This is a genomic window from Bariatricus sp. SGI.154, from assembly GCF_050313795.1.
GTDB lineage: Bacteria > Bacillota > Clostridia > Lachnospirales > Lachnospiraceae > CAMBRQ01.
Window position 1 is genome coordinate 57,672 of sequence record NZ_JBNPMC010000007.1, and the last position, 40,961, is coordinate 98,632.

Genomic DNA, 40,961 nt, shown 5'->3' on the forward strand with positions numbered 1-40,961 from the left:
GAAGACGGACGAGCCTGACGGCAAGATACCGAAGAACACGGTTGTAGTGGTAAATGGAATCCAGGGAGTCAAATTAATCGTACGTCCTAAGGATGAAAGAGACAGGTAGGATGCAGACAGCGTGAAAGGATGTGTGGCTTATCGAACCCATCATTGACATGACAAAAGAATATGGACTTGTATTCGATGGCGGCGGTGCAAGAGGCGCATATCAGATTGGCGCGTGGAAGGCGCTGATGGAGGCCGGTGTGAAGATCCGTGCAGTGGCTGGAACATCCGTGGGTGCGTTAAATGGCGCGCTTGTCTGCATGGGAGATGTGGAGAAGGCAGAGAAGATTTGGCGAGAGATGACATTTTCCACTGTAATGGATGTGGATGATGAATGGATGGAGCGCCTGTTTGACGGAGAGACCACCATGCGTGAATTCCTAAGTGAGATATGGAAACGCTTGAAGGATGGCGGTGTGGATATTGCGCCGCTTCGGGAACTGATCCATGAGACTGTCGATGAGGGGGCAATCCGGGAATGCGGCAAGGAATTCTGTCTGCTTACATTCTCGTTATCGGAATTCAGAGAGTTGGATCTAAGTATAGAAGATATTCCTGAAGGACTCCTGGAAGATTTCCTGTTGGCAAGCGCTTATCTGATTGGATTCAAGAATGAGCGGATTCATGGGAAGAAATATATTGACGGTGGTGTGGTGAACAACGTGCCGCTTAATTCCCTTGTTAGGCGAGGGTATGAAGACATTATAGAGGTAAGGATCTATGGACCGGGGCGTGAGCCGCGCGTGCGGATGCCTAAGGACGGTGTGAAATATGAGATCGCCCCAAAAGTGAAACTTGGCAGTATTATCGAATTCTCTGGCAAACGGAGCCGGCAGAATCTGACGATCGGCTATTATGATGCGAAGCGGATGCTGTATGGCCTGGAGGGTATGATCTATTATCTCAGGCAGACTCACGAGGAAGAGTATTATGAGAGGCTGCTGCAGGAACTAAGGGAGATCGAGAAAGCCGAGATTGCATTTGTGCTGAAATTGTCTCCGGGCTATAAAGATAAGGACTTGTTTCTGGGAATGCTGGAGGCAACTGCCAAATTATTGCACATTCCGAAATATCAGATATACACAGTAGACCAATTATATGATATGGTATATACAAAATATGCAGCATTAAACGACCAGATGAACCTTCCGAGGTTCGTGCACATACTAATAGGATTAAGAGAGGGATTGACGATGAACTTAAAAGGAAGAAATTTTTTGACACTGAAGGATTATACTCCAGAGGAGATTACCTATCTGCTGGATCTTGCGGCAGACTTAAAAGAGAAGAAGAAGAACGGAGTGCTGGTTGATAAATATAGAGGAATGAATGTTGCGCTGATCTTCGAGAAGACCAGTACCAGAACCCGCTGCTCTTTTGAAGTGGCTGCTCACGATATGGGGATGGGAACGACTTATCTTGATCCGAGCGGATCTCAGATTGGCAAGAAAGAGAGTATCGAAGATACTGCACGAGTATTAGGAAGAATGTTTGACGGAATCGAATATCGCGGATTCGGCCAGGAGATTGTAGAAGAACTTGCCAAATATGCAGGGGTTCCGGTATGGAATGGATTGACGAATGAATATCATCCGACCCAGATGCTGGCAGACCTTCTGACGATTCGAGAGCATTTCGGATACCTGAAGGGAATCAAGATGGTATACATGGGAGATGCAAGATATAATATGGGCAATTCCTATATGATCGCATGTGCGAAGATGGGAATGCACTTTGTTGCCTGTACATCCAAGGAATATTTCCCGGATGCAGAATTAGTGGCACTCTGTGAAGAGTATGCGAAAGAGAGCGGTGCAACCATTACCCTGACAGAGGATGTCAAAGAGGGTACGAAGGATGCGGACGTAATCTGTACAGATGTATGGGTATCCATGGGTGAGCCGGATGAAGTGTGGGAAGAGAGAATCCGTGTACTGTCTCCATATAAAGTGACATCAGAAATAATGGCGAATGCTAAGGATACGGCAATCTTCTTGCATTGTCTGCCATCTTTCCATGATCTGAAGACGAAGATTGGAAAAGAGATCCATGAGAGATTCGGCATTGAGGATATGGAAGTGACAGATGAGGTATTCGAGTCTGAACAGTCCAAGGTGTTCGATGAGGCTGAGAATCGTATGCATACGATCAAGGCTGTTATGGTAGCGACATTAGGTGAAAGATAGAGACGGTATGAAATCTGAAATATTGCGTTTGTTAAAGGAAAATGATACTTACCTCTCCGGTCAGCAGATCTGTGATCATTTTCAGGTGTCACGGACGGCTGTATGGAAAGTGATTGAACAATTGAAAAAAGAAGGATATCAGATAGAGGCGGTACGCAACAAAGGGTACCGCCTTGTGGATAGTCCGGATGTTATGTCCAAGGCCGAGATAGAAAGCCTGATGAAGACCCGGTGGGCGGGGAAGAAAGTGGTCTACTATGACGAGACTGATTCTACCAATAACCGCGCCAAAGATGCCGGGGAAAAAGGCGAAGAACATGGCACGTTATTTGTGGCGGACCGCCAAGTGGCGGGCAAAGGAAGAAGAGGAAGATCCTGGGAATCCCCGGCGGGTACCAGTATCTATATGACCATCCTGCTGCATCCGGATATGCTGCCGTCCAAAGCGCCCAGGCTTACGCTTCTTATGGCACTTGCTGTGGCGGAAGGGATTCAGAAGGTGACCGGGCTTGAGTCGCAGATTAAGTGGCCGAATGATATCGTGATTCATGGCAGGAAAGTATGCGGCATCCTGACGGAGATGAGTGCGGAGATCGACTATATTAATTATGTAGTGATTGGCGTGGGAATCAATGTGAATCAGGAGACATTTCCGCAGGAGATACAGGAGCGGGCGGTTTCGCTTAAGGCAGAGTTGGGGACGAATATAAAACGTTCGGAATTGATTGCTGCTACGATGGAAAGTTTCGAAAAGTATTATGAGATCTTCCGAAAGACAGAGGATCTGTCAGGGGTTAGGGAACTATATAATTCTCTGCTTGTGAATATCGATAAAGAGGTTAAGGTGTTAGAACCCGGACATGAGTATGAGGCTTACGCCCTTGGAATCAACGAGACGGGCGAACTGATTGTAAGGCTGCAGGACGGGCAGGAACAAGAAGTGTATGCAGGCGAAGTGTCTGTTAGAGGAGTATATGGATATGTATAATGGAAAAGTGGTACTTTGCGGTGCCAATTCTTACGAAGAGAAATATTACCTCAATCCGGATTTTGAACAGTTGCCGGAGGCGGTTAAGAATGAACTGAAGATTATGTGCGTGCTCTATGTACATGATGTGGGCGGCATTCTGACGCTGGTGTATGAAGAAGATGGGGAATTATGCTTCGAGGTGACATCCGATGAATGCGATCCGATGTTCGACGATATCGGAAGCCAGCTTAAGATTAAGCAGCTGCAGAGGGAGAAACAGGAACTTCTGGAGGCTTTGCAGATGTATTATAAAGTATTCTTCCTGGGGGAAGAAGTGTAGGAGGGACAATATGCTGTTAGTAATAGATGCGGGAAATACCAACATAACACTGGGGGTATTCCGGGGAGAGGAACTGCTTGGAACCTGTCGTATGACGACAAAATTGCCAAGAACTTCGGATGAGTATGGAATTACGTTAAAAGAATTGGTAGAGTTTCAAGGCGTGAAAAGTACAGAGATCGATGCGGTAATCATCGCATCCGTAGTGCCGGATATCATGCATTCGCTTGGAAGCGCGATTATAAAATATTTCTCCGTAAAACCAATGATCGTATCTGCCGGAATTAAAACCGGTATCCGCATTGCGACGGAGAATCCGAAGCAGGTAGGAGCAGACCGCATTGTGGACGCTGTTGCGGCATATACATTGTACGGTGGTCCGGTGATCGTCATCGATTTCGGAACCGCTACAACTTATGATATCGTAAGCCCGAACGGAACATTCGAAGGCGCAGTTATCGCGCCGGGAATCCGTATCTCCGCACAGGCGATGACAGGACAGGCTGCAATGCTTCCGGCGATTGAGATCAAGAAGCCGGATTCCATCATAGCCAAAGAAACTATCGCCAGTATGCAGGCGGGACTTGTATTCGGGCAGATCGGACAGACAGAGTACATTGTCAGGAAGATCAAGGAAGAATCCGGTTATCACGATGCGAAAGTTGTGGCAAGCGGCGGATTAGGCAAGATGATCGCGGCAGAGACGGATGTGATCGACGTGTATGATTCACAGTTGACGCTTAAGGGACTGCGGTTTATCTATGAGAAAAATAAAAGATAGAGAATGTTAAGATTTTAACTGGGGACGTAGTAAAATGCACTTTTACTACGTCCCAAATTGCGAAATGTGGTGTACCTGAATGAATATAAAAGACGTAAAACTTGAGAATCCATACATCCTTGCCCCCATGGCAGGTGTAACCGACCTGCCGTTCCGTCTGTTGTGTAAAGAGCAAGGTGCGGGCTTATTATGCATGGAGATGATCAGCGCCAAAGCGCTGCAGTATAAAAATAAGAATACCAAAGCATTGCTTTCCATCCATCCGCAGGAATATCCGGTATCATTACAGTTATTTGGCTCTGATCCACATATTATTAGCGAGATTGCAAAACAGATTGAAGAACTTCCGTTCCAGATCCTGGATCTCAATATGGGATGTCCGGTGCCGAAGGTGGTGAAGAATGGGGAAGGATCTGCGCTTATGAAGACTCCAAAACTGGTATATGAGATTGTGTATCAGACTGCCCGGGCAATTCAGAAACCGGTAACAGTGAAGATTCGGAAAGGCTTTGATGACGATCATGTAAATGCGGTAGAGATCGCGAAGATTATCGAAGAAGCCGGAGGCGCAGCGGTGGCTGTCCACGGGAGAACCAGAGAGCAGTATTACTCTGGCAAGGCAGACTGGGAGATCATCCGTCAGGTGAAAGAAGCGGTGTCCATTCCTGTTATCGGCAATGGAGATGTGACGTCGGGAGAAAAGGCGCTGGCATTAAGAGAACAGACCGGATGTGACGGTGTTATGATCGGAAGAGGCGCTCAGGGAAATCCATGGATATTCCGGGAACTCGTGGAATATGATAGGACAGGGAGGATGCCGGAGAGACCATCAAAAGAAGTGGTCAAAGAGACCATGCTAAGACATGCAAGACTTCAGATAGAATTCAAAGGAGATTACCTTGGAATCCGCGAGATGCGCAAGCATGTGGCATGGTATACCAAAGGGATGGAAGGTTCTGCAAAACTTAGGGATGATATCAATAAAGTTGAATCCTATGAGGAATTGGAAGAACTTCTGAATACGAGAATAAAATAGAATTATATGAGGCAATCCTATGTCAAAATAGGTTGACATTAAGACGGTGTTTGGGTATAATAATGAAATTGTGAAAGTCTATTTTTTGTCAAAAGATGAACAAAGATGGTACGGTCTACGGATCACCTTTGAAGAATATATTTGGAGCGATAGCATATCCGCCAGGGCAGCCTTGTGATACAAAGCCCGCGGGAATAAAGTATGAGAAAAGAAAGGAAGCAAGACACATGGAAGCAAAGAAAAGGTTACTTACTTATGCCGGGCTTAAGGCATTGGAGGATGAACTGGAGCATTTGAAAGTGGTAAAGCGTAAAGAAGTTGCGGGCAAGATCAAAGAAGCCAGAGAACAGGGAGACCTCTCAGAGAATGCAGAATACGATGCTGCAAAAGATGAGCAGCGTGACATAGAGGCACGTATCGAGGAATTAGAAGGCATCCTTAAGAATGCAGAAGTTGTGGTGGAGGATGAAGTAGACTTTGATAAGATTAACGTGGGATGTACAGTAAAAGTATATGACAAGACATTTGACGAAGAGATGGAATTCAAACTGGTAGGTTCTACAGAAGCGAACAGCCTGGAAGGGAAGATATCCAATGAGTCACCGGTAGGTCAGGCACTGATCGGCTGCAAGGTTGGAGATTCTGTTGAAGTTGAGACCCAGGCAGGTATTATGGAGTATGAAGTGCTTCATATCAGCCGTTCTATGTAGGTTCCGGAAGAATATGGCTGGTGTATTGTGGATTAATGTATTCGCGAAAATCGCGTCAATGCAGCAGTTTGTTATTAAAGCAATAAAACAGTATAAAGGCAGAGATATATCAGACTCCCTGATCCGGGGAGTCTGAATTTGAACATATGAAAGGAGAGGGAAACGTGGCTGAACAGCAGAAAAAAGTACAGGAACAGGATGTAAACCAATTAAGAAAGGTTCGCCGTGAAAAACTGGCAGATCTTCAGGCAAATGGTAAGAACCCGTTCGAGATCACGAAATATAACGTAACATGTCATGCGATGGATATCAAAGAGAACTACGAGGAGATGGAAGGCAAGCACGTAGCACTTGCAGGCCGTATCATGCAGAAGCGTGTCATGGGAAAAGCATCTTTCTGCAATATTCTTGACCAGAGCGGCAATATCCAGTCTTATGTTGCAAGAGATAGCATTGGCGAAGATTCGTATAAAGATTTTAAGAAAATGGATATCGGAGATATCATTGGCCTGGAAGGTGAAGTGTTCAAAACTAAGACGGGCGAGATATCTATCCATGCATCAGCCGTGACTCTTCTTTCTAAGAGTCTACAGATCCTTCCGGAGAAGTTCCATGGCTTGACGAATACAGATATGCGTTACCGCCAGAGATATGTAGATCTGATCATGAATACGGAAGCAAGAGATACATTTATCAAGCGTTCTAAGATCTTAAGTTCTATCAGAAGATATCTGGACGGACAGGGATTCCTGGAGGTAGAGACTCCTATGCTGGTAAGCAACGCAGGCGGAGCTGCGGCAAGGCCGTTTGAGACACATTTTAATGCATTGGGTGAAGACTTTAAACTGCGCATCTCTTTGGAATTATATCTGAAACGCCTGATTGTAGGAGGACTTGAGAGAGTCTATGAGATTGGACGAGTATTCCGTAACGAAGGTCTGGATACCAGACATAACCCAGAATTTACGCTGATGGAATTATATCAGGCATATACGGATTATAACGGAATGATGGATCTGACAGAGAACTTGTATCGCCATGTGGCACAGGAGGTGCTTGGAACTACGACGATCACATACAATGGCGTAGAGATGGATCTTGGCAAGCCATTTGAGAGAATCACGATGGTAGATGCAGTTAAGAAATATGTCGGTGTTGACTGGAATGAGATTACAACGCTGGAAGAGGCCAGAAAGGCTGCGGATGAGCATCATGTAGAGTATGAGGAGCGTCATAAGAAAGGAGATATCCTGAATCTGTTCTTTGAAGAGTTTGTGGAGGAGCATCTGATCCAGCCGACATTCGTAATGGATCATCCGATTGAGATCTCTCCGCTGACCAAGAAAAAACCAGAGAATCCGGAATATGTAGAGCGTTTCGAGTTCTTCATGAATGGATGGGAGATGGCGAATGCTTACTCAGAGTTGAATGATCCGATTGATCAGAGAGAACGTTTCAAAGACCAGGAAGAGCAGTTGGCACAGGGGAATGAGGAAGCGAATACGACAGATGAAGACTTCCTGAATGCATTGGAGATTGGTATGCCTCCGACAGGTGGCATTGGATTCGGGATTGACAGAATGTGTATGTTATTAACTGATTCTGCGGCGATTAGGGATGTGTTGTTGTTCCCGACAATGAAGTCCTTAGATGGTGTAAATAAGAAAAATGATGTAAATAATCAGGCTTCTGAAACAGCAGAAAAAAATGTAGAAGCAGCACCGGAAAAGATTGATTTCTCAAAAGTAAAGATTGAGCCTTTATTTGAGGAAGCAGTTGATTTTGACACATTCTCAAAGTCAGATTTCAGAGCCGTTAAGGTAAAAGAATGTGTAGCAGTACCGAAGTCAAAGAAGCTGTTGCAGTTTACCCTTGATGACGGAACAGGCGAAGACCGCACGATTTTAAGCGGTATTCACGAGTATTATGAGCCGGAAGAACTGGTTGGAAAGACTTGCATCGCTATCGTAAATCTTCCGCCGAGAAAGATGATGGGAATTGACTCCTGCGGTATGCTGATTTCGGCAGTACACGAAGAAGATGGTCGTGAAGGCTTAAATCTTCTTATGGTAGATGACCGTATTCCGGCAGGTGCAAAGCTCTATTAAGATGATGTAAAGATGTACCGTTTTATCAAATAGACGGGACGTACTTCATTTGATAAAAAACTAAAAAAACAGCGATTTACATCAAACTTACATCAATTGATGCAGAAATCGGTGCAAGCAAGAAAAAATCGCATAATTAGCAGAATGAATGGGCAGTCCTGAAATCGGGATTGCCCATTTTTAGAAGAAAGACGAAAAACCCTTGACCTATACGCAGCGTATACGCTTATACTATCCACATAAATCATAAGGAGGTGCATCCGATGTTATTGAATGAAATTGTAAATGAGGTTGGAATGACAAAGCGTGCAGTTAAGTATTATGAAGAAAAAGGATTGCTGTCAGTGGATAAAGATAACAATGGTTATCGTAACTATACTGCACAAGATGTTGAAACTTTAAAAAAGATTTCAGTATATAGAAAACTCGGTATTAGTATTAAAGACATACAGAGCCTTTTGGAAACTGGCGACAAAAGTATTCTTCTTCGTATTTATCAAGAAAAAGTGCAGGAAAAAGTTTTAAAAGACTCAGAACTTGAAGCTTTGAAGCAATTTATAGATGATGGTGACGCAGACAAAGCTAATGAGGCACTTGATTATCAAACCGTTGAAAATGCGATTGAGTCTTTGCTACCGGGAAAAGAATGGGGAGATTATTTTAAAAGTCATTTCAAACCATTTCTTAATGTAAGGTTGAAGACTCTGGAACAGAAGCAAGCACTACAGAATATATTAGAATATTGCGATGAAACGACATTGAAAGTTCCTTTTATCATGGGAATAGGTGCGAAGATGATAGGTGGGGTTGCACAAGAAATCAGAACCGCAGATGAGATGATAGCCTATTATCGTGATATGAGTGAAAGTGACTACGAAAGCTTAAAAGAAAAAGTATGGAAAGGTGCTAAAATGAAAAACAGTATAATGAAATATCATCCGGCATTTGTTTCACAGAGAAAAATGCAGAAAGAGTTACAAAATAAAGGCTATAACGATATATTCATTCCTAATTTGATGGTTCTGTCTCCAACGTATGCAGAATATAAGAAAGCGTTAGATAATGTGAACGATAGAATGTGTAGAGAACTTGGACTGTATTATGATAGCAATTACAACTTAGTTATTAAAAAAGATAATTCTAAGTAAAAGTTAAACTACCCTTTGAGAGAGGAGAAATCCTTTTCTCAAAGGGCTTTTTCTATTTATACGGATATTCGCAAACTACTAGATAAAGCCAAAACTTCATATACTCTAAGCACAAGGAGGTTGAGGTTTGGCTATGAACAACAGTTTAACAGAAGTACATCCGGAGCTTGTTTCGGAGTGGTCGGAGAAGAACTTACCGCTTACACCTGATGACATTACTTTCGGTTCAAATAAAAAAGTATGGTGGAAAGGTGCTTGCGGTCACGAATGGCAGACAAGCATTAAGGCTCGTTCCAATGGAGAAAAATGCCCTATATGTTCCGGTGCGAGAGTGATTGCAGGGATTAACGATTTGGCGACATTAGAGCCGCTACTGGAAAAGCAGTGGTCGGAAAAGAATAAGATAAAACCGACAGAAGTTTCTATTGGTTCTCATAAGAAAGTGATATGGAGATGTGAAAAAGGACACGAGTGGGAAGCTGCTGTTAAGAGCAGGACAATAAATAAAACTGGTTGCCCGTATTGCTCCCATAATAAAGTGTTGGCAGGATTTAATGACCTTGCAACACTTCTGCCGGATATAGCAGCCGAGTGGTCGGACAGAAATTATCCGACACTTCCAACGCAGGTTACGGTCTTTGCCAATCGTAAGGCTTGGTGGAAGTGTAAGGATTGCGGCAGAGAGTGGAACACCCTTATTTCTACCCGTTCCGGTGGCAGTAAATGCCCGTATTGCAGTGGGTACATATTCCTGAAAGGGTTTAACGATTTGCAGACAACACACCCTGAAATTGCTTCTGAGTGGTCGGAGAAGAACTTACCATTGAAGCCTGATGAAGTAAATGCAAAGTCGAGGAAAAATGTCTGGTGGAGATGCGGTAAATGCGGTAACGAGTGGAAATCAGTTATCAATGCCCGTGTGAAAGGTACGGTATGCCCTGTTTGTGCGGAGAGAGAAGTCCTTGCCGGATATAATGATTTGGCGACCACAGACAGTCAGCTTCTCAGCGAATGGGATTATGAACAGAATAAATTGAAACCGACACAAGTATCACGAACTTCAGCAAAGAGAGCGTGGTGGAAATGTTCACTCGGACACTCTTGGAAAGCAAAAATCAGCGACAGAACAATTCTTAAAGGAAAATGTACCGTATGCGAAAGCCAATATCGCTCCGTGTTCCCCGGCTTGGCTGTTGCCTATTACGCAAATCAAAAAGGATTAAAAGTGCAGCTCGGTTCAGATAAACTATTAGGAATACCACTTGAAACCTACATTCCGTCAGAAAAGCTGGCGATAGAATTTACGAGCGGCTCAGAACAGATGGAGGTTCTCAAAAGCCACTTATGCAAGCAGCGAAATATAAAACTCGTTAAACTCCCTTTTAAGACAACCGAAACGGAAGCGGAATATTCCGACAGAGTAAAAGCAGTTTTCAAAAGCGTACATATCTTTATTTATTCTGACACTGATGCAGATGTTTTGGTAATCAGAGCAAAATTTAATGAATGGAGGAAAAGACTATGAGAGAAGAAAAGTTCCATATCTATCTTAATGATGACGAATATGGCAGAGTAATACAATCACTTATCCGTTTGAAGAACAGCCTGATAGCACAAGGCAGATATACCGACGGGGTTGACGATGTTCTCTGCAAGGTAATGTCAGCCAAGAAAAGAAAGCTCAAAATCAAATATTTCTGAATAAGAAAAGAGACCGCCTACAGGATGTAAGCGGTCTTTGATTATTGTAGAGTAAGTAGTAAGTCCGACAAACTGGAATTTTCACATTATCTATTACAATGTAAATAATGCTTTTTCGTAGTCCTTAACATAATACTTAATATTGGTTTTACCTTTTTGGATTACGATATGTCCCTCTTTTTCAAGCATCTCCTTTTGTGCCTCAACGCCTCCTGGATACTTTGCATTTAATTCCCCTTTTGCTTTTAATGTTCTCCAATAAGGGGTTTTATCTTCTGCACGCTGATAACTCGCCCATGCAACTATCGAAACAAAAATTCCAGCTGTAATTGGCTCTGTAAAATCAGCACCATTTTGTTTAGCAAAGAATTCCCTTATTGTACCTACTGTAAGTAATTTTCCACAAGGCACAAGTCGCATTACTTTGTCGTAGTCAATAGGTGGGGCAAAATACATTTTATCTCCACCATATTTTTCGATGCTCTTTTCATCTGTTATGATTTGAACTTTTGGCATATCCTTGCTATCCATAAGCATAGCATTAAAATCTTTTTTATCTTCATTTGCCATAATGTATCACCTCCAAACCAATCATATCTTAATAAACGAAACCATACAATGAGACAGTTTTAAAAATCCTTACGAAACTTCAAATTTTCATGTGTTCGACAAACTGGAAGTTGTCTATTGTTAAATATTTGTAACAAATTCTTCTATCAAACTATTTATCTGTTCAGGTTTGTCTGTATTAGAATTATGTCCAGCTCCTTCAATCCATGTTAAAGGAATTTTCGTGTTTCTATGCCACGCTTTGTTATACCGTATGCACGAACCGGCATGATCCTGTGTACCGCATATCAACAAAGCTGGACACTTAAGCTCATACGGCAGATTCTTTTCCATTGCCTCTGCCAAAATACGAAAGCCATGTCCGGCAATTTGTGCATAACGCTTTTGGTTACCGTCATAAACCTGCATCATTTCACGCATTAAATTTCTGCCATAAACAGATGTGGCAACACCTTCCGTTCCCGATTTCAGTAGCCACTTCCATGGATAATGAGCATATACCGGTTCCATCCGCTTCAAAAGCCAGATTTCAACCGCAGTCACATACTTTCGTTGCAACGGTGCAGAGTCAATGGAAACAAAACCTTTCAACTGGTTTGGATAGAGTTGTGCATAAGCCTGCCCCACATATCCACCCATAGATTGTCCAACAATGACAGGTTTGTTGATTTCTTCTTGATTTAAAATTTCGTTCAACCATTTTGCTTTATCGAACAAATCAAAATCAAACCGAAACGGCCATGAGGTAGCGTGTGCCGGTGCATCCCACACCACAATATTATACTTTTTCTCAAAAAACAGAATCTGCTTATCAAACAATCTATGGTCAGCGGTCAATCCCGGCAAAAAAACAAGGGTAATTGCATTCAGGCTTGATATGCTTGTCCAGTAGTGGATTGTTCCGCAACGAGTCTGATATGTCTTTTCTTTCATTGTTGTTTTCTCCTCCATAACTTCCGATTTGTTTTTCTCTGGATTTCATATTATACACCAAAATTGTGAATATTTCTACCCGCCGTCTATTGACCTCAATTTTGAGGAAAATAGGCGGCTTTTTTTCGTTCAGAAAAAATTTTTTCAAGAAATTTTTTCAAAAGTAGCGATTTTGGGTGTGCATTTCATACACCTTTGTCCAAATGAGTGAAGGGGTTCATTCCGGATAGCAAAACCGGAAGCCTTTTCACTTGAAAATTGAATAAGTCATTCACTAAGACTTTATTTCTGATGATAGCTACTTTAGCAGGTACGCCGTGATTTCTGTATTTCAGAATAGCGAGAACTCCGGCTATGAGTATCGGGTTGCCCCTGATATGGCGATGACAGTCAGAATGATAATGATACTTCTCTACGGAGCTGGCGGAGTACCCGGCAGAGGTTAGAATCCTATGATACAGATAAGCAGTCTGTTCCTTAGTGACTTCCCATAAGCGTTTTGCTTGGCAAGGGGTGTTGAGAACAAATATTGCTATGACCGATTAGGAAATGAGTCGGTCAGGTACATAGCCATAATGCGGTGGCTATGAATTTTCAGAAAGGAGGGCAAAAAGAAGTGTCAAACTGCAAAACGATTTCCGTATGTAACCAGAAAGGCGGAGTCGGAAAGACCACCACAACAGTTAATCTTGGAGTCGGGCTTGCAATGCAGGGCAAGAAAGTATTGCTCGTAGACGCAGACCCGCAGGGCGATTTAACGACTTGTCTTGGCTGGCAGGATACAGACGGCTTGGGTATCACGCTTGCAACGAAACTCACAGATGTAATCAATGAAACGATGACAGACCCTATGGTTGGTATCCTGCACCACGAAGAAGGTGTTGACCTTGTTCCGGCAAACCTTGAACTTTCAGCAATGGAATTTAACCTTATGAACGCAATGAGCAGAGAAACTACACTCAAGAACTATCTGAGTCAAGTGAAGAACAGATATGATTATGTAATTATAGACTGTATGCCTTCACTTGGTATGGTTACTCTCAATGCTTTATCGGCGGCAGACAGTGTTATCATTCCGGTTCAGGCTCAGTATTTGCCTGCAAAGGGTATGACACAGCTTGTGCAGACCATTTCAAAAGTAAAGAAGTATATCAATCCTGATATTAAGATAGACGGTATGCTGCTTACTTTGGTGGATAGCCGAACAAACCTTGCAAAGAGTACGGTGGAAGCACTCAGGGCAAACTTCGGTAATCAGATAAGAATGTATCGAACACAAATTCCGATTGCCGTAAAAGCCGCAGAAACTTCTTCAAAAGGCAAAAGCATTTATGCTTATGAGCCAAACAGCACAGTGTCAAAGGCATACGCTGAATTTACAAAGGAGGTGTTAGCCGATGGCAGGAAGAAAGAGCGACTTCACTCTCACGAAGCTCGATGATTTATTTACCACTCAGGCACAGAGAGATGAAGAACAGCTTTCAAAAATCCGAGATATTCCGTTGGAGCTGATTGATGATTTCCCCGACCACCCGTTTAAGGTCAGGGATGATGAGGATATGATGCAGCTTGTGGAGAGTGTCAAGGAAAGAGGGGTTATTACTCCGGCAACGGTAAGGCAGAAAGAGGACGGCAGATACGAACTTGTTTCAGGACACAGACGAAAGCGAGCGTGTGAACTGGCAGGATTTGAAACCCTGAGAAGTGAGATTGTAGACCTGAACAGAGATGAAGCGACCATTTTAATGGTTGAGAGTAATTTTCAGAGGTCAGAGATATTGCCAAGTGAAAAAGCCTTTGCCTATAAAATGCGTTTGGAAGCAATGAAAAGACAAGCAGGCAGACCTACAAAAAATAATTTAGTCCCAGTGGGACAAAATTATTCAAGGGAAGAACTTGCTGCACAAAGTGGAGAAAGTCAAACACAAATACAGCGTTATATTCGTCTGACAAACCTTGTTCCTGAACTGCTTGAATTTGTTGATGAGGGGCGTATTAAAATGCGTCCTGCCGTAGAACTTTCTTATCTTGATGAAGATTGCCAGCGTGATGTGGTTGACGAAATCGACTTGAATGACGCAACCCCGTCACACGACCAGACAATCCGTATGCGAAAGTTATTCAACGAGGGCAACCTTACAACCGAAGCAATCCACGCTGTTATGTCTGAGGAAAAGCCGAACCAAAAGGAAAAAATCGTGTTGAGGGGCGACAGAGTAAGACAGCTTATCCCGAAAAACATTCCCGTCAGTCAGACGGAGGATTTTGTCTGCAAAGCATTGGAGCATTACAACAAGTTTTTGCGTAATCGTGCAGAACGTGACAGCAGATAGCCTGTTTTACAGTTCCCCTTTCTCACACTCTAACCCCTTAGTTATACTTTTACCTACCGAAAATGATATATACTATCTCACTTGAATATAACTATCTCAAAGTATATGTCTATCTCTAAGGGGGAATCGCACAGTATGAACAGACTGGAGGTGTATGCTAAAATGAAAAATTAACGAAAAATCCGCATTTGTTTTTCGGCAGGTAAATCTTGTCGTAAGAGAAAATCCACAAAGGCACATCGTAGAAATACGGTGTGTTTTTCAATTTTACAGGAGGAAACGCAATGATAAAGTCAAAATTCAAAAGAGTCACGTCGCTTTTCTTGGCGACCCTTATGTGTGTGACCACTTTTGCAGGCATTGGCTCGACAACAGCATATGCTGCTTCGGGAGAAAAAGCTGATGTCTATATGGTCGATTTCCCTCGTGATGGCGATGCTAATTACGATGGGGTATGGGGACACAGCAATTTGACCTTGAAAAATGGTTGGCATACCGGACGTTCCAATTTTACCAATCTTAAGGCTATTGGCTCATACTCAGGCAATGTTGCATATTGTATTGAGCCGGGAATTTCGCTCAAGGTCGGTCAGACAATGAATAAATATGACGAAAATTATTTTAATAACCTTGCAGCCAATGGGGTTATTTCCGGAGATGAAATCCGTCTTTTCGTTGGTCGTATTTTACAGTATGGCTATCGTGGGACAATCTCGACATCTTGGAGGTCACAGAATGAAGTAGCAGCAAACAGCATTGCACAGGCTTATGCTACACAGCTTCTTATCTGGGAAACTGTTATCGGAGAGCGTGATGCGAACTTCAATCATGTAGCAGCCAGTGGTTGCAGCAATGTGAAAGATGTCATCAATGCAAAGCATCCGCTCCGCAATAAAATTTTCAGTTATTACAACAGTATGGTGCAGAGTGTCCAGAACCATGCGACCATACCGAACTTTTGTAATAAATCATCCAGTTCGGCAAAAACAATAGAACTTGAGTGGAACGGAAGTAAGTACACAACTACTCTGACAGATTCCAATAATGTGCTGTCTAAGTATAATTTCAAGGCAAGTATCAGTGGAGTAAGTTTTTCAGTGAATGGTAACAAACTTACTGTTTCTATGGATACTGCACCGAGTAAGGAATTTACCATTACCGCAACGAAGAAAAATGCAGTCCGCAGAGGTGTGGTTGTATGGTCAGAGGGTAAACACGGTCAGAACTCCAGTGTGCAGGATGTTGTCAGCTATGCTCAGGAAGTAAGCGACAGTATCAACGGTTATGTGAAGATGAAAGTCAGCTATGGTTCTTGTCAGATTGTAAAGACCAGTGAGGACGGAAAAGTTGACGGTATTAACTTCACGATTACTGGAAACGGTATCAATCAGACAGTTACAACAGCCAATGGCGGTAAGTTCCAGATTGATAACCTTATGCCGGGTATCTATACTGTAACCGAGCAGGCATATGATAAGTATGAGCCGCAGGAAACACATAGAGTTACTGTTGTAGCAGGGCAGGTTGCAAAGGTCACTTTCAATAACAAATTGAAGCGTGGCGACCTTCAGGTAGTGAAGTCCTCGGAAGATAACCTTGTTGAAGGTGTGAAGTTCCATCTTTTCGGTACTTCTCTTTCCGGTGATGCTGTTGACCAGTATGCAGTTACGGACAAAGACGGTGTGGCAACTTTCAAAGATGTGCTTATCAGTGGTTCTGAACCATATACTCTTGAGGAAGTGGACACAGCTATCCGCTATGTTGTGCCAAAAAATCAGACTGCACCAGTGAAGTGGAAAGAAGTAACCACAAGAAACTTCAATAACATTTTGAAGAAATTTACTGTAACAGTAACAAAGAGCGACGCTGAGAAAGGCGAAGCACAGGGCAATGCCAAACTTTCGGGAGCAGTTTATGGTATCTATAAGGGAGAAACGCTTGTAGATAAGTATGTTACTGATGAAAACGGTCAGTTCACTACCAAAGAATATGTTTGTGATACCGACTGGACAATCCGAGAAATTACACCGTCAGAGGGATATTTGCTTGATAAGACTATCCATGAAGTAGGTGCAGACCCGAAACTTTATGAGGTGGAACACAACCTTACTTCCAATGATGTAACCGAGCAGGTAATCAAAGGCAATGTGGCTATCATTAAACATACCGACGATGGAGAAACAAAGATTGAAACTCCTGAAAAGGGTGCTTCCTTTGAGATATATTTGAAATCTGCCGGAAGCTATGACGCAGCCAATAAAGACGAGAGAGATACTATCGTTTGCGATGAAAATGGTTTCGGTCAGACAAAAGATATGCCGTATGGTATTTATACCGTACACCAGACTTCCGGTTGGGAAGGCAGAGAGATGATGGACGATTTTGATGTGTTTATTTCGCAGAACGCACAGACCTACCGTTATCTTATCAATAACCGTAACTTTGAGAGTTTTGTCAATGTAGTCAAGGTGGACGCAGAAAGCGGAAAGAGTATTCCGTATGCAGGAGCAGGATTTAAGATTTACGACCCGCAGGGCAATCAGGTTAAAATGACCTTTACTTATCCGACACCGACCACGATTGATGTGTTCTATACCGACGCAAATGGTTCTCTTGTCACACCTGAGAAACTGGATTACGGCAAGGGATATTCTATCGTAGAGGTACAAGCTCCATACGGATATGTACTTGATGATACTCCGGTATATTTTGATATTACCGAAGAAAATTCCACAGAGGAAGGCGGCGTAACTGTTGTGAAAGTCAATAAGCCGAATATGGCACAGAAAGGTACTATCACGGTTGAAAAGACTGGAGAAGTATTTAGTGGTGTCAATGTAAGTGGTTCTGAGGACAGTGATGTTATTTATCAGCCTGTTTATGAAGTGGCAGGACTTGAGGGTGCAGTTTATGAAGTCCGTGCTGCGGAAGATATTAGTACACCGGACGGTACACTCCGCTTTTCAAAGGGCGAAGTGGTAGATACTATCACAACAAGCTCCGATGGATTTGTGAAGAGCAAAGAACTTTATCTCGGAAAATACGAGGTCAAGGAAATTACCGCACCTTATGGAATGGTAGTGAGTGGCGAAACACATACGGTTGAGCTTACTTACGCAGGTCAGAATATCTCTGTTACCGAAACTTCCACATCGTTCTATAACGAAAGACAGAAAGTTCAGGTAAGCCTTGCAAAAGCCATTGAAAAGGACAAGACATTTGGTATTGGCGATAACGGAGAAATCAAAAATATCAGCTTTGGTCTTTATGCCGCAGAAGATATTGTATCTGCAAGCGGTACAGTTATTCCGACTGATGGACTGATTGAGATTGTCAGCGTAAATGAAAATGGAACTGCTGTTATGAAGTCAGACCTTCCGTTTGGCAAATACTATGTCAAAGAGATTGCAACCGATGAGCATTATATTCTCTCTGATACGAAGTATCCGGTTGTATTTGAATACGCAGGTCAGGATACCGCAACGGTTGAAATCAAAGTGAATGACGGAAAAGAAATCAAGAATGAACTTATCTATGGTTCTGTATCAGGTAAGAAGATTGACGAGAATGGAGAAGCACTTGAGGGTGCTGTTATCGGTATCTTCAAAGCCGAAGAAACAGAATTTACAAAGGATACTGCACTTATGACGACTACCTCTGCAAAAGACGGTAGTTTTTCTTTTGCAAAAGTTCCTTATGGCAAATGGATTGTAAGAGAAATCGAGCAGCCAAAGGGATTTGTTCTTGATGAAAAAGCGTATGAGGTCAATATCAGCAAAGCCGAGCAGGTAGTTGAAATTGAGATTATCAATGAGTATGTTCACGGCAATATCATACTCACGAAGGTGGATGCTGAATATCCGGATAACAAGCTTACGGGTGCAACCTTTGAGGTATATAAGGACACCAATGAGAACGGAAAGATTGATGATGGAGATGAACTTATCGGAAATCTTGAAGAAACTGAAACCGGAATTTATGAGATGAAAGAGCTGCTTTACGGAAAATATATTGTCCGTGAAACAAAAGCACCGGAGGGCTTCCTGCTTGATAAGGGAGAATACTCTGTTTTCATTGAGAAAGACGAAACAACTTATTCCGTTGAGAATAAGGCTGGAGTTGGATTTATCAATGAAGCTATGCGTGGAACACTGAAAATCGTCAAGACATCTTCAGACGGTAAGGTCAAAGGTTTTGCGTTCAGAGTAACCGGAGCAAACGGGTATGATATGACATTTGAAACAGATAAGAATGGCGAAATCGTGATTAAGGGACTTCGTATTGGCGAATATACCGTATCAGAAGTGGCAAACAATGCGTCTGCCGCATATATCACACCTGCCGACCAGAATGTTACTATCAAACTTGATGAAACAGCCGTTGTAAAAATGCACAATGAGTTAAGAGATACGCCGAAAACAGGAGATGATACCAATATGAAACTTTGGTATGTCCTTGCCGGATTTTCTGCTGTCGGTATCGCTATAACTTCTGTTGTTGCACACAAAAAGAAGAAAAAGGAGAGTAACGAGTAATGGAAGCAAAGACAATTATCGCTATCGCATTAGTTGCCGTTATTGTCGGCGGCTTTATCTTTCTTCAGGTTAAAAACCGTAAGAAGTAAGTAACAAGCGAACATTAACCAGTCGGGGCAGAGCGTAAAAACTCTGTCCCTTTAATTTTTGGAGGAACATTATGAAACAACAGAAAACGGTGGAGAGCCGAGTGCTTGAAATCTTAAAGGAATGCCCGATGTCGAGGTATGATGATATGCTTCTCATTCTGCATTATTACAATCGGTACGGATATATACCTGCCGGAAATCTTCCACTTGAGGATATTGTATTTAATTACCGAGCATACGGACTTCCTTGTTTTGAAACCATACGCAGGGCAAGGCAGAGAGTACAGTCCCTTTTTCCTGAGTATTCACGTAATCCGCAGAAAGAAGAACAGAGTGGCAGTATTTCTATTGTAATCAACATTAACTAAGGAGGTATTTTCGTGAAAGACAAAGCAACTTTTCAGAATAAGGTCAAGGTGCTGAATAAACTCTTTGACTCCGGTTGTGATACGGAGAAAAAGTTGCAGCAGCTTGATATGGAAGCAATCCTGAAAATCCCGAATATCACGATTCCTGATATGGGGGTGATTATGGAGCTTCAGAAGAATACAAAGTCCGGTAAACTCTTTTCGTATTTGGGCGGCGGTTCTGATGAAGCAACAAAAATGAGAGGTAAGGAAAATGAAGCAACAGGAGAATAGAGCAGAGCCGCAGGAAAAGCAAATTCGATTTATTGACAGTCATTACAATTTAAAATTTTATATTCCCGATGGTGGAAAAATCAGGATTACTTTTCGTGATGGACACACAACAGACAGAGCGTGTAAGTATATTGATGACTATCATTTGTACGTCGGGAATTGCTGCTATCATATATGCGAGTTTGCTGAAAAAATGGAGCTTAATGGAAGCAAAGTTGAACCTATCAATCAATCCGAACCGTCAAAAAACAAGACCAGAAACAGAGAAAAACAGCGATAAGGAGGTGCAAGAGTAATGGCACGAAAATATGACCTTATTTCTGAACTTTACAACCGCACCTGCAAAACGGTTGTGTCAAATCCTCAGAACTGGCAGGCATTCTTAGCTTCGGCTTGCCGAAATTATAAGTTACGTTATGACGAACAGCTTCTTGTATATGCACAGCGACCTGATGCAACAGCGGTTCTTGAGATAGAGCAGTGGAACAAAATTTTTGGCAGATGGGTCAACCGAGGTGCAAGAGGTATTGCTGTTTTTGCTGATGAAAACCGTTCACGGCAAAGACTGACACATTACTTTGACATTTCAGATACTCACGAAAGCAGATATTCAAGAACAGTCCCGATTTGGGATATGCGTCAGGAATACGAAGCTGATGTGATTGAAACATTGGAAAGCACTTTCGGAGAGATTGAGAATAAGAGCAGTCTTGCCGAAGCAATTATGGGAGCAGCAAGAAATGCGGCAGAGGATAATATCCCTGATTATCTGCAAGACCTTTACTATGCAACCGAGGGCAGTTCCTTTGAGGAAGTGGAAGAGGATATTGTAGCTTCCATTTATAAAAATGTTGTAGCAAACAGTGTGGCATATATGATGATGTCAAGGCTTGGCATCGATACGGATGGTTATTTTGAACTTGATGATTTCAGAGATGTTACCAATTTCAATACGCAGGAAACACTCAATGCACTTGGATTTGCTACCAGTGATATTGCAGAAATGGGATTGACGGAAGTATCTAAAACAATTACTGCACTCAACCGTCAAAATCGCATAATTGTCGGTCAGGACAGAAATGAATACAATAAGGTTGAAAATAACGACGAAAGGAGTTTGGACAATGAACGAACTGACCTACACGATGGTGGGCGATTACAGCCTTCCGAACCTGAAACTTCCACAGCAGCCGGAAGTGACTTTGGGCAGATACGCTCAGATGAGGAGAGAATTTCTGAAGGAACATCACAGAGTCCTTTATTACAATCTCCTGACGAGGGGCGAACTGACACAGCACTTGGCGGAAGTGGAACAAAGAGCCAGCAAGATGGAGGAAACAATCCTGAGCCAGATGGCACAGAAAGAGGGAGTGACCGAACAGATGAAAGCAGAGGATATGATGAAATGGGTTCGTCTGATGAACTCCCTTCGCAGCTCGGCACAGGAAATCGTGAAAGCGGAAGTGATATTCGCTTAGAGTATTACGACAGAACGCACGAAGATAAAAGCCTTCCGTTCTTTGGGCGTGATGAAGTAATCAATGAAATTCTCAGAACGACACCACATTTGTCAGCAAGTCTGGAAAAAATTAAAGATTATTATGAACGTAATCCTGATAACAAAGACCGCACAGAGTATATAAAGAGTATTTTCAATAATGATTATACCGAACTTACTTTAGAGGACGGCAGGACAGTAGGGTACAAGACCTTTGAAAACGTTCTGCATTTGTGGGAGGGCAAATACGACAGCAGAACCGCACAGAGCTATTATGATTGGGCTGTTATTGCCCGACATTTTGAAGCTATGCGATTACTGGGAGAATTAAGTGACAGCATAAAACCATTACCGTCAATGGACGGTCAGATGACATTCATATTAGACGGTTGGGCAGAGGAAAAGAAAACCTCTGCCTTTGTTTTTTCTCAGGAGATTATCGATGCTGTTCTTGCGAATGGAAGCGGATTTTCTGAGGGGAAAATGCGTATCTATGAGCAGTTTGAAAAAAGTCTTTCTGCAAAAGAAAATGCCGACTTCTTGAAAAATGAATACGGTTGGGGCGGTTCTTATCCCGTTATAATCGGGGCAGGCATTGATGAGAGCCACGACGGAAAAGGTATTACGATTACGAAAGGCATCGGTAAAGAGAAGCCACATATCACGCTTTCGTGGTCGCAGGTGGAGAAACGTATCGGGGAACTTATCCGAATGGACAGATACTTAAATCCAAAGGAAAAAGAACGCTATCCTCAGTGGCTTGAAAGTCAAGAGGAACGCAGAGCCAAAATCGAGGAAACGAAAAGAAACCGAGAGATACTCTCTAATGCACCGCCGGAGCAGGAGGTAGAACCAGCCGAAAAAGAACCTGAAGAAGCAGAACAGCTACAAGATGTGCAGTATGAATATCATCTTGGCGATAAGGTGTATATCGGCGCTTCTGAGTACGAAATCTTATCTGTTGATGATGAGAGAGTAATGCTCTATGACTATGATATTCCACTGTTCAATAAGGAATTTTCACGCACAGAGTTTGACAGAAAAGTGCGAGAGAACCCGATGAATGAGCATTTGATTGTAAAGGAAGAACCTGCCGAAGAAAGAAATGAAACGGAAGAAGTTCAGACCAATATGGGCAGTATGCCGATTGAAGATTACCGAGAGATAGTAGCTTCGCAGTCAGGTTTTGACAGCTATGATGAGATGTATCATCAGGGATATCGCATAGGAAACGGTTATGATAAAGAGCCTGAGCCGGTAGTTCCCGCTTGGGAGCAGAAGAAAAAAGTCAAAGGCTTTGACTTGCACCCTGATGTGCCTATGGCAGACCGTCACACCTTTAATCTTAGAAAAAATGAGGTTGAAACGGTTGGTAAAAAGGAACGCTTCCGCAGAAATATTATGGCAATACAGCTTCTCAAAAAATGTCAGGAAGAAAACAGATTTGCCACGCCTGAAGAACAGATTGTTTTATCAAAGTATGTCGGTTGGGGTGGGCTTTCAGAAGCCTTTGATGAAAATAATTCAGCGTGGGCAACGGAATATCTGGAACTTTCTTCGGTATTAACACCGGAGGAATATGCTTCGGCAAGAGAAAGCACATTGACTGCGTTCTACACGCCGCTTGAAGTTATCACAGCCATTTATAAGGCAATGGAGCAGATGGGCTTTCAGGAGGGCAACTTGTTAGAGCCGTCCTGCGGTATCGGCAATTTCATCGGTATGTTGCCGGACGCAATGCAGGACAGTAAGATTTACGGTGTGGAACTTGATACGATTTCCGCAGGGATTGCACAGCAGCTTTACCAGAAAACAACCATTGCGGCACAAGGATTTGAAGAAACAAATCTGCCGGACAGCTTCTTTGATGGAGTGGTTGGAAATGTACCTTTTGGAGATTTTAAGGTATCGGATAAAAGGTATGACAAGCATAAGTTCCTGATACACGATTACTTTTTTGCCAAGTCCCTTGATAAGTTAAGACCCGGCGGTGTAATGGCTCTTGTAACAAGCAAAGGCACAATGGATAAGGAAAACTCGGCGGTACGAAAATATATTGCACAGAGGGCAGAGCTTCTTGGAGCAATCCGATTGCCGAATAACACCTTTAAGGGTAATGCAGGAACGGAAGTCGTTTCAGATATTCTTATCCTGCAAAAACGTGACAGACTGATAGATATTGAGCCGGATTGGGTTCATCTTGATACCGATGAGAACGGAATTAAGATGAACTCTTATTTTGTGCAGCACCCCGAAATGATACTTGGAGAAATGAAAATGGTATCGGGGCGTTTCGGTATGGAAGCAACTTGTGTGCCGTATGAAAATGCAGACCTTGCAGCACAGCTTGATGAAGCAGTAGCAAACATTCACGGAGAAATCACGGAATATGAAGCCGAGGAAGAACTGGAGGAGGAAGATAATTCTATTCCGGCAGACCCGACAGTGAGAAACTTTTCCTATACGGTGGTGGACGATAAAATCTACTATCGTGAAAATTCCCGTATGACTCCGGTGGAAGTGTCGGCAACCGCAGAGAACCGAATTAAGGGTATGATTGCTATTAGAAATTCCGTCAGAACGCTGATTAAATTGCAGACAGAAGATTACCCCGACAGTGAAATCAAAGCGGAGCAGGAGAGATTAAACAGACTTTATGATACCTTTTCAGGTAAGTACGGACTCATTAACAGCCGTGCAAATACTTCTGCTTTTTCGCAGGACAGTTCATTCTCTTTGCTTTCCGCATTGGAAATAATCGGAGAGGACGGAGAACTGGAGCGTAAGGCTGATATGTTTTCTAAGAGGACAATCAAGCCGCATACTCCGGTTACTTCTGTTGATACGGCAAGCGAAGCGTTGGCGGTATCTCTTGGAGAAAAAGCCACGATTGATATGGACTATATGATGGAGCTTTCCGGTAAATCGGAGAATGAAATCTTTGAAGATTTAAAGGGTGTTATCTTCCTAAATCCGCTTTATGAGTATGGAAATTCTTACGAACCGAAGTATCTAACGGCTGATGAATACCTTTCGGGTAATGTCAGAGAGAAGCTGAAGATTGCAAAGAACTCGGCAGAACTCTATCCGGAAGATTATAAGGTCAATGTGGAAGCACTTCAAAAGGTGCAGCCGAAAGACCTGACTGCAAGTGAAATTTCTGTGCGACTTGGTGCAACTTGGCTGCCACCGGACGATGTGCAGGAGTTTATCTTTCATTTGCTTGAAACACCACGCTATGCACAGTGGAATATCAAAGTTCACTTCTCTCCATTTACGAGTGAGTGGAATATTGAGGGTAAATCTTACGATAAAGGAAATGTAAGGGCATATAACACTTACGGAACTTCCCGCATCAATGCCTATAAGATTATCGAGGAAACGTTGAACTTAAAAGATGTGCGTATCTTTGATTATATCGAAGATGATGAGGGCAGGAAAAAGGCTGTCCTGAATAAAAAGGAAACAGCGATTGCTCAGTCGAAGCAGGAAATGATTAAGCAGGAATTTCAGGACTGGATATGGTCTACCCCTGAACGCAGGGAAAGGCTTTGCAAATCCTACAATGAGAAATTCAATAGCGTCAGACCTCGTGAGTATGATGGAAGTCATATCATCTTCAATGGTATGAACCCTGAAATTGAACTCAGGGAACATCAGAAAAATGCGGTTGCCCATATCCTTTATGGAGGAAATACGCTTCTTGCACACGCAGTCGGAGCAGGAAAAACTTTTGAAATGGTAGCGGCAGCACAGGAGTCGAAAAGGCTTGGGCTTTGTAACAAGTCACTGTTTGTTGTACCCAATCACTTGACCGAACAATGGGCGGCTGAGTATTTGCAGCTCTATCCGGCGGCAAATATCCTTGTCGCAACAAAGAAAGATTTTGAAACCAAGAACCGTAAAAAGTTCTGCGGCAGGATTGCAACCGGAGATTATGACGCAGTTATCATCGGACATTCACAGTTTGAGAAAATCCCGATGTCCATTGAAAGACAGAGGACAATCTTAGAACAGCAGCTTGAGGAGATAACCGGAGGAATTGCAGAACTCAAGCGAAACCGAGGGGAAAACTTCTCCATAAAGCAGCTTGAAAAGTCAAAGAAATCTATCAAGCAGAAACTTGATAAACTCAATGACCAGACGAAAAAAGATGATGTTGTAACATTTGAGGAACTTGGTGTAGACAGGCTTTTTGTTGATGAAAGCCATTATTACAAGAACCTTTATCTTTATACAAAAATGCGTAATGTGGGCGGTATCGCACAGACGGAAGCCCAGAAATCTTCCGACCTCTTTATGAAGTGTCGCTACCTTGACGAGATTACCGGAGGGCGAGGAACCGTGTTCGCAACGGGTACACCTATCTCAAACAGTATGGTGGAACTCTACACGATACAGCGATATTTGCAGTACAACACGCTTGTGAAAAATGGGTTGCAGCACTTTGATGCCTGGGCTTCCACTTTTGGAGAAACCATTACGGCAGTGGAACTTACACCGGAAGGAACGGGATACAGAGCAAAGACAAGGTTTGCAAAATTCTATAACTTGCCTGAACTAATGGCAATGTTCAAGGAGATAGCGGACATTAAAACAGCAGATATGTTGAACCTGCCAGTACCAGAAGCAAAGTACCATAACATTGCAGTAAAGCCGTCGGAAATGCAGAAGGAAATGGTTGCTTCCCTTGCAGAGAGAGCCGAGCAGGTGCGTGGCGGCGGTGTGGATTCAAGCGTAGATAATATGCTGAAAATCACGAATGACGGAAGAAAACTGGCTCTTGACCAGCGTATGCTAAACGATATGCTGCCTGATTTTGAGGGCAGTAAAATCAATGCCTGCGTCGATAACATCTATCGGATATGGGAAGAAAATATCGACAAAAAATCGGCACAGCTTGTGTTCTGCGACCTTTCCACTCCGAAGAATGATGGCACATTTTCCGTCTACAACGACATCAGAAAGAAGCTGATTGAGAGAGGTATTCCTGAAAGTGAAGTGAAGTTCATACACGAAGCCGACACGGATATGAAGAAAAAAGAACTGTTCCAAAAGACCCGCAAGGGAGAAGTCAGAGTGCTTCTCGGCTCTACTCAGAAGATGGGAGCAGGGACGAACGTGCAAGACAAACTTATTGCACTTCACGATGTGGATTGTCCGTGGCGACCTTCAGATTTGGAGCAGCGTTCCGGTAGAATTGTCCGTCAGGGCAATGAAAATCCGCAGGTAGATATTTACCGCTATGTAACAGAGCAGACCTTTGATGCATACCTCTATCAGCTTGTGGAAGGTAAGCAGAAGTTCGCAAGTCAGATTATGACGAGCAAATCTCCGGTTAGGTCGGCAGAGGATATTGATGAAACCGCACTGTCCTATGCAGAGATAAAAATGCTTGCAACAGGCAATCCGTATATCAAAGAAAAAATGGACTTAGATATTCAGGTGCAGAAGCTGAAGATGTTAAAATCCAATTTCTTATCGGAGAAATACGGACTGGAGGATAAGGTCATCAAGTTCTATCCACAACAGATTGCTTACTTAAAATCCCGTGTAGAGGGACTTACAAAAGATGTTGAAACAGCAAAATCACACCCGAAACCGATAGACGAGCAGCCGCTTGGAATGATGGTATCGGGTGTTTCTTATGCCGAAAAAGCGGAAGCAGGTCAGGCAATCATCAATGCCTGCAAGTCAATGAACAGTCCTGATGCGATACCACTTGGCGAGTACCGTGGCTTTCAAATGGAGCTGTATTTTGATACGGTGCAGCGTAATTATGTTGTGAAACTGAAAGGCGAAACGAGCAGAGATGTACCGCTTGGCGATGACGCTCACGGTAATATCGTGAGAATAGATAATGGCATAGAACGCTTTGAGGAAGCACTTGCTGATACGAAAAACAGCCTTGAAAATACGGAGAAGCAGTTTGAAACAGCGAAGCAGGAAATCGAAAAGCCGTTTGCCAAAGAGGAAGAACTGAGGGCAAAAACTGCCCGACTTGATGAGCTGAATATCCTGCTCAATATGGATAAAAAAGAAAATGAGATTGTCGGCGGAGAACCTGATGAGGGCGAAGCAGTCGGCGGCAGAAAGGAAAAATCGTATGAGAGATAAACAGGAAGGAGGTGGTCGATATGCCATTTATCGCACCTGAGTTAATCATTCAGGCGAAGCAGATGGACTTACTAACTTATCTGAAAAATTATGAACCGTATGAGCTGGTTAAGTTTTCAGGTAATACCTATTGCACCAGAACCCACGACAGTTTGAAGATTTCAAACGGAAAATGGATATGGTGGTCGAGAGGTATCGGTGGCAGGAGTGCTTTGGATTATCTGATTAAGGTCAAAGGTTACAGCTTCCTTGAAGCGGTGGAAACCATTATCGGACACACAGCGATTCAGGCTCCGGTCTATGAAAAGCCACAGCCAAAAGAGGAAAATAAACCACTTCTTCTCCCTGAAAAATGTGCTTCCAACAGAGTAATTACAGAGTATCTTTTCGGGAGAGGAATAGATTTTGAAATCATCAATTACTGTATCTCTAATGACCTTATCTTTGAGAGCCTGCCGTATCACAATGTTGTGTTTGTAGGCTATGACGAGAAGAAAGAGCCGAAATATGCAGCCTACCGTTCCACGAATAAGCGTAGGATTATGGGCGATTGCAGTGGCAGTAAAAAAGATTATTCTTTTCGGCTTGGTAAGGAAAACTTGGAGGAAGTACACCTCTTTGAGTGTGCCATTGACTTATTATCCTATGCCACGCTTGCGAAGCTGAACGGGCAGGATTGGAAAGAAATGAGCTTTGTTTCGCTGTCCGGGGTGTATTCTCCGGCAAAGAAAATTGAGGACAGTAAAGTGCCGATTGCACTGGAAAAGTATCTTGGCAGTAACCCATCTGTCAGGAAAATCCGTATCCATTTTGACAATGATATAGCGGGCAGAAAGGCAGCACAGACCTTAAAAACCATTCTGCCGGATAAGTATGAAATCGTTGATGAGCCACCAAAAGCAGGTAAGGACTTCAACGATTTTCTTTGTATGCGGATGGAAATTTACAATAAAAAAATACACGAAAGGAATGAAGAACGATGAATGATTCTAAGATTAAAGTTCTCTTGGTAGAACCGGAAAAGTACCCGAAGGAAATTGTAATTGACGACACTCTGGAAGCAATGCAGGAGGTTGTCGACGGGGATATTGAAGAATATATGCCCTTTGATGATGACGTTGCAATCATCTGTAATGAGGAAGGAAAGATGAGAGGACTTCCGCTTAACCGTGCAGTTTATGTGCAGGACAATGATAAGAAAGAGATGGTAGATATTATCTGCGGCAAGTTCTTTATCTGTTATGCACCGCCTGAGAGCGAGAGCTTTCAGAGCTTGCCGGACGATATGATGAAGAAATACAAGGAACAGTTCAAGTATCCCGAACGCTTTTCTAAGGAAGTGGGCGGTAATATCGTGGCTGAACCTTTTAAGCCGAAATCAAAGGATTATGAGAGATAGTAGACTGAGAACGGGGCAACCCGGAGGAGATGTTTATTCTTAGCGAGCAGACCATTTGGATAAACACAGTTTCCCAAACGGTAAAAGGCTCGTTAGGGGTTGCCCCTAATACCCCGTGAGAAAGGAGAACTTGATTTGAGAGAGTTATTACTTATCGCCGCCGGAACACTGCTCGGCAGTTGTCTTGGCGTTACGATGATGTGCTTATTCCAGATTAACAAAGATTGCAGAGTAAAGAGAAAGGAAGATACCGATTATGAGAAAGAGAAACATTCAGAAGATTGTACGCTTTAACCGCAAGGAAGCACAGGATTTGGCAGCTAAGGCAAAGAAGGCTTGTCTTTCCGAAGCAGGGCTTATCCGTTTGCTTATCAGAGGTTACGAACCGAAAGAGAAACCCGATGACCGCTTTTATGATGTGATGAGGGAACTTTCCTCTATCGGTAATAACATCAATCAGCTTGCGGCTAAAGCTAATACGCTTGGTTTCATTGACGCACCTATGCTGAAGAATGAAGCTGCAAAGTGGAATGAGTTCCAGTCAGAGATTGAGAGGACATATCTTCGTCCAAATCAGAGCGAAATGAAATGGCAGTAACAAAGTTGTGGTCGGTAACAGAAAGGCTCGGTCAGGTTATTGACTATGCGACCAATCCCGAAAAGACTTCTGCCAAAATCAAAAGGGAATTTTCGCCGGAACAGTATCAGGCTCTTGCAGATGTTATTGCTTATGCAAAGGACGAAGAAAAAACTGAGCGAGAATTTTATGTTGAGGGTATCAACTGTAATGTGGCGATTGCCCGTGACCAGTTCATAACGGTTAAGGAACAGTATCAAAAGACAGATGGTATCCAAGCCTATCACGGATATTTGAGTTTCAAGGAAACAGATATATCTCCTGAGATGGTACAGAAAATCGGAATGGAATTTGCAAATGAAGTGTGGGGGAAAAGATTTCAGGTTGTTGTGACAACCCATCTGAACACAAAGCACCTGCACTGCCATTTTGTCATCAACTCTATTTCTTTTGTCGATGGCAAACATTTGTGGGGAGAGGAAAAAGCGTGGTTCAAATTCCGAAAAGTTGCAGACAGAATTTGTGAGAAGTACGGACTTTACTATGATCCGAATCCGAACCGCAGTAAGCAGTCGGATTATCTGACGATGAAAGAAAAGGCAGGTATGCCGACACGCTACTCGGTTGCAAAAGAAGCCATTGATTATGCTATCGACCACAGCAAGACCCTGAAAGAATTTCAGTTTGCTCTCAAGGAAATGGGATATGCCTATAACCTAAGTCCAAGCCGAAAATACTGGACGGTCATTCCAAAGGGATACGATAAGCCGATACGACTGAAAAATCTCGGAGCAGATTATACCAATGACCGGATTGTAGAGCGTATCAAAGAAAATCGTGACAGATGGGCAGAGATTGAGCCGTTCCAGAGGGCGACCTATAAACCAAGACAGTACCGTATGCAGACCAGAGGGCAGAAGCTGAAAAAGAAAGGCGGACTTTATGGGCTGTATCTGTATTACTGTTACAGACTCGGTTATCTGCCCAAGTATAAGAAACAGAATAACGCAAGGCTTCATTATCTTTTGAAAGATGATTTGATGAAGCTCGATAAGATTACTGATGAAGTAAGGCTGCTCGGACGAGAAAATATTTCCACGGACGAACAGCTTTTTTCACATAAGACTTCCTTAGAGGAGCAGATGAAAAATCTGATTGCCGGAAGAACACATCTCCGAAAAAAGATAAGAACAAATATTGATGATGGTCAGCTTCAGGCGGCAAAAGATGAAATCGCTTCTATCAATGGAGAATTGAAGAAACTCCGACGGGAAGTAAAACTCTGCGAAAATATTGCGGAGAGGTCAAAGGTTATGGAAGAAAACCTTGAGCATATCGAAACAGAGGAACAAAAACAGCAGAGAAAGGAGAAATCACGCTATGAACAACGGTGGTGACGCAGCAGAGCAGGTCGTTAGGCTTTCGCTTGAAGGATTTGAAGTTGCTGCAAGATTAAGCGGTTCGGCGGCGAAGAATATCGCATTGCTTTTGGTATCGGTTCTGAAGCAGGAACAAAAGACGAAGGGCAAAGCAAGGCTTACCAATATGATTAAGTCAGGCAAGGAGCTGAAAGTCTTTTCCATTCCGCAAAAGGATTTGAAGAAGTTTACCGAACAGGCAAAACGCTATGGCGTTCTTTATTGTGTCCTCAGAGATAAGAACACAAAGGGAGAGAACGCTCCGGTAGATATTATTGCAAGAGCAGAGGACGCTTCTAAAATTCAGCGTATCGTTGAAAGATTTGAACTTGGCAAGGTGGATAAGGCTTCGATTGTCAGTGAAGCAGAGAAGGCTATCGCAGACCGTGAAGCGGTTGAGAAAGAAAAGCCGACCAAATCCAAGAGTGAAATCATTATGGAAGAAGCAGTCAGAAATCCAATGCAGAAAGAGGAGCGAGCAAACGAAAACCCCTCAGTCGCCAAAACAGACAAAAGCCCTCTGTCAAGGCAAAACTCAGAGCCGGTAGAAACGCAATCTGATAAGGGTGTTGCAAAGCCAGTGGAAAAGCCATCGGTCAAAGAGAAACTTGACCGTTACAAGGCACAGGCAAAACAGCAAAAAGAAGCAGAGCGTAAAGAGCCGGAGGTTAAGAAAGACGGCAAGAAGCCGCAGCAGAAAAACGGTCAGACGGTACACCGTCAGCCGAAGAAGAAACCCAAAACAAAAGAGAGGTAATTCACTATGACAAATGATTTCAAACCCGCAAAGGCTGGCGGTAATCAGCCAAGATTATCCAAAGAGGAGTATGCAGAAAAGAAGCGAGCAGAAAAAGAAAAAGTCTATCAGATGATTGATGATGCTGCCCGTGAGATTGTGAGTGACCCTGAGAAGTTCAAGAACTTTCTTGATACGCAGAGTCGAATGGACAGATATTCCGCAGCAAATGCTCTCCTTATTTACAGTCAGTATCCGCAGGCGACACAGCTTAAAGATTTTGATGATTGGGGTAAGGACAATGTGAAGATTACCAAAGGGGCAAAGAGTATTTCTATCCTTGAACCAGTGGAATACACAAGAGCAGATGGTTCTCCGGGTATTTCCTACAATGTCAAAAAGGTATTTGATGTTACGCAGACAAATGGAAGAAAAGCTCCGGCAGTATCAGCAAACCGTGACCCGAAAGCACTTATCACGACAATGCTTGATGTATCTCCGGTGGAGGTTGCGGCAACCGATGAACTTCCGTATCCGAATATGGCAGCTTTCTATAATAATGAAAAGCAGACCTTGTATGTGAAGCGTAATGTGGGCGACAGCGTAGCAGTTGCCCAGTGTGTCGCTCAGGAACTCGGACACGCACAGCTTTCTATCAACAGTGAAAGTTACAGCCGTAGGGATATGGGCTTTCAGGCAGTGTGTATCGGATATATGCTTTGCAAGAAGTATGGAGTAGATACACAGAATTTTGCGATTAACCGCATTCCGGAGGGACTGGCTTCCAAAGAGCCGAAAGAAATCCGTGCGGAGCTTTCCAAGACCCGAAATGCAATGGCAGAAATTCACAGTCATATCTCTGATGAAATGTTCCGCAAGAAGCAGGAACGTTCAAAGGACTATGAGAGATAATGGGGGGCAGATATGGAAAAAGAAAAACTCTACCACATTGCTTTGGACGATTACGAACACGGTGTTGTCATTCGCTCCTTAAATGATGAGAAAACAAAGTTGATGGAGGAAGGCAAGTCCGCAGATGCAGTAGACGACCTGCTTGTAAAAGTCGGAAATGCCCCATTGAAAAAGTTCAAAGTGATTGAAAGGAAACGCTCAGATGAAGCGAGATAATGACAGGCAGACTGCCATTATTTTATCCATTGTCGGTATCGTTCCGGTCATATGGCTGGCACTTCTGATTGCACCTTCCATAAGCGGAGGATTGCCGGAGATAGCAGCCAATCTTGCGACACTCTTTGATAATCCATTTTCCATAAAATTATGTGGGGACAGCCTGAAAACTGTCCTCATTTTACTTTTATGCTATGGAATGGGTATCGGGATTTATTTCTCAACAAGAAAGAATTACCGCAGACGAGAGGAACATGGTTCTGCTAAATGGGGCAATGTCAGAGCCATTGATAAAAAGTACCGACAAAAGCCGCTGTCAGAAAATAAGCTGATGACTCAGAATGTGTGCATTGGGCTTAATGCCAAGAAGCACAGACGAAATCTGAATACGCTTGTGTGCGGCGGCTCCGGTGCAGGTAAGACGAGGTTTTATGCAAAGCCTAATATTATGAACGCTGCAAGAAACAGCTATGTGATATTAGACCCGAAAGGGGAAATCCTGCGAGATACGGGACATCTTCTTGAGAAGAAAGGTTACGAAGTGCGTGTGCTTGATTTGATTTCAATGGAGAAAAGCCATTGTTACAATCCTTTTGTTTATTTGCAGAATGACAATGATGTGCAGAAGCTCGTAACCAATCTTTTTAAGAGTACCACTCCGAAAGGTTCACAGAGCAATGACCCATTTTGGGATACGGCAGCGTCAATGCTTCTGCTTGCACTTGTATTTTATCTGCATTATGAAGCACCGCCGGAAGAACAGAATTTTGCAATGGTAATGGAAATGTTAAGAGCCGGGGCGATTGAGGACGAGGACGACCCAAGTCCTTCTCCGCTTGATAATCTGTTTTCAGATTTGATGATAGATAACCCTGACCACATTGCTTTGAAGTATTACCACTCTTATCATTCCGGTTCTTCCAAAACATTAAAATCTATACAGATAACCCTTGCAGCAAGGCTTGAAAAGTTTAACTTGGAAAGTCTTGCTGCTCTTACTTCTGCCGATGAACTGGATTTGCAGTCACTCGGAGAGAAAAAGGTGGCGCTGTTTGCACTGATACCGGATAACGACTCCAGTTTCAACTTCTTGGTATCCATTCTTTACACACAGCTCTTTCAGCAGTTGTTTTATGCAGCCGACCATATCCACGGCGGTTGTCTGCCGATGCCTGTTCATTTTATGATGGACGAATTTGCCAATGTTTCACTGCCGGACGATTTCGACAAGATACTGTCGGTTATGCGTTCCCGTGGGGTATCGGTAAGCATCATCTTACAGAACTTGGCACAGCTTAAAGCCTTGTTTGAAAAACAGTGGGAGAGCATTGTGGGTAACTGCGATGAATTTCTTTACCTCGGTGGAAATGAGCAGTCAACCCATAAATATGTGTCGGAGCTGTTAGGCAAGGAAACCATTGATACCAACACGTTCGGAAAGAGTACTGGAAGAAGCGGTAACTATTCCACCAACTATCAGATTAGCGGCAGAGAGTTACTTACCCCTGATGAGGTGCGTATGCTCGATAATCAGTACGCTATTTTATTTATCCGTGGGGAAAGACCCATTATGGATTTCAAATATGACATTATGAAACACCCGAATGTGGCACTTACCACAGACGGAAAGGCAAGTCCTTATAAGCACGGAGAAGTTACAAAAGATATTGCTTCGATTGCCATTTGGGATATTGACCCTGCAACAGTTCCTGAAAAGGAAATGGAAGAAACGAATTGGGAACTTCTTTCCGATGAGGAAATGGAAGTTCTGTTCATAAACAATCAAACAAATTAAATTTTGGAGGTATTCAACTATGACTATTTTTAAGAAAAAAGCAACTGATACTCAGGAAACAAAGAAACTGCCTATGACCGGAAAGGTTAAGAAAGGCTTCCGTGCTTATTGCACAATGGTTATTGTCGGTGCGTTGGCACTTGGAATGACAACGACTGCATTTGCAGCGAATGACCCGCTTACTGTAGTCAACAATCTGTCTGATTTTATCTTCGGACTTATCCGTGCCATCGGTATGATTTTACTCGGCTTTGGTATCGTGCAGGTCGGTCTTTCACTCAAATCTCACGACCCTTCTCAGAGAGCCAATGGCTTCCTGACTCTTGCGGGCGGTGTCATTATCACTTTTGCGAAAGAAATCCTTACTCTTATCACAGGCTAAGATAAGTGTTACACAGTTATCGAGGGGTGTGCCAAGTTAAGGAACACCCCTTAATTGTAAGGAGGTGCTTTGAATGAGTGATAACTGGGTAGTTCAAAATCTTGAAAATGCCCTTGAAACTTGGAATGAAAAATTGTCTGAAATATGGACACTCATCACAACTACACCGCAGAACTTTAAGGGCGGGAATATCTGGAAGGTTATCGTTGACATCAATGGTGCAGTTCAGGCTATCGGGCTTGCCTTGCTTGTATTGTTTTTCGTGATAGGTATGGTAAAGACCTGCGGCAGCTTTACAGATGTGAAGAAACCGGAACACGCTTTAAAACTCTTTGTCCGTTTTGCACTGGCGAAAGGTGTTATCACATACGGAATGGAGCTTATGCTTGCATTATTTAATATTGTGCAAGGTACGATTTCAACCATTATGAATGCTGCCGGATTTGGAACTCCGGAACAGACGACCTTGCCCGCAGAGATGGTAACGACCATAGAGGACTGCGGATTTTTCGAGAGTATTCCCTTGTGGGCGGTAACGCTTATCGGAGGATTATTTATCACGGTGCTGTCGTTCATTCTGATAATGACAGTGTACGGACGATTTTTCAAACTTTATATGTACACCGCACTTGCACCGATACCGCTTTCCACATTTGCAGGAGAACCGACACAGAATGTAGGCAAGAGTTTTATCAAGAGCTATTGTGCCGTTCTGCTTGAGGGAGCAGTCATTGTACTTGCTTGTATTATTTTCTCCGTATTTGCTTCATCGCCGCCAGTGGTTAATCCTGATGCAGCAGCAGTTACGCAGGTGTGGGCATATATCGGGGAACTGGTATTTAATATGCTCGTTCTTGTCGGTGCAGTGAAAATGTCTGACCGTATTATCCGAGAAATGATGGGACTTTAAGGAGAGATTTTGAGATGAACCAAAGAGATTGTAAGAAATGTGTTTACTATGGCGGTAAACGGAAAGGCAAAGTCTTTTGCCTGAATGATAAATGCGTGAGGGAGAACGACCGAAATCGCAGGAAAGGAAACAGATATGGAAGTAAAAATTAACCGAGAAATCAGAAATTATACAGAGTCAATGTTTTTTGGACTGTCGCTTAGACAGTTCATTTTTTCTGTTCTCGCTTGTGGCGTTGCAGTAGGACTGTATTTCTTGCTCAGACCGTATGTTGGCACGGAAACCGTATCGTGGGTGTGCATTTTGGGTGCTGCCCCGTTTGCGGCACTTGGCTTTGTGAAGTACAACGGTATGACCGCAGAGAAAGCCATCTATGCGTGGATAAAATCGGAGTTTTTAATGCCGAAGAAGCTGGTGTTTCACTCCACCAATGTGTATTACGAACTGATGAAGCCAAGCATTGAACAGAAGCAAAAAGACCATTTTCGAGAATCTAAAACATAAAATAAGATTTAAGCTATTGACAGACAAGTGCTTTCTGAATATACTATAATGATTTAGCATTTGACTAGATGGGCGGCTTGGGAAGAAAGGAGAAATGTTAATATGTATAAGTATGTGGAAGACAAACAGTTTCTGAGCCGTATGCGTTCGTTATGTGGAGAAATAATGCAAGACCTTTGCCATACGCTTAAAGAAGAATATGATATTGGTGCTTCATTCTATCTCGTGGGTAGTGGTGCAAGAAACCTGATATTACAAAATGCTAATCGACCGATTGATTTGGATTATAATCTTGAAATCACAAGAACAGATGATTGGGAAGATTGCAAAGAAATCAAAGAATGTGTCAGAAAGGCTTTCAATATTGTTCTTAGAGAATATGGGTGGAGCGACTGCCAAGATTCTACCTCATCTTTGACAACGGAAAAGCGGCACTTTAATCAGGGGAATAGTACAGAATTTTCAATGGATATTTGTATTGTTTGCGAGGATACAGACGGGAACTATCATCGCCTTATTCACGATAAGCGACGTTTTCCAAACAGATATTTCTGGAATCAAGCACCTAATTCAAGAAACATTAGAGAGAAAGCGAAGTATATCAAAGAAAAAGGAAAATGGACATTAGTTAGAGAGCAGTATCTGAGAATAAAAAATCAGTATTTAACTTCCAACGACTACAACCATTCCTCTTTCATTTGCTATATTGAAGCAGTCAATAATGTATATAATTCAAGAAAGCACTGGAACTAAATAAAACCAATTTGATGTATCGTCACTATAATCAGTGGCGATATTTTTTTACCAAAAGGAGGTCATGAGTTTTTATGATTAAGACTCTTACGAACCTGTTTAAGCAGGATAAAGAAAAATTTGTTGTACCGAAAGGGGTGCAGGACGTGATTCCCGTGGCAGCTATCTTTGATGATGGCATTTTCAAAGTGGGAAAGGATAAATATTCAAAGACCTACCGCTTTACGGATATTAACTATGCAGTGGCAAGCCGTGAGGATAAGGAAGCGATGTTCCTTGAATATTCTGAACTTCTGAACTCTCTTGATAGTGGTGCAACGACAAAAATCACAATCAATAATCGTCGGCTCAACAGACTGGATTTTGAGCAGACAATTCTTATTCCGACAACCGGAGATAATCTGGATGAGTATCGAGAAGAATACAACAAAATGCTTCTTGATAAGGCAACGGGTGCAAACTCCATTGTTCAGGATAAGTATATTACCATTTCCATCAACAAAAAGAGTGTGGAGGACGCAAGAACTTATTTCGCCCGTGTCGGTGCGGATTTGATTGCTCACTTCGGCAGGCTCGGAAGTAAGTGTGTGGAGCTGGAAACAGACGAAAGACTTCGTATTTTCCACGACTTTTATCGTGTGGGAGAGGAAAGCTCTTTCCATTTTGATATTAAGGAAACAAGAAAAAAAGGACACGATTTTAAGGATTATATCTGTCCTGACACAATGGAATTTGAAAAGGACTATTTCAAGATGGGAAACCGTTATGGAAGAGTCCTTTTTCTTCGTGAATATGCGTCCTATATCAAAGACAGTATGGTAGCGGAACTTACGGATATGAACAGAAATCTGATGATGTCCATTGATATTGTTCCCGTTCCAACTGATGAAGCAGTAAAGGAAGCAGAGAACCGTCTGCTTGGTGTGGAAACCAATATCACAAACTGGCAGCGTAGGCAGAATGCCAATAACAACTTCTCTGCAACTGTTCCGTATGATATGGAGCAGCAGAAGAAAGAAATGAAAGAGTTCCTCGATGACCTTACGACCCGTGACCAGAGAATGATGTTCGCTGTTATCACAATGGTTATTACAGCAGACAGTAAGGAACAGCTTGAGAATGATACGGAAGCATTGCTTACCACAGCAAGAAAACATCTTTGCCAGTTTGCAACACTGAGATTTCAGCAGGTAGATGGACTCAACACGGTAATGCCGTTTGGAACAAGAAAGATTGATGCGTTCAGAACACTTACAACAGAGAGCCTTTCGGTATTTATCCCATTCAGGGTGCAGGATATATTCCACGAGAACGGTATCTATTACGGTCAGAATGTTATCAGCAAAAATATGATTATCGCAGACCGTAAGCAGCTTTTGAATGGTAACTCCTTTATTCTCGGTGTATCTGGTGGCGGTAAGTCATTTGCGGCAAAGGGAGAAATCATCAATCAGGTGCTTTCTTCAGATGCGGATATTATCATCATCGACCCTGAACGAGAGTATTCACAGCTTGTCAATGCGATGGGCGGAGAAGTAATCAATATTTCTGCTACTTCCGACAATCACATCAATGCAATGGATATGAATAAGGATTACGGCGACGGTGCAAACCCTGTCATTTTGAAATCTGAGTTCATTATGTCCCTTTGTGAACAGCTCATCGGCGGAACAAATCTCGGAGCAAAGCAGAAGTCTATCATTGACCGTTGCACGGCAAGCGTGTACCGCAGTTATCAGCAGAATGACTATCAGGGACATATACCGACCTTGCAGGATTTCAGGGCAGAACTTTTGCAGCAGGACGAACCGGAAGCAAAGGAACTGGCACTTGCTATTGAGCTTTTTACGCATGGTTCTCTGAACACTTTTGCAAAGCAGACGAATGTGGATACCAATAACCGCCTTATCTGCTATGACATTCTTGACTTGGGTAAACAGCTTATGCCGATTGGTATGCTTGTTGTCCTTGACTCTATCCTGAACCGTATCACACAGAACCGTGCAAAGGGTAAGAATACCTTTATCTTCATTGATGAGATTTATCTTCTGTTCCAGCACGAATACTCTGCAAACTTCCTCTTTACCTTGTGGAAGCGTGTGAGAAAATACGGTGCATACGCAAGCGGAATTACCCAGAACGTCGATGACCTTTTGCAGAGCCACACAGCAAGAACAATGCTTGCAAACTCAGAGTTTATCATTATGCTGAATCAGGCTTCCACAGACAGGCTTGAGCTTGCAAAACTTCTGAATATTTCCGACCTTCAGATGTCCTATATCACGAATGTGGAAGCAGGACACGGACTTATCAAGGTGGGAAGTTCGCTTGTACCGTTTGCAAACAAATTCCCGAAGAACACGAAACTTTATAAACTGATGACGACCAAACCGGGTGAAGCGTAAGGAGGGATTTATAATGTCTAAGATTCAATTTCGCAATGCTGCACACAGAGATTTTGTATTGGAAAATCTGGATAAGTGCAAAGTCAACGACTGTTATCACAGAGTATTTTTCTATGTGATGGGGATTTCAGAAGAAACGAGAATGAACATCGGAAAGATGTTTGATTTCAAGAGGGACTGTATCATACCGGAAGGTATGCACGGAGGTTGGCAGACAAGTGGCACAGTCAAGGTCTGCCACCTTGCCTTTAATCTTTGGAATGGATTTACAGAAGAAGGCAGGGAAAATCTTTATACACCAGAGGAGTTGTTCTGCTGCGGATATGCTCCGTATTTTATGGAGGGTATCAAGTTGAGGTATCCGGAGTATTGCAGGGATTTGACCCCGCCTAAAAGAAACGATATGGAAAGGTAAGAGAACATGAGCAGAAAAATTTATATTATTATTGCGGTGGTGCTTACGGTAGTGTTGTCTGTAAGCACCTTCTTTATTATCCGTAATCACATTGACTCTGCCAAGCAGAATGAAGTCTACGATAACCTTGCGGAGATTGTGGAGGACGAGCCACCAAAGGAAAATGAGGGTGTGACGTTTTCAGAAGATAAGGACTATCTTGCTGAATATCTTGAACTCTATCGACAGAATGAAGATATGGTGGGTTGGATAAAGGTTGAAGATACCAATATCAATTATCCGGTCGTGCAGTCTGTAAATGAGCCGAACTTTTACCTGAAGCACAAGTTTGATAAGACCTATTCTGCTTATGGCTGTCCGTATGTGCAGGAAAATTGTGATGTGCAGAAACCTTCAGACAACATCATTATTTACGGACATCACATGAATGACGGTTCTATGTTTACCGGACTGATGAAGTACAAAAATAAAAGCTTTTGGGAAGGGCATAAGACTATTACCTTCGATACACTGACGGACAGACACCAGTATGAAGTGATTGCAGTCTTTAAGACAGTTGTTTATACAAACAGCTCCGACAGCTTTAAGTATTATGAGTTTACAGACGCAGACAATGCGACAGAGTTTGATGCGTATGTTGCCAAGTGTAAGGAGCTTTCTCTGTATGATACCGGAGTATCGGCAGAGTATGGCGATAAGCTGATTTCTCTTTCTACTTGTGAATATTCAAGAAACAATGGCAGGCTTGTTGTTGTCGCTAAGAGAGTGGATTAAACCCCACTCTCTATTATTTTT

Annotated in this window: 36 protein-coding genes (1 of these 36 only partly in view); 34 read left to right on the plus strand and 2 right to left on the minus strand. The window is 42.9% G+C overall.

The annotated features are described in order from the left end of the window. The 11 genes from ACQRBN_RS05375 to ACQRBN_RS05425 all read left to right on the plus strand — a co-directional run. Window positions 1–109, plus strand: partial view of an NfeD family protein gene (locus tag ACQRBN_RS05375; protein WP_427737960.1) — the final stretch only. Its footprint begins 335 nt before the window's first position; 109 of the gene's 444 nt are visible here — the last part of the coding sequence; its start codon lies beyond the left edge, outside the window; the stop codon is at window positions 107–109. A gap of 31 nt (window positions 110–140) precedes the next feature. Then, window positions 141–2,234: an ornithine carbamoyltransferase gene (argF, locus tag ACQRBN_RS05380; RefSeq protein WP_427737984.1), complete on the plus strand. Its 2,094-nt coding sequence runs from the start codon at window positions 141–143 to the stop codon at window positions 2,232–2,234. A 7-nt stretch (window positions 2,235–2,241) separates the two neighbouring features. Next, complete coding sequence (locus ACQRBN_RS05385; protein ID WP_427737961.1) at window positions 2,242–3,222, plus strand: biotin--[acetyl-CoA-carboxylase] ligase; 981 nt, start codon at window positions 2,242–2,244, stop codon at window positions 3,220–3,222. Next, window positions 3,215–3,544 (plus strand): DUF6145 family protein, encoded by a 330-nt coding sequence (locus ACQRBN_RS05390; protein WP_427737962.1) that lies wholly within the window; start codon window positions 3,215–3,217, stop codon window positions 3,542–3,544. Before ACQRBN_RS05385 ends, ACQRBN_RS05390 begins: the two co-directional genes overlap by 8 nt. Before the next feature lie 10 nt (window positions 3,545–3,554). Continuing rightward, window positions 3,555–4,325: a type III pantothenate kinase gene (locus ACQRBN_RS05395; RefSeq protein ID WP_427737963.1), complete on the plus strand. Its 771-nt coding sequence runs from the start codon at window positions 3,555–3,557 to the stop codon at window positions 4,323–4,325. 79 nt (window positions 4,326–4,404) lie between these two features. Further along, window positions 4,405–5,361 carry a tRNA dihydrouridine synthase DusB gene (gene dusB, locus ACQRBN_RS05400; protein WP_427737964.1) on the plus strand — a complete coding sequence of 319 codons (957 nt, stop codon included), beginning with the start codon at window positions 4,405–4,407 and terminating at the stop codon, window positions 5,359–5,361. Window positions 5,362–5,588: 227 nt separating this feature from the next. Continuing rightward, a complete protein-coding gene (greA, locus tag ACQRBN_RS05405) occupies window positions 5,589–6,071 on the plus strand; it encodes a transcription elongation factor GreA (protein WP_427737965.1) in 483 nt (160 codons plus the stop codon). A 146-nt stretch (window positions 6,072–6,217) separates the two neighbouring features. Continuing rightward, the gene (gene lysS, locus ACQRBN_RS05410) at window positions 6,218–8,179 is read left to right on the plus strand and encodes a lysine--tRNA ligase (protein WP_427737966.1); all 1,962 of its coding nucleotides are present in this window, start codon (window positions 6,218–6,220) and stop codon (window positions 8,177–8,179) included. 263 nt (window positions 8,180–8,442) lie between these two features. Further along, the gene (locus ACQRBN_RS05415) at window positions 8,443–9,327 is read left to right on the plus strand and encodes a MerR family transcriptional regulator (protein ID WP_427737967.1); all 885 of its coding nucleotides are present in this window, start codon (window positions 8,443–8,445) and stop codon (window positions 9,325–9,327) included. A gap of 133 nt (window positions 9,328–9,460) precedes the next feature. Continuing rightward, entirely contained in the window at window positions 9,461–10,852 is a 1,392-nt protein-coding gene (locus ACQRBN_RS05420; RefSeq protein WP_427737985.1) for a zinc-ribbon domain-containing protein, read from the plus strand. After that, entirely contained in the window at window positions 10,849–11,028 is a 180-nt protein-coding gene (locus ACQRBN_RS05425; RefSeq protein WP_117526579.1) for a hypothetical protein, read from the plus strand. The genes ACQRBN_RS05420 and ACQRBN_RS05425 overlap by 4 nt, the downstream gene beginning before the upstream one ends. Before the next feature lie 93 nt (window positions 11,029–11,121). Here the strand turns inward: ACQRBN_RS05425 and ACQRBN_RS05430 are convergent, their stop codons facing one another. Together ACQRBN_RS05430 and ACQRBN_RS05435 are read right to left on the minus strand one after the other, a co-directional pair. Next, window positions 11,122–11,598, minus strand: a complete 477-nt coding sequence (locus ACQRBN_RS05430) for an MGMT family protein (RefSeq protein ID WP_015512791.1) — start codon at window positions 11,596–11,598, stop codon at window positions 11,122–11,124. Between the two features lie 120 nt (window positions 11,599–11,718). After that, window positions 11,719–12,531, minus strand: coding sequence for an alpha/beta fold hydrolase (locus ACQRBN_RS05435; protein WP_015512792.1), 813 nt, complete (start codon window positions 12,529–12,531; stop codon window positions 11,719–11,721). Window positions 12,532–13,147: 616 nt separating this feature from the next. On the opposite strand from ACQRBN_RS05435, the gene ACQRBN_RS05440 reads away from it, so the two are divergent. The 23 genes from ACQRBN_RS05440 to srtB all read left to right on the plus strand — a co-directional run bounded on the left by ACQRBN_RS05440 (window position 13,148) and on the right by srtB (window position 40,940). Beyond that, window positions 13,148–13,972, plus strand: coding sequence for a ParA family protein (locus ACQRBN_RS05440; protein ID WP_427737968.1), 825 nt, complete (start codon window positions 13,148–13,150; stop codon window positions 13,970–13,972). Next, window positions 13,929–14,864 (plus strand): ParB/RepB/Spo0J family partition protein, encoded by a 936-nt coding sequence (locus tag ACQRBN_RS05445; RefSeq protein ID WP_055290558.1) that lies wholly within the window; start codon window positions 13,929–13,931, stop codon window positions 14,862–14,864. Before ACQRBN_RS05440 ends, ACQRBN_RS05445 begins: the two co-directional genes overlap by 44 nt. A 284-nt stretch (window positions 14,865–15,148) precedes the next feature. Further along, a complete protein-coding gene (locus ACQRBN_RS05450) occupies window positions 15,149–19,399 on the plus strand; it encodes a SpaA isopeptide-forming pilin-related protein (RefSeq protein WP_427737969.1) in 4,251 nt (1,416 codons plus the stop codon). Between the two features lie 160 nt (window positions 19,400–19,559). Continuing rightward, window positions 19,560–19,856: a hypothetical protein gene (locus ACQRBN_RS05455; RefSeq protein ID WP_044682078.1), complete on the plus strand. Its 297-nt coding sequence runs from the start codon at window positions 19,560–19,562 to the stop codon at window positions 19,854–19,856. Between the two features lie 12 nt (window positions 19,857–19,868). After that, window positions 19,869–20,129, plus strand: coding sequence for a hypothetical protein (locus tag ACQRBN_RS05460; protein ID WP_023920501.1), 261 nt, complete (start codon window positions 19,869–19,871; stop codon window positions 20,127–20,129). Beyond that, on the plus strand, window positions 20,110–20,409 hold the full coding sequence (locus ACQRBN_RS05465) for a hypothetical protein (protein WP_427737970.1): 300 nt from the start codon (window positions 20,110–20,112) through the stop codon (window positions 20,407–20,409). Before ACQRBN_RS05460 ends, ACQRBN_RS05465 begins: the two co-directional genes overlap by 20 nt. 15 nt (window positions 20,410–20,424) lie before the next feature. After that, window positions 20,425–27,744 carry a DEAD/DEAH box helicase family protein gene (locus tag ACQRBN_RS05470; protein WP_427737971.1) on the plus strand — a complete coding sequence of 2,440 codons (7,320 nt, stop codon included), beginning with the start codon at window positions 20,425–20,427 and terminating at the stop codon, window positions 27,742–27,744. Window positions 27,745–27,764: 20 nt separating this feature from the next. Continuing rightward, window positions 27,765–28,727, plus strand: coding sequence for a DUF3991 and toprim domain-containing protein (locus ACQRBN_RS05475; protein WP_427737972.1), 963 nt, complete (start codon window positions 27,765–27,767; stop codon window positions 28,725–28,727). After that, complete coding sequence (locus tag ACQRBN_RS05480; RefSeq protein ID WP_427737973.1) at window positions 28,724–29,143, plus strand: DUF3846 domain-containing protein; 420 nt, start codon at window positions 28,724–28,726, stop codon at window positions 29,141–29,143. The genes ACQRBN_RS05475 and ACQRBN_RS05480 overlap by 4 nt, the downstream gene beginning before the upstream one ends. A 135-nt stretch (window positions 29,144–29,278) precedes the next feature. Next, on the plus strand, window positions 29,279–29,437 hold the full coding sequence (locus tag ACQRBN_RS05485) for a DUF3789 domain-containing protein (RefSeq protein WP_087203228.1): 159 nt from the start codon (window positions 29,279–29,281) through the stop codon (window positions 29,435–29,437). Beyond that, window positions 29,400–29,741, plus strand: coding sequence for a plasmid mobilization protein (locus ACQRBN_RS05490; protein ID WP_427737974.1), 342 nt, complete (start codon window positions 29,400–29,402; stop codon window positions 29,739–29,741). The genes ACQRBN_RS05485 and ACQRBN_RS05490 overlap by 38 nt, the downstream gene beginning before the upstream one ends. Further along, the gene (locus tag ACQRBN_RS05495; RefSeq protein WP_427737975.1) at window positions 29,732–31,117 is read left to right on the plus strand and encodes a relaxase/mobilization nuclease domain-containing protein; all 1,386 of its coding nucleotides are present in this window, start codon (window positions 29,732–29,734) and stop codon (window positions 31,115–31,117) included. The genes ACQRBN_RS05490 and ACQRBN_RS05495 overlap by 10 nt, the downstream gene beginning before the upstream one ends. Continuing rightward, window positions 31,101–31,895 carry a PcfB family protein gene (locus ACQRBN_RS05500; protein WP_427737976.1) on the plus strand — a complete coding sequence of 265 codons (795 nt, stop codon included), beginning with the start codon at window positions 31,101–31,103 and terminating at the stop codon, window positions 31,893–31,895. Before ACQRBN_RS05495 ends, ACQRBN_RS05500 begins: the two co-directional genes overlap by 17 nt. 6 nt (window positions 31,896–31,901) lie before the next feature. Then, window positions 31,902–32,786 carry an LtrC-like protein gene (locus ACQRBN_RS05505; protein ID WP_216421087.1) on the plus strand — a complete coding sequence of 295 codons (885 nt, stop codon included), beginning with the start codon at window positions 31,902–31,904 and terminating at the stop codon, window positions 32,784–32,786. Between the two features lie 12 nt (window positions 32,787–32,798). After that, window positions 32,799–33,002 carry a hypothetical protein gene (locus ACQRBN_RS05510; protein ID WP_008789327.1) on the plus strand — a complete coding sequence of 68 codons (204 nt, stop codon included), beginning with the start codon at window positions 32,799–32,801 and terminating at the stop codon, window positions 33,000–33,002. Then, complete coding sequence (locus tag ACQRBN_RS05515) at window positions 32,989–34,797, plus strand: VirD4-like conjugal transfer protein, CD1115 family (RefSeq protein WP_427737977.1); 1,809 nt, start codon at window positions 32,989–32,991, stop codon at window positions 34,795–34,797. The genes ACQRBN_RS05510 and ACQRBN_RS05515 overlap by 14 nt, the downstream gene beginning before the upstream one ends. A gap of 19 nt (window positions 34,798–34,816) precedes the next feature. Then, complete coding sequence (locus ACQRBN_RS05520; protein WP_015530024.1) at window positions 34,817–35,179, plus strand: hypothetical protein; 363 nt, start codon at window positions 34,817–34,819, stop codon at window positions 35,177–35,179. A gap of 73 nt (window positions 35,180–35,252) precedes the next feature. Next, window positions 35,253–36,089 carry a hypothetical protein gene (locus ACQRBN_RS05525; RefSeq protein ID WP_002594677.1) on the plus strand — a complete coding sequence of 279 codons (837 nt, stop codon included), beginning with the start codon at window positions 35,253–35,255 and terminating at the stop codon, window positions 36,087–36,089. A 135-nt stretch (window positions 36,090–36,224) separates the two neighbouring features. After that, on the plus strand, window positions 36,225–36,593 hold the full coding sequence (locus ACQRBN_RS05530) for a PrgI family protein (RefSeq protein ID WP_118049505.1): 369 nt from the start codon (window positions 36,225–36,227) through the stop codon (window positions 36,591–36,593). A gap of 102 nt (window positions 36,594–36,695) precedes the next feature. Further along, window positions 36,696–37,346 (plus strand): hypothetical protein, encoded by a 651-nt coding sequence (locus tag ACQRBN_RS05535; protein ID WP_427737978.1) that lies wholly within the window; start codon window positions 36,696–36,698, stop codon window positions 37,344–37,346. 74 nt (window positions 37,347–37,420) lie between these two features. Next, window positions 37,421–39,751 (plus strand): VirB4-like conjugal transfer ATPase, CD1110 family, encoded by a 2,331-nt coding sequence (locus ACQRBN_RS05540; protein ID WP_055062744.1) that lies wholly within the window; start codon window positions 37,421–37,423, stop codon window positions 39,749–39,751. Window positions 39,752–39,764: 13 nt separating this feature from the next. After that, window positions 39,765–40,166 carry a DUF6075 family protein gene (locus ACQRBN_RS05545; RefSeq protein WP_427737979.1) on the plus strand — a complete coding sequence of 134 codons (402 nt, stop codon included), beginning with the start codon at window positions 39,765–39,767 and terminating at the stop codon, window positions 40,164–40,166. Window positions 40,167–40,172: 6 nt separating this feature from the next. Further along, entirely contained in the window at window positions 40,173–40,940 is a 768-nt protein-coding gene (srtB, locus tag ACQRBN_RS05550) for a class B sortase (RefSeq protein ID WP_427737980.1), read from the plus strand. Window positions 40,941–40,961 lie beyond the last annotated feature (21 nt).

Bases quoted from the DNA above. Each gene is read 5' to 3' on its own strand.
- ACQRBN_RS05385 (WP_427737961.1), top strand. From the start codon at position 2,242: ATGAAATCTGAAATATTGCGTTTGTTAAAGGAAAATGATACTTACCTC.
- ACQRBN_RS05390 (WP_427737962.1), top strand. From the start codon at position 3,215: ATGTATAATGGAAAAGTGGTACTTTGCGGTGCCAATTCTTACGAAGAG.
- ACQRBN_RS05395 (WP_427737963.1), top strand. From the start codon at position 3,555: ATGCTGTTAGTAATAGATGCGGGAAATACCAACATAACACTGGGGGTA.
- dusB (WP_427737964.1), top strand. From the start codon at position 4,405: ATGAATATAAAAGACGTAAAACTTGAGAATCCATACATCCTTGCCCCC.
- greA (WP_427737965.1), top strand. From the start codon at position 5,589: ATGGAAGCAAAGAAAAGGTTACTTACTTATGCCGGGCTTAAGGCATTG.
- lysS (WP_427737966.1), top strand. From the start codon at position 6,218: ATGAAAGGAGAGGGAAACGTGGCTGAACAGCAGAAAAAAGTACAGGAA.
- ACQRBN_RS05415 (WP_427737967.1), top strand. From the start codon at position 8,443: ATGTTATTGAATGAAATTGTAAATGAGGTTGGAATGACAAAGCGTGCA.
- ACQRBN_RS05420 (WP_427737985.1), top strand. From the start codon at position 9,461: ATGAACAACAGTTTAACAGAAGTACATCCGGAGCTTGTTTCGGAGTGG.
- ACQRBN_RS05425 (WP_117526579.1), top strand. From the start codon at position 10,849: ATGAGAGAAGAAAAGTTCCATATCTATCTTAATGATGACGAATATGGC.
- ACQRBN_RS05430 (WP_015512791.1), bottom strand. From the start codon at position 11,598: ATGGCAAATGAAGATAAAAAAGATTTTAATGCTATGCTTATGGATAGC.
- ACQRBN_RS05435 (WP_015512792.1), bottom strand. From the start codon at position 12,531: ATGAAAGAAAAGACATATCAGACTCGTTGCGGAACAATCCACTACTGG.
- ACQRBN_RS05445 (WP_055290558.1), top strand. From the start codon at position 13,929: ATGGCAGGAAGAAAGAGCGACTTCACTCTCACGAAGCTCGATGATTTA.
- ACQRBN_RS05450 (WP_427737969.1), top strand. From the start codon at position 15,149: ATGATAAAGTCAAAATTCAAAAGAGTCACGTCGCTTTTCTTGGCGACC.
- ACQRBN_RS05455 (WP_044682078.1), top strand. From the start codon at position 19,560: ATGAAACAACAGAAAACGGTGGAGAGCCGAGTGCTTGAAATCTTAAAG.
- ACQRBN_RS05465 (WP_427737970.1), top strand. From the start codon at position 20,110: ATGAAGCAACAGGAGAATAGAGCAGAGCCGCAGGAAAAGCAAATTCGA.
- ACQRBN_RS05470 (WP_427737971.1), top strand. From the start codon at position 20,425: ATGGCACGAAAATATGACCTTATTTCTGAACTTTACAACCGCACCTGC.
- ACQRBN_RS05475 (WP_427737972.1), top strand. From the start codon at position 27,765: ATGCCATTTATCGCACCTGAGTTAATCATTCAGGCGAAGCAGATGGAC.
- ACQRBN_RS05480 (WP_427737973.1), top strand. From the start codon at position 28,724: ATGAATGATTCTAAGATTAAAGTTCTCTTGGTAGAACCGGAAAAGTAC.
- ACQRBN_RS05490 (WP_427737974.1), top strand. From the start codon at position 29,400: ATGAGAAAGAGAAACATTCAGAAGATTGTACGCTTTAACCGCAAGGAA.
- ACQRBN_RS05495 (WP_427737975.1), top strand. From the start codon at position 29,732: ATGGCAGTAACAAAGTTGTGGTCGGTAACAGAAAGGCTCGGTCAGGTT.
- ACQRBN_RS05500 (WP_427737976.1), top strand. From the start codon at position 31,101: ATGAACAACGGTGGTGACGCAGCAGAGCAGGTCGTTAGGCTTTCGCTT.
- ACQRBN_RS05505 (WP_216421087.1), top strand. From the start codon at position 31,902: ATGACAAATGATTTCAAACCCGCAAAGGCTGGCGGTAATCAGCCAAGA.
- ACQRBN_RS05510 (WP_008789327.1), top strand. From the start codon at position 32,799: ATGGAAAAAGAAAAACTCTACCACATTGCTTTGGACGATTACGAACAC.
- ACQRBN_RS05515 (WP_427737977.1), top strand. From the start codon at position 32,989: ATGAAGCGAGATAATGACAGGCAGACTGCCATTATTTTATCCATTGTC.
- ACQRBN_RS05520 (WP_015530024.1), top strand. From the start codon at position 34,817: ATGACTATTTTTAAGAAAAAAGCAACTGATACTCAGGAAACAAAGAAA.
- ACQRBN_RS05525 (WP_002594677.1), top strand. From the start codon at position 35,253: ATGAGTGATAACTGGGTAGTTCAAAATCTTGAAAATGCCCTTGAAACT.
- ACQRBN_RS05530 (WP_118049505.1), top strand. From the start codon at position 36,225: ATGGAAGTAAAAATTAACCGAGAAATCAGAAATTATACAGAGTCAATG.
- ACQRBN_RS05535 (WP_427737978.1), top strand. From the start codon at position 36,696: ATGTATAAGTATGTGGAAGACAAACAGTTTCTGAGCCGTATGCGTTCG.
- ACQRBN_RS05540 (WP_055062744.1), top strand. From the start codon at position 37,421: ATGATTAAGACTCTTACGAACCTGTTTAAGCAGGATAAAGAAAAATTT.
- ACQRBN_RS05545 (WP_427737979.1), top strand. From the start codon at position 39,765: ATGTCTAAGATTCAATTTCGCAATGCTGCACACAGAGATTTTGTATTG.
- srtB (WP_427737980.1), top strand. From the start codon at position 40,173: ATGAGCAGAAAAATTTATATTATTATTGCGGTGGTGCTTACGGTAGTG.